The sequence below is a fragment of the Aliivibrio sp. S3MY1 genome (assembly GCF_028765575.1).
In the GTDB taxonomy this organism is placed as follows: Bacteria; Pseudomonadota; Gammaproteobacteria; order Enterobacterales; family Vibrionaceae; genus Aliivibrio.
This window is the reverse complement of record NZ_JARACO010000002.1, coordinates 115,343-173,013: the sequence shown is the minus strand read 5'-3', so window position 1 is coordinate 173,013 and position 57,671 is coordinate 115,343. Positions and strand designations below refer to the sequence as shown.

Below are 57,671 nucleotides of genomic sequence, written 5' to 3'. Positions count from 1 at the left end.
TCACGTGCTTGTTCTGTATTTAGTTCTGCACAAGTAGGGTTATCTGCTGTCGCCAATGCCATGATAGCTTCATGCTGCCAGCGATATCCTTTTTTATGAGTTTCAGCAAGTTTGAATCCAATTCGATGATAGCGCATTTCACCAATTAATGGCTTCATGCGTTTAGGGAAGGCCCAAACTTCTTTATCTCGGATCCAAAACTCATTATCTTCAGGAATTTCTAATTGTAATGTCGATTTTAATTCTGCTGCAATCGCTTGTGCTTCTTTATTTGAGGCTGGTGCGAAAGGAAATTGTCCTAAGCGTTTTTTCACTTCAGGGGGCGTAGTTGAGCTATTTTTACGGATCTTAGCAACAAAGAAGCCTTCACTATCAAAAATTTGTGGGTAGATATGTAAGAAACCTTCTTTGGTTAATGCTTTTTCTGCATTTTCAAAGAGGTCACCTAATGGCTCAAACGTGACCGCGTCACCGAATTGTTCGACAAGGTGATGGCAAATATTTTGGTTTTCTTGATGATTCAATGTACAAGTTGAATACACCATTACGCCACCAGGTTTAAGGGCGTGAAAGGCACTTTCAATCAAGTCACGTTGAGTGTCACCAATTTCGATAACAGATTCAGGACTCCAATTATGCATGGCATCTGGGTCTTTACGAATCGTCCCTTCCCCAGAGCAAGGCGCATCTAAGAGAATAGAATCAAAAGTTTCTGGTAACCAACCACCGAAAACACGACCATCAAAATGAGTAAGCGCCACATTACTTACACCACAACGTTGGATATTTGAGCACAGTACTTTTACACGACTTGAAGAAAACTCATTAGCGACTAATGCCCCTTGATTTTTCATGCCTGCGGCAAGTTGTGTGGTTTTAGAACCCGGCGCTGAGGCCATGTCTAAAGCCATTTCAATGTCATCATTATCTTTTAATAATGCCGTAACAGGCATCATTGAGCTTGCTTCTTGAATATAAAATAACCCTGACATGTGTTCGGCTGTACTGCCTAGTTTTACCGTGTCGGTTTCTGGTCTTGTTATCCAAAATCCAGTATCACACCAAGGCACAGGTTCTAATAGCCACTGTTTTTCATTAGCACGCTGTTTAAATTCTTCTACGCTATTTTTTAATGTGTTAACACGGATACTGCGTCGTAAAGGGCGTTTACAAGCTGCAACAAATTCTTCCATAGAAAGGTGGGAAGGCATGGTCTCTTGTACTTGATCTAGGAAGGCTTTAGGTAGAAAAATATTATCGTGCACAGATGAATCTCATTGGGTAATGTTATGGCAGGGAGTGTAAACGTAATTCAGACCATTGTCTAAATGGAATCGACAGTAATAGCTAAAATTAAAGGCTTAAATAAAAAAGGCAGTCAATTTGAAGTTTGACTGCCTAAAGTTAGTGATTCAGTTGGTGTTGACTATTGATTTGGATTAGGAATAGCGGCATTCCACAAAGGCCAATCTGCTGCCGCTGCTTTATACAGTAGGTACGATTTATTTTCTTTTGCTTGTGGTTGCAACTCTTCATCATCCGGGGTCGAGAAAGCAATTCCGCCACGCAAGATGCTATCTACAGTACCAGCTTGAACCTTTGCTCCACTTAACCCGATAGACATATTCACCCCGGAGACATTCCAAAAAACGGTATTTTGGCGCACAAGGTAACTAAAATCAGGATTGATACCGATAGTGATAATAACACGATCAGATAAATCACCTAATCGAACATCGGTTACTTCGCCAACTTCCATCTCTCTAAATAGGATAGGGGTTCCTACTTTGACTGAACCTCGAGTGATAGACTCAAGAGTATAAATCGCTAACGTATCACCTTGAGATTGGTCAGTGAGTAAAAATTGAGTTTTTGTTTTTCCCTTTCCTGGGGTTACTTGAATGTAGCTACCTAATAAGGTATCAAGATTTTCAGCACCTGATAGGCTTATACTTGGTTTTACAACCCAGAAATGGCTACCAGAGACGGCAATTTGATTAACATATTCAGGATAAATACGCGCCTGTATATAAACATTACTCTGCTTGAAGTTTGGTGATACTTTACTAACTTCACCGACAGAGACACCTTTATATTTAATCAGTGTTCCTTTAGAGATTGAATTGCTGTCTTTCGCAGTAAAGGCAATAATTCGGCCAAATTCTTGAGCTTCTGATAGGTTGGAGTAGAGTTTCCACTTTTTACCTAATTTGTTTTCTACACCTTGCATATTATCAAAGCCAATACCACCACGGATCATCGACATCAGTGGAGCGGCTTGAATATTCACACCTCTTAAACTTGCTTCAACATTCACACCAGAGTAATTCCAAAAGACAGTGTTATCTTTAATTAGGTGAGCGTATTGCTTTTCAATGTTGATTTTAATATTTACGCCATCATTACCCAAATCAAAGTCCGTCACTTTACCAACAACGAGATTACGATAAAGAATAGGACTATTTTTGGTAATAGGGGGAAGTTCTGGGCTAAACAGCGTCAACTCTGTGCTTTTTACTGTTTTAAATTCCGCAAGTTCAGCTAGTGAGCTATTTTTAAATAGAGTATAGCTTTTCTGTTTATAGCCTTTACCTTCACTAGTAAAGCTAATGGAACCTGAAATGAGAGTTTGTGTCGGTGGAATATCAATATTTAAGCCTGAATCGGTTAACTCAGCAGATACACTGCCAGAGACAAAGAATTTATTGTTTGATTTGATTAGATACTTATATTTCTCAAGGATCATGACATCAAACTTAACTCTATCATTAACCAATGCTACATGAGTTACTGAACCTACTTTTATACCCTTATATGAGATGGTCGTATCAGGTGTTAAGCCAAAAGAGCGGTCTGCGTATAATGAAAAGGTGAGTGCTTTTGCATCTTGTTTAATTAATTCTTGTTTTCTAATGGCTGTAAATGCACGAGATTTATCGCCTTCACCAGGGATTAAGGTAAGGAAGTTGCCACGAACGAGATTACCAATGTTTTCAACGCCTGATAAGCCGAGCTTTGCTTCTTCCAATACAAAGCGAGATCCGTCATTTAAGTAATCGGTAAATGCAGGTTCAACCGTTGCTGAAGCAATGATGTCTTTTTTGTCGTCAGACAGTTTTAAACTGTTTATTTGGCCTATTTCAAGACCACGATACATAATGGCTGACCCATTAGGGCTGATTTGATTATTATCAGGCAGAGTGATCTTGATTGAAATACCGCGACCAGCCGTTTTGATATTACTGTATAAGCGGAACTCTTTGCCGTTTTTTATCTCGGTACCATCATCTGGTGAGTCAACCGCAATAGCGCCGCCAATTAATGCTGACAAACTTTCAAGCTGAACATCTACGCCATTAAAGCCCACACTTGCACCAATGCCACTGGCATTCCAGAAACGGCTTTTTGATGTAATTAAATGCGAATATTCCTCTTGGATAAGGACTTTAATTCTAACGTTATCGCTCTTATGATCGAGTTTAAAGTTATAGACTTCACCAATAGGGATTTTTTTATAATAGATTTTTGAACCAACAGAAATAGAGCCTAAATCCTTAGATCGTAAAGTTACGCTTAAACCGGTAGAATCAGGCTGGATTGCTGGTGAGTTTGCTAATGCAGTGAATTGAGTTTTTGGTTCTCCAGAACCCGGTAGAATTGCAATATAGTTACCAGAAACTAAAGCATCTAATCCTGAGATCCCAGTTAAAGACGCTTGAGGTTTAACTAGCCAAAACTGAGTATTATCTTTTAAAAGGTCGGCGGCTTCTGGATAGATATCAGCATCAACATAAATGTTAGAGAGATCTTTAGATAAGGTGATGTTTTTAACCATACCCACTTCAAGCCCCTGATAACGAATAGTGGTTCGGCCTGCTATTAGTCCTTGCGCGTCATCAAAATAGATTTGAACACGTTGACCGGCTTCAATAATGGCAGAGTAGACTAGCCATCCCCCAAGACAGAGAGCAAGTAGAGGCAGTATCCAAAATGGTGAGATACCGCGCTCATTTTTGATGTTTACTTGTTCGATTGAAGAATCAAGATTTTTCGGTTCGTTCATAATTATCCCAAATCAGACGAGAATCAAAACTTTCAGCGGCCAGCATGGTGAATACCACAACTAGTCCGAAGGCAACGGCACCAAGGCCTGGGGTGAAATCTAAAATTTGTCCGCGATCAATCAATGTCATCATAATAGAAATTACAAATAAATCCATGACTGACCATTTACCAATCCATTTTACTGCTACATAAATAGACATTCGTTGGCGATGAAATATGCTGCGCTTGAATTGAACACATAATAGTAGGTAAGCAAGTCCTAAGATTTTAGCAACAGGAACAACAATACTGGCAACAAATATAATAATAGCAATGCCATACATATCAGTTCTAATTAATCCGGCAACACCAGAGAAAATAGTGTCTTCTAAGCGCTTGCCATTAGTTAATAAAATAGAAATGGAAAGAATATTGGCTGGAATAATAAAAATCGCCGCCGTGATCAGGTAACTCCATGTTTTTTGAATAGAGTTTGGCTTTCGCGCATGGATAGGACGAGAGCAGCGAATACAGTGGCTGCCTTTTTGTTGAGTAAAGTGACAATGCCCACAATGGACAGAGTGCTCAGGTTTACTAATCGGTGCTTCGATATGCTGTTGATGTTTTCTTTGCCATACTCGCCAATAACGTTTTGGACTCACGTGAGTTAGCAGTAGTGATGTAACAAATTGCAGTAAAATCAAGCCATATAAACCAGAACCAATAAAGATATCGGCATGATCTTGGATTTTAAAACAAGCAATAGCAAGACTGACTAAAAACACATCTAGCATCATCCAACCTTTTAAATGTTGAATAGTCGAAATACTGTTTCTAAATAACTTAAACAGTTTTAATCGTAATGCGATGTGTGCAATGACAACAGAGCCACAAACAAGAAAAGGAACGATAGAGCTACAAAATAAAATAAGTAAACCAAGCATAGGGAACCCTTCACCCATTAATGTAATCGTACCTGAAGGGAGAGTTGCTGGGATCATCACACCAAAAAGTTGAATAGTAACTAAAGGAAAGAAGTGTGATGGAATAAACAGTAATAAAGCAGCAATAGCGATGGCCAAATCGCTATTTAGTGAAATTCGATTACCACGGTACAGTTGTGTGTTGCAGCGAGGGCAGTGAGCATTCTGCTTCTTATCCACCGTCGCAACTTTGACAACGAGATCACAGCCATGGCAGCGACGAAACTTAGCGTCTTTCACGGCGGCTGCCCAATTGATTAACTTTGAATTGATCCATACAGTGTTTGATACAGTCCTTGTTGTGTAACTAGCTCATGATGTGTGCCTGATTGAGACACTTTACCATCATCTAAAACGTAAATAGTATCGGCTTGTTTTACCGCACTTAAACGGTGCGCCACAATTAATGTAGTTCGGCCGACTAAAAAATTACTTAAGGCTTGATGGAGCTCTGCCTCTGTGGCGGTATCGAGTGCAGATGTCGCTTCATCTAAAATAACAAATTTTGGGTTCGTTAACACCATTCTTGCAATCGCTAATCGCTGGCGTTGTCCACCAGAAAGTTTAACGCCCTGACGACCAATTTGGGTATCAAGCCCATCGGTTAACTGAATCACGACATCTTGCAGTTGGGCAACATCGAGTGCATTCCACAGTAAGTCATCAGAGTAATCTTCACCTAATGTCAGATTATGCCTCAATGTGTCATTAAATAGTATAGGTTGTTGTAATACAACTGAGATTTGATTGCGGATGTTTTCAAAGCCAATCTCTTTTGTACTATGACCATTAAAGAGGATCTCCCCGTTCGTTGGTTGATAAAGGCCTAATAATAGTTGAATAAGAGTTGATTTACCGCCTCCACTGGCCCCAACAAGTGCCACTTTTTCACCAGGGCGAATAGTCAAAGATAAATCATTGAGCACCTGAACTTCGTCATTATAGCTAAAATTTAAATTGTTAATGGTAATTTCAGTGGCGCTAGCGCTGTTGAATGGATCAATATTCGATTGAATTTTTGGCTCTTCGTTAATGTGTAATAGGGCATTTACGCGTTTTAATGCAGCGGATGCACCATACCAAGAAAATTGAATACTTAGTAATTCTTGAATTGGCGAAAGCATTACCCAAAGATAACTAAAAATGGCAAACATTTGACCAATACTTAAATCACTGAGTAATACCATGATCATGGCAGCGGCTCTAAACAATTCAAAACCAAGTAAGAACAGAAGAAAGGAGAGTCGGCCAGCCGCTTCTGATTGCCATGCAAACTGATCGGCACTGTGTCTTATCTCATCGGCTTGGCTTTTTAATTGGTCCAAAAAAGCACGTTCACGATTTGATGCACGTAATTGATAAATACCATCTAAGGTTTCGATTAAACGGGTTTGAAAGTGCTCATAAGATTGGTTCTCTTTTCTTTTCAGATCTTTTACCCGGTTACCTAATTTTCGAGAGAAGTAGATAACAATAGGGTTTACTAAAAGAATAAATAGCCCAAGTTGCCAATTAATCCAAAGAAGGACGCCAGCTGTGCCAATAACGGTCAAAAAAGAGACAATAAAACGACTTAATGTAGGGCCGAGGAACTTATCGATAGTATCAATGTCTGTAATGATATGAGAATTAATGCCACCACTACCACGAGACTCATACTCTTTCATGCTAATAAGGCTGAGTTTATCGAGTAATTGAAGGCGAATTTGATAGGTAATGGTTTTCGAGACTAAACTAAATTGTCTTCCTTGATAGATATTAAGCATTTGGCTGACGATACGCATCAAAATGACCATAACGAGAACCAGTAGGATATAACCGATAGGACCTTGCCAAGCGCTAGGTAGCATTGTGTTTAATAGTTCAACACCTGTTGACGGTTTATGCAGTAAAACTTCATCCACCATTAATGGCATGAGTAATGGAATAGGGACACTGATAAGCGTCGCAACAATAGCGATGATATTTGCAACAACTAAACGACTTTTATAGGTTTTTGCTTGCCTAAGTAGCCAATTCCAGTTAATTGTAGAAGACGTAGTATTGCTCATGGTGAGAATGATTCCTATTATTATCTTTCCATTGGCATTGTACTCAGTATAAATAGAGTCGCAAGTGATTGGTACAAATACAGGATAAATATAAAGATGGAATTAAAGCATTACGAGCGATTAACGAAGCAAGCGCTTTGTTTAATCGAAGATGAGACTGATTTAATAGCTAATTTAGCCAATATAAGCGCGTTATTAAATATGGAACTAGATGACATTAATTGGGTAGGGTTCTACCTATTTAAAGATAATGAATTGGTATTAGGTCCATTCCAAGGTAAACCTGCTTGTATTCGAATTCCTGTTGGAAAAGGGGTGTGTGGCACCGCTTTCTCTACTAAAACAGTTCAACGTATCGATGATGTTCATCAATTTGCAGGTCATATCGCGTGTGATGCGCAAAGTAACTCTGAAATCGTTATCCCATTTTACAAAGATGGAGAATTATTCGGAGTGTTGGATATTGATAGCCCAAATATTGCACGATTTAGCGAAATTGATGAAAAAGGACTGGTCGATTTCATGAAAGAAGCAGAAAAGAGACTTTAATTTTCTTTCAGTAGTGGTTTTTCACGCTTAAGTATCTATAATAGCGGAATATCTTTACTAGAAATACACCTAAATACGGGCTAAACCGTACTATCAGGAAACTACATGGAAAACTCTGAAAAATTAGCGAACAGCAAAGAAGTAATTGCATACATTGCTGAACGCTTCCCGAAATGCTTTATCTTAGAAGGCGAAGCTAAACCTCTTAAAATTGGTATCTTCCAAGACTTATCTGAGCGTTTAAGCGATGATCCTAAAGTAAGTAAAACTCAGCTACGTGCTGGTTTACGTCAATACACCTCTTCTTGGCGTTACCTACACGGTGTTAAGCCGGGCGCATCTCGTGTTGATTTAGATGGTAACCCTTGTGGTGAACTAGAAGAAGAGCACATTGAACACGCTAAAACAACTTTAGATGAAAGCAAAGCTAAAGTTGCTGCTCGTCGTAAAGAACAAGCTAAAAAAGTAAGAGAAGAAGCAAAAGCGAAGAAAACAGCTCGTGCTGCTACTCCACCTAAGCGTCGTCCTCAACCTGTTGCTAAGAAAGTTGAACAACCGGTTGAAACTCGTGCTCTAAACGCTGATGAAATTACTGTTGGTAACAACGTAAGCGTGAACATGGGTAAAGGTAATATGCCTGCGACAATCGTTGAAATTAACAAGGATGATGTACGAATTCGCTTATCAAACGGCCTACAAATGGTTGTTAAAGCGGAGAATCTTCGTTCATAAAGGAGCACTCCCGACGCATGAATTGTCGATTAAGAGTCTCGCTGATTGCTGCTAGCGTTATGCTAGCAGCTTCTGCGCACGCACTTGAAGCTAAGGTATTAGACACTAAGTATTCCGAAGCTGACTTACCAGTATTAACCGCAGAAACGCAGCATGGCACTGCAAGTAAGCGTGTTACTTCTCGCTTTACACGTTCTCATTATAAGCATTTCTCATTGGATGATGACTTTTCCGTTGCCATTTATGAGCGATACTTAGACATGCTTGATTATAATAGAAATATTTTCATTCAAGCCGATCTTACTTCATTCGCCCCATTATCAACTAAGTTAGATGACCAATTAAAGATTGGTGACTCCCAAGCTGCTTTTGATATCTATAACTTGTCATTGAAGCGTCGTTTTGAGCGTTATGTGTACGCACTTTCTCTTTTAGATAAAGAATTCGATTATACGGTTGATGAATCTCTTGAACTGGATCGCTCTGAAGCGGCTTGGCCAAAAGATGAAGCAGAGTTAAATGAGCTATGGCGTAAACGTGTTAAATATGATGCTTTGAATTTGTCTATGACAGGCAAAGATTGGCCTGAAATCCAAGAGATGTTAGGTAAGCGTTATAATAATGCGTTAAAGCGTTTGACTCAAAGTCACAATGAAGATGCGTTCCAACTTTATATTAATGCGTTTGCACGTGAAGTTGATCCTCATACGAGTTATTTATCTCCTCGTAATGCAGAGCAATTCCAATCAGAAATGAATCTTTCATTAGAAGGAATTGGTGCGGTATTACAAGCAACCGATGATTATACTGTCATTCGTTCTTTAGTTGTGGGCGGTCCAGCTCAAAACAGTAAGCAACTTTCTGAAGGTGATCGTATTATCGGCGTTGCTCAAGATGGCAAAAAATCTGTTGATATTATTGGTTGGCGTTTAGACGACGTCGTTCAACTTATCAAAGGGGCGAAAGGGACAAAAGTGCACCTAGATATCTTGCCAGAAGGTAAAGATTCAAAAAGTCACACTGTCACAATTGTTCGAGATAAGATCCGTTTAGAAGATAGAGCGGTTAAATCTGAAGTGATTGAGCAAGATGGCAAGAAAATTGGTGTATTAGAAGTACCTAGTTTCTATGTTGGTCTAGCTGAAGACACGAAAAAACAGATTGATGAACTCAAAAAGCAAGATATTACCGGTATCATTGTTGATTTACGCAATAATGGTGGTGGTGCATTAACGGAAGCAACTGCGTTATCTGGATTATTTATTACTTCTGGTCCAGTTGTTCAAGTTCGTGATAGCTACGGACGCGTTAATGTTAATGCGGATACTGATGGTGAGATTTCATATACTGGTCCAATGACGGTATTAGTGAATCGCTATAGTGCATCTGCGTCTGAGATTTTTGCTGCAGCAATGCAAGATTATGGCCGTGCCGTTATCTTAGGTGAAAACTCATTCGGTAAAGGTACGGTTCAACAACATAGATCATTAAATCATATTTATGACCTATTTGATAAACCACTTGGCCATGTTCAATATACCATTCAAAAGTTCTACCGAATCAATGGTGGTAGTACGCAAAACTTAGGTGTTGTTCCTGATATTGCGTTCCCAACAGCGATTGATCCTAAAGAAACTGGCGAAAGTGTTGAAGACAATGCGCTTCCTTGGGATAGCATTACAGCAGCAAATTATGTGCAAACGAATCAGATCGTAAATACGATTGAGCCATTAGCGAAAAAACATGTTGAACGAATTAAAACTGATGAAGAGTTTGGTTTTATTCAGGAAGACATTGCTCGCTATAAAGCAGATAAAGACATCACAACAATTTCACTGAATAAAGTTGTTCGTGAAAAAGAAAGTGATGATGCGGACGTTCGTCGTTTAGAGCGTGTTAATCAAAGACAAAAACATCTTGAAAAAGAAGAGTTTAAAACTATTGATGACATTCCAAAAGATTACGAAGTACCTGATGCATATCTTAATGAAGCGGTTTCAATTACGATTGATTTAGCATTGATGAATCAAAAAAGTTAATCGCATTATCGTACCTATAAAAACAGAAGTCATTTGGCTTCTGTTTTTTTTACCTAAAAAACAGCGAATTAATCAAATTTAATCTAGGCTTATAGTTATACCAATCAACCATGGTTGTTGATCATTCTTTTTATTGAATGTGGAGCTTTAATTATGAAATCAGTCCTTTTGTCTTTTTGGTTAATTTTATTGAGTCCATTTTCTTATTCTGATGAAGTGGCGTTAGATCTCGAAGCAAATTCACTAACGCATTTTGAAAATCCATTTCTTATTGGTGATTGGTATTTTTTCAAGCCCGCTCATATTGAGAATGACTATGATGTACTTCATATATCATTAAGTTCTACTCATAAATTTTTTATTGAAATGATTGAAATATCATCTAATACGATAGAAGAATGGAATGGTACTTTTGAATTATCACAAGATAATATTCGTTTTGGGAAAGAGGGAGAGGCGTCACAAGTTTATCAATATGAAGTGAGTCATAATCGACTCTATCTTAATGGTGTAGAATTTTTTAAGGTTGTTCCTGAGCAGATTATTGGATCATGGCATTCTACACTGGTATCCGGTGAAGATATTATGGTGAGTAATGTTCAATCATTAAATTTGAAGTTGCGTTCTGATTTTGTATTTCTATTGGAAGTCATCTCTCTCTCAGGAAAAAGAAACCAACAGATAGGGTATTATTATTTTGAAAATAGTGACTTAGTTTTACTCTATGAAGAGGGAGAGCAAGAATCGACATTTCAGATCACAGATAACCAACTCGAATTACAAAATGAACAATTTGGAATGTATGCCTTATTAGTAAGAGAATGACCAGTAAGTAATAGAATAATGTGACTTTAAGGATAGAAATATGGACCTTAAAATCTTTTTATTAACAAATTAACTGGATCTTATGCGAGAATAGGAGGGTTAAATAGTAACTATCACTCATTCTGTTTTTTAGTGATAGACATCATAAGGATATATTATGAGCCAACAACCTCAGGCTAAGTTTCGCCGTGATTATCAATCTCCAGAATTTACCATTTCAGACATCGATCTAGTTTTTGATCTTGATGATAGCAAAACATTTATTTCAGCGACGTCAAAAGTACAACAACTAAAACAATCAACTGATCTTCTTCTTGAAGGAGAAGGGATGGTATTGGTATCGTTGAAAATAAATAATGTTGATCATAAAGATTATACTTTATCTGATACGCAGTTGATCATTCATAATGTGAATGGTGATTTTACACTTACAATCGTTACCGAAGTCAATCCACAAGAGAACACAGCACTTGAAGGTTTATATAAATCAGGTGATGGTTTTTGTACTCAATGTGAAGCAGAAGGTTTCCGTCGTATTACTTATTATATGGATCGTCCTGATGTATTGGCGCGTTTCACCACAAAAGTAATTGCAGATAAAGAGTCATATCCTCATTTATTAAGTAATGGTAACCGCATTAGTCACGGAGATCTTGAAGGTGGAAAACACTTTGTTTATTGGCAAGACCCATTCCCAAAACCCGCTTACCTTTTTGCCTTAGTTGCCGGTAATTTTGACGTACTCACTGATACGTATAAAACTAAATCAGGTCGCGATGTTGCACTTGAAATCTATGTTGACCAAGGCAATCTAGATCGTACTCCTCATGCAATGACGTCATTGATTAACTCAATGAAGTGGGATGAAGATCGTTTTGATCTTGAGTATGATCTGGATATCTACATGATCGTTGCGGTTGATTTTTTCAACATGGGCGCAATGGAAAACAAAGGCTTAAACGTCTTTAACTCTAAGTTTGTATTAGCAAAACAAGAGACGGCAACCGATACTGATTATCTAGGTATTGAAGCGGTAATCGGCCATGAATATTTCCATAACTGGACTGGCAACCGTGTTACTTGTCGTGATTGGTTCCAATTAAGTTTGAAAGAAGGCTTAACGGTTTTCCGTGATCAAGAGTTCTCTTCTGATCTTGGCTCTCGTTCAGTCAACCGTATTAACAATGTTCGCATTGTTCGTGGTCCACAGTTTGCAGAAGACGCAAGTCCGATGGCGCATCCAATTCGTCCAGAAAAAGTGATAGAAATGAATAACTTCTATACGCTTACTGTGTATGAAAAGGGCAGTGAAGTTATTCGCATGATGCATACTCTATTAGGCGAAGTGAATTTCCAAAAAGGAATGAAGCTGTATTTTGAGCGCCATGATGGTACTGCGGCAACGTGTGAAGATTTTGTACTCGCGATGGAAAATGCGTCGGGTGTTGATCTTACTCAATTTCGCCGTTGGTATAGCCAATCAGGTACGCCAACCTTGTCGGTGACTTCTAACTATAATGAAGTAACGCAAGAATACACATTGACGGTGAAACAACATACGCCAGCAACAGAAGATCAACCTGAAAAACTTCCATTACACATCCCACTTGATATTGAGCTTTACGCGCAAGACGGCAGTGTTATTGAGTTACGTTGTAACAATCAAACTATTGGTAATGTTCTTAATGTTATCCAAGAAGAGCAGACTTTTGCATTCCAACAAGTCGCAGAAAAACCAGTAGTCTCTTTACTTCGTGAATTCTCTGCACCAGTTAAATTAAATTATGCTTACACAGATGAAGAGCTGATTTTCTTAATGGTTCACGCGCAAAATGATTTTGCTCGTTGGGATGCAGGCCAAATGCTTTTGGCTAATTACATTCGATCAAACATTATAAATGTACAAAAAAATCAATCACTTGAGTTATCCGGGACGGTAGTTGATGCGTTCCGTGGTGTGCTATTAAATACGGGTCTAGAGCAGGCATTTATTGCTGAAATGTTTGTACTACCAAATCATAATGAGATCACAGGTTGGTTTGATACGGTGGATGTTGATGCTATTGATAAGGCGCTTAGTTTTATTAAACAGACATTAGCAACAGAGTTAAAAGATGAGTTTTCTGCAATCTACCACAGTTTAAAGCAGGGGGATTACTCGGTTGATCATGATGCGATTGGTAAACGTGCATTACGTAATTGTGCGTTAAGTTATTTAGCCAAAACCGATATTGGTGAGGCGTTAGTTCAAGCGCAATATCAAACTGCAGATAACATGACAGATACAATGGCGGCGATGGTTTCTGCTAATTCGGCTGAACTTTCTATCCGTCAAACGTTAATGGATGACTTTAGTGATAAATGGTCACATGACGGTCTAGTTATGGATAAGTGGTTCATTTTACAGGGTTCAAATCCAAGTAGTGATGCATTAACTACCATTAAATCGACGATCGATCATAAAGCATTCAGCCTGAAAAACCCAAACCGCACTCGCAGTTTGATAGGTTCTTTTGCTGCAAATAATGCGGTAAATTTCCATAGTAAATCAGGTGAAGGTTATGCATTCTTAGGTGATATCTTACTGGAATTAAACGAAAGTAACCCACAAGTGGCTTCTCGTTTAATTGATCCATTATTGAAGTTTAAGAAGTACGACAGTGATCGTCAGGATCTAATGAAAGCTCAACTTCAACGTTTGGCTGATCTTGATAACTTAGCCAAAGATCTGTTTGAGAAGGTAACCAAAGCATTAGCGTAATATGTTGAGCTTATCGTTATAGTAAATAGTAAATCAAAATGGTCAGTTTTTTACTGGCCATTTTTTTATTTCAGCGCCACAATATGCACATCAACAATTAAAGATATTAAGCGAATGAACAAATTTTATTATTTTAGAATGAATGTGACGTATCAGGCTTTTCTAAGTCATTATTCAGGTGTTGCAAGTACGGTGATGGTAATGACAGAGCAGGGACTAAAGCTGCAATTGCCGGCCACTAGATTTCGCTCATTTTTAACTCAATTAGGCGTGAAAGGTCGCTTTCGTTTAACCGTTGACCAAAATAATCGTTTTGTAAATCTTGAGCAAGTAGGATAAATCTCTACCTTAATCACACTTCTAACTATAAAGCCTCTAGCACGCAAAAAAGTCATAACGTTTCAGCTATATTATCCTTACAATGTGAAGCGCATAAGCAGTTTCAACTGCTACACTATATAAATAATTCTAATCATAAGAAACGGAGCATTCGCTTTATGACGACGCGTGATCCTATCGTTCCAGTACTACTTGAGAAAGTGTACGCTCTAATTGCTGAAAAGCTTGAAATGCCTCAACAGTCCCTAGTAACACAACTTGCTCAGCGTTTATTTGCCAACATTGATGATGATGATTTACAGCAACGTAATGAATCGGATATGTACGGTGCCACCCTTAGTCTTTGGAACCATTTATCTGATGTAAATCTTTTTGATATATCAGTTCGTGTTTTTAATCCAAAATTAAGTCAAGATGGCTGGCAATCAACCCATACAGTCGTTGAGATTGTTACGCCTGATAGCCCATTTTTAGTCGATTCCGTTAAGATGGCGCTAACCCGTCTTGATATGACAAGTCACTTTATGTTACATGGTCCACATTGCTTTACTCGTGATGAGAGCGGTGAGATTATTTCGATATGCAGCAGTGATGGAAAAATGCAACAAACGTTATTTCATTTCGAAGTTGATCACATGAATGATCTTTCTGAAATGGACGCACTTCAAGCTGAATTACTATTGGTGCTTGAAGATATTCGCCGTGTGGTGAATGAATGGCAGCCAATGTCAGATAAACTAACAGAAGTAATTCAAGAGCTTAAAGATAATGAGTCTCCAATAGCAAAAGAAGAAGTGAATGAAGCGATTGAGTTTTTAACTTGGCTTCAAAATCACAACTTTACCTTAATGGGGTACAAGAATTTTGATTTAACGGCTGTGGAAGGTGATCATGAATTAACACCTACAGCAGAGGCTGGTCTAGGTTTATTCTCTTTAGCTTCACGTATTCATATGACGAAGCTCTCTGAGATGCCATCTTCAGCGTGCGCTGCAGCGAAAAAATCAGATTTATTAATATTAACAAAATCAAATACGAAGTCTCGTATTCATCGACCAGCCTATACTGACTACATTGGTATTAAGCGTTTAAATAAAGAAGGTAAAGTGATTGGTGAGCATCGCTTCACTGGGCTTTATACCTCAACGGCTTATAATCAAAGTGTGTCTAATATTCCACTACTTAGTAATAAAGTGGAACGTATTTTAGAAACCAGCCAATACATTAAAGGCTCGCATTCTTATAAAGCATTAAGCAATATCCTTGAAACTTACCCTCGTGATGAGCTCTTCCAAGCAACAGAAGAAGAGATGTTAGAGGTGGGTACAGGTGTTGTAAAAATGCAAGACCGTGATTTGTTGCGTTTATTTGTTCGTCGTGACCCATTTGGTCGTTTTTTCTCATGCATGGTGTATGTAACTAAAGAGCGTTATAACACAGAGCTTCGTCGTCAAACTCAACGTATTCTTAAAAACTATTTTGGTTCTAGTCAAGAAGTTGAATTTACGACATTTTTCTCTGAGAGTGCATTAGCAAGAACGCATTACATAATTCGTGTAGACAACAATAACGGCGATATTAATGTGAAAGATATTGAAAATAATTTAATGGAAGCTGCCTCTACTTGGGATGACCGTCTATGTGATGTGATTGTGGCTAACTTAGGTGAGAGTAAAGGAACTGCAATAGCGAAGAAATATCAAAGCGCATTTCCTCGTTCATACAAAGAAGCAACACTTCCAGGCTCTGCTGTTGCTGATATTGAACGTCTTGAATTATTAAGTGATGATAACAAACTTGGTATGTTATTTTATCGTCCGCAAGAAGAGAAAAAAGGCTCTGCGAACGTTAAATTGAAACTGTTCCACCGTGATGAGCCGATTCATTTATCAGACGTTATGCCTATGCTTGAAAACTTAGGTTTACGTGTTATTGGTGAATCACCATATACGGTTAAGAAGAGTAATGGTTCGGTGGATTGGATCTTAGATTTCTCTATGATCCACAATGGTTCTGAAGAGGTCGATCTTCGTCAAGCTCGTGATCGTTTCCAAGAAGCGTTTGCTCAGATCTGGAATGGTCAATTAGAGAGTGATGGCTTTAACCGTTTGGTACTTGGTGCTGGTCTGTCTGGCCGTGAAGTGACGATTTTACGTGCTTATGCTCGTTATATGCGTCAAGTGGGTTTCCCATTTAGTCAACAATACATTGAAGATACACTGTCAACGCATACCAAACTTGCGGTTGCTGTGGTTAATTTGTTTGAGTTCCGTTTTGATCCAAGCGTTGTATGGTCAGAGAAGAAACAACAAAAGCAACTTGATGCGATTTACTCAAGTCTAGATAAAGTAGAAAGCTTGGACGATGATCGTATTATTCGTCGTTATGTTGAGATGATATTAGCGACGTTACGTACTAACTATTATCAACAAGCAGAGAATGGCCTACCAAAACCATGGCTATCTCTAAAACTTCAGCCATCCATTATCCCCGAAATTCCTGCACCAGTGCCGGCGTTTGAGATTTTTGTCTATGCTCCTGATATTGAAGGTGTGCATTTACGTGGTGGTAAAGTAGCACGTGGTGGATTACGTTGGTCAGACAGACAAGAGGATTTCCGTACTGAGGTTCTTGGTCTGGTTAAAGCACAACAAGTTAAGAACACCGTAATTGTTCCTGTAGGTGCAAAAGGGGGGTTTGTTTGTAAGAAACAGCATAATTTCACAACTCGTGATGATATTTTTGCAGAAGGCCAGCGTTGTTATAAGCAGTTTATTTGTGCGCTATTAGATGTATCAGATAACATTATTGAAGGTGAAGTTATTCCACCACACAATGTGGTTCGTCATGATGATGATGATCCGTATTTGGTTGTTGCGGCAGATAAAGGCACGGCAACCTTCTCTGATTTAGCGAACTCAGTTTCAGAAGAGTACAACTTCTGGTTAGGTGATGCATTTGCTTCTGGTGGCTCTAATGGCTATGACCATAAAGCGATGGGTATTACTGCTAAAGGGGCATGGGAATCGGTTAAACGTCACTTCCGTGAAATGGGAATTGATTGTCAAACAACAGACTTCACCGTTGCTGGTATTGGTGATATGGCGGGAGATGTGTTTGGTAATGGTATGTTGCTATCAAAACATATTCGTCTTCAAGCGGCATTTAACCACATGCATATCTTCATTGACCCTAATCCAAATTCAGATCTGACTTGGCCAGAGCGTGCTCGTTTATTCGAATTACCTCGCTCAAGCTGGGAAGATTACAATAAAGATCTGATTTCTCAAGGTGGTGGCATTTTCTCTCGTCGTGCTAAGTCGATAGATCTGTCTCCTGAAATTCAGAAGATGCTAGGTACCCGTAAACAGTCATTGGCTCCAAACGATTTAATCCAAATGATCTTAAAAATGGAGGTGGATCTGTTATGGAACGGTGGTATTGGTACATACGTTAAATCAGGAAAAGAGACCAGTGCTGATGTTGGTGACCGTGCTAATGATTCTTTACGAATCAATGGTTCAGAGCTAAATGCGAAGGTTGTTGGTGAGGGGGGCAACTTAGGTATGACTCAGCTGGGTCGTATTGAATATGGTCTAAAAGGTGGCCGTGTTAATACCGATTTTGTTGATAACGTAGGCGGCGTTGATTGTTCAGATAATGAAGTAAACATTAAGATCTTACTAAATGGTTTAGTGGCTAATGGTGATCTAACCTATAAGCAACGTAATGTTCTGCTCCAAAAAATGGAAGATGAAGTCGGCAAGATTGTTCTTGATGATGCGTATTGTCAGGCTGAGTCAATTTCAGTTGCAGAGCAACAAGGTACATCATTAGTTAAAGAACAAATTCGTTTTATTCATAACCTAGAGAAGAAAGGTCAATTGGATCGTGGATTAGAGTTTATTCCTGATGATGAAACCTTGATTGAACGTGAAAAAATGGGGCAGGGTCTCACTCGTCCAGAGCTTTCAGTTCTTGTGGCTTATGGAAAAATGGTTCTAAAGGATGAGTTAGCCTGTGATGAGATTGCACATAATCCATACCATGCTGATTTACTGACGACTTACTTCCCAACAGAGTTACAACGTAACTATAAAGCAGAAATGGATAATCATCCTCTACGCTCAGAAATCATCGCGACTTGTTTAGCAAATCAGATGGTTAATGAGATGGGTTGTAACTTCATCACTCGTTTGCAAGAAGAAACAGGTTACACCGTCACTGATATAGCCAATGCGTATTCAGCGACTCGAGCTATTTTTGATTTTGGTGACTTATTTAAACAGATCCGTAATCTCGATAATATCTCAACGACAGAGGCTCAGTATGAAGCATTATTTGCAATGCGTAGAACCATTCGTCGAGTGACTCGTTGGTTATTACGTAATGGCTCACAAAATATGTCAATTCAGGAGCTTATTGAAAAATATAAGCCTGCAGTTTATGAGATTAAAGATAACCTTGATAGTTACTTAGTTAACGATGAAGTAGTTGAGCATATTGAACAAGCTAATCACTATCTAGAAATGGGTGTACCTTGTGAGCTAGGTAATGTTCTTGCTCGGCTAAGTAGCTTGTACTCTGCAATGGACATTTCAGCTGTTGCGGTAGATATGAAGCAACCGGTTTCAACGACGGCGCGTTTATACTATGTTCTGGGTGATAAGTTATCTCTGCATTGGTTCTTAAAACAGATTAATAACCAAGGTGTTGATAACCATTGGCAAGCGCTTGCTCGTGCTTCTTTTCGTGAAGACTTAGATTGGCAGCAACGTCAACTGACTCAATTAGTGCTTGCTGAGTACAAAGATACCGAGTCAGTAGAAAAGGCCATTGAAGAGTGGTGTGAAAAGAATGCTACATCAGTAGGACGTTGGGATAATATCTTGAATGAATTTAAGGTAGGTTCAGTCCATGAGTTTGCTAAATTCTCGGTAGCATTAAGAGAACTTACGTTACTAAACTTAAGCTGTACGTCAAAACAATAGAGTAACAAATTCGCTGATTAATGCGATCAGACAAACGTTTGCCTGATAATAGGGGGAGTGAGTTTATATTCACTTCCCCTTGTTATTTCCCCGAGATTTTTCTCACTTACCTACATTAATAGTCATTTTTATTGATTTATTATTTCTTACTAAAATTAAGGGTGGAAAGTGAACTGTAAATATTAATGAATAAAGTACGATTAAGTTTGAATTGTGAATAGAATCAGTGAATAATCACTCTCCGTTTATACGGGACTTATTTTGGAGTTACAATGTTATATCGCATCGCCAGAGCTGGCATTTTCAAACTTGATGCTGAAAAAGCACATGACCTAGCAATTCAAAATTTCAAACGCTTTACCGGCACTCCTCTCGATCTCTTCTATCGTCAAAAATTGGCTTCTAAACCTGTAGATGTCATGGGCATTACCTTTAAGAACCCACTTGGCCTTGCGGCTGGTCTTGATAAAAACGGCGAATGTATTGAAGCATTTGGTGCAATGGGTTTTGGTTTTATTGAAGTGGGAACGGTAACTCCTCGTCCTCAAGCAGGTAATGATAAGCCTCGTCTATTCCGTCTTATTGAAGCGGAAGGAATTATCAACCGTATGGGTTTCAATAACCTTGGTGTTGATAATCTTGTTGAGAACGTAAAGAAAGCAAAGTTTGATGGTGTTATTGGTATTAACATTGGTAAAAACAAAGACACGCCAATTGAAAAGGGTACTGAAGATTACCTAATTTGTATGGAGAAGGTATATCAATACGCAGGTTACATTGCGATTAATATCTCATCACCAAACACTCCAGGACTTCGCACGCTTCAATATGGCGAAGCATTGGATGATCTTCTTTCTCAATTAAAAGATAAACAAACAGAGTTAGCAGAGAAGTTCGGTAAGTATGTTCCGATTGCACTAAAAATTGCACCAGATCTGGATGATAACGAATTATCTCAAATTGCAGCTTCGTTAATTAAGTTTAAGATTGATGGTGTGATTGCAACCAATACAACATTAGATCGTTCTATGGTTGAAGGCATGAAGCACGCAGAAGAAATGGGGGGCTTAAGTGGTCGTCCTGTTCAAACTCGCAGTACTGAAGTTGTTCGTCGTCTTAAAGAGCTGCTTGGTGATAACTTACCTATCATTGGGGTAGGAGGCGTTGACTCTTATGTTGCGGCAAAAGAGAAGATGATGGCTGGTGCCGATCTGGTTCAAGTGTACTCTGGCTTTATTTATAAAGGTCCTGCATTAGTTAAAGATATTGTGAATAATATCTAATTGTTATAAAAAGTAGTGAAAGTTGCTTACAGATTATTCGATTAGAAGGGGGAATGTGAATTTCCCCTTTTTTTATTCCTAAGCTCTTGTAAAATTAGAAGTTAATTGCATCAGTATATTTTTGCCTGAAAATAAGCACAAGTTTTCAGTATAATTTGCAGTAATTGATGATTGGCTTACGAAGGGACGCTTCCCATTTTCAAGAGAGAAACCATAATGCTTAAACCCAGTGATACATGGAATTGGTATTACGATAATAAAGCACAATCTCTAATGCTCGATTTGGGTATGGATATGGTCTTTCGTGTGAATTTACCTTGTAAGGTTCTTATCGATGGTGCTTTTGAGCAATGTAAATTCTCTGTCGATGATGCCTCTGCCTATCAAATGTTTGTAGAATACATTTCTTTTCTTCCACTATCAGAGCCTCGTAAAGTGGAACTTGCACTTAACTGTGTAGCAGCAAAGCGCTTTCATAAGCCTATGTTACCTAAAAGTTGGTTCTTTGAGCCACAAGGTGAAGGATATTTCCCTGAAGAAGGGGAAGTGGTCTCTCTTAAAAATGATTTAGGTGAAGGACGTTTCATTATTGTTGAGAACTACGAATGTGCCAGTATGTGTATGTTGGTAGATATGGACTCGTTTGCACTTAATCCAACCAAATACATGGCGTTTTGTGAGCCGATTAAAGTGATGCACGATCGCATGGCTAAGATGCAAGTGGTTAACTCTGCTTACTATGCATTAGTAGGGTAGTAAGCCTTCTTTTCTATTTTAACTTCTCTTTAGTACCACTCTTAATTCACGTAAACGCCTTATCTCACCTTTAAAGTGTTATTCAAACTTCCCCAAAAGAAGTCATTCTAGCTTTTATTTTGTATATTTAGTGTTAATTTTCCCGTATTACTGTCTCTTATAAATGAGATCTAGTCCCAAGATTCCGCATATTTATTTTTAATATCCCACTGATAGAATTATCTGCAATATAAATAAATTCCTCATTTACGCCGATGTGTAACTAAATAACCCATATGAAAATCAATTGGTATAGTCCAGTTTTTTGCGTGATCCAGTTGCTCTTATTTGTTTCTGTTTAGAAACGCAGTGAGAAAGGGTTCGTATGGTTAATTGTTAACTATATGTTTTTTAAGAAATTAGTTAGGTGGTGGACTTTGTGTTTATCTACAATCTAATTGTCCTCTTTCAACTAGATTCATGTATAATGCGAGGTAATTTAATAACCAAAAGAATCCCATGAAAAAATACTTAGCCATCACTTCTAAAGGCCTTGAAAACCTACTCGCTGACGAACTTATTGCACTTGGTGTTACAGACCCAAAATTGGTTTATGCAGGGGTAATGTTTGAAGCTCCAACCGAGGTTGTTTATCGTTGTTGCTTATGGAGCCGTATCGCGTCACGTTTTATTCAAGTTCTGTCTGAGTTTGATGTTCGTGATGATATGGATTTATATCTAGGTGCTTCTGCAATCAATTGGCCTAATTATTTCAGTGCTGATAAAACATTGGTGGTGGACTTTAACGGTACTAACCGTGAGATTCGAAACAGCCAATACGGCGCATTAAAAGTTAAAGATGCGATTGTTGACCGTTTTACAAAAGCTGACTTAGAGCGTCCAAATATTGATAAAGCTGAACCTGATTTGCGTGTACATATGCGTTTATCTGGTGAGAAAGGGATTCTTGGCTTTGACTTAATTGGTTCAGGTTTACATCAACGTGGCTACCGTACTGAAGCAGGTCGTGCTCCATTACGTGAAACATTAGCTGCAGCCTTAGTACTTCGTAGTACTTGGGATGAGAGCAAACCATTATTAGACCCAATGTGTGGTTCAGGTACGTTACTGATTGAAGCGGCACTAATGGCTTGTGAAATGGCACCTGGTGTTAAGCGTGAGAAATGGTGTTTTGAAGCACTGAATGATTTTGATGAAGAGCTATGGACTGAAATTCGCTCAGAAGCTCGTGTTAAGAGTCGTCGTGGCGTTAAGAAAGTAGATACCCATTTCTATGGTTTTGATCGTGATTACCGTGTTATTCAAACGGCTCGTGAAAATGCCCGTCGTGCTGGCGTTGAAGATTTAATTACGTTTGATGTTGGTGATGCAACTAAGATTGAGCGTCCAGAAGCATTTGAAAATGGCGTAGTGATTTGTAACCCACCATATGGTGAGCGTTTAAGTACTGAGCCTGCATTGATTGCGTTGTACAGTGAGTTTGGCCGCCAACTTAAAGAACAGTTTGGTGGTTGTACTGCATCAATCTATTCAAGTAACGATGATTTATTAGCATGTATACGTATGCGTGCTGATAAGCAATTTAAACTGAACAATGGTGCATTACCGTGTGTTCAGAAAAACTACTCAATTACAGAATCAGCTGAACGTAAAGAAGCGGTTAACGTTGAAGTTGCTCCTGAATTCATGAACCGTCTTAAAAAGAACCTAGGTAAGATTGGTAAGTGGGCTCGTAAAGAGAAACTAGATTGTTACCGTATCTACGATGCTGATTTACCAGATTACAATGCAGCGATTGATGTTTACAAAGATTACATCATCATTCAAGAATACGCCGCACCAAAAACAATTTCTGAAGATAAAACACGTCGTCGTTTAACCGATATGATCCGTGCAACGGTTCTTGTTACTGGCGTAGAAACAAATAACGTAATTTTGAAAGTTCGTCAAAAGCAATCAGGCAAAAATCAATATCAAAAACTGGCTGAGAAATCTCGCTACTTTGATGTTGAAGAGTACGGCGTAAAACTGATCGTTAACCTACAAGATTACCTAGATACGGGGTTATTCTTAGATCATAAGTTAACTCGTAAAATGATTGGTGAAATGGCAGCAGGCAAAGATTTCTTAAACCTATTTGCTTACACCGGTTCTGCAACCGTTCATGCGGCTTGTGGTGGTGCAAAATCTACCATGACCATTGATATGTCTCGTACCTACCTAGAGTGGGCACAGAAGAACATGAATACCAATGATCAAACCGGTACTCAGCATCAGTTCTTACAAGCAGACTGTCTACAATGGCTACAACAAGCGGAAGGTGAGTTTGATTTAATCTTTATCGATCCACCAACGTTCTCTAACTCTAAGCGCATGGAACAAACGTTTGATGTTCAACGTGATCACATCATGTTACTTGAGAACCTAAAACGTATGCTACGTGAGAACGGAACAATCGTATTCTCGAACAATAAACGTAACTTCAAAATGGATGACGAAGCGCTAGAGAAAGCAGGGCTTAAAGCGAAGAATATTTCTAAGCAAACATTGCCGCTTGATTTTGCTCGTAATAAACACATTCATAACTGTTGGATTATTACTCACAAGGAAGACTAGAGACGAATGATTACTCTCTATAGCACGGAAGGCTGCCATCTTTGCGAGCAAGCGTTTGACTTGCTTGTGGAGGTGGGTGTAGATATCGAAAAAGTAGACACGGTAGACATAGCGTTCAACGATGAGCTTTTCTCTCGTTACGGTGTCACAATACCTGTGGTGGCCAATGGCTTATCTGAGCTCAATTGGCCATTCAATATATCGCAATTAAAGAATTGGTTAGAAGACAATGGCATTACTTACAATTAATAACGGTCAATTAGCGTTTGGTGATCATCCGCTATTAGACAAATCTGATTTCGCTTTACAAGAAAATGAGCGAGTGTGTTTAGTTGGCCGTAACGGTGCAGGTAAATCAACGCTAATGAAAGTGATTGCTGGTGACATCATTATGGATGACGGCAAACTTCAAATTAATCAAGATGTGGTGGTTTCTCGTCTAGAGCAAGATCCACCGCGTAATGAGAGCGGCACTGTATTTGATTACGTATCAGAAGGTCTAGCAGAGGCGGGTAAATACTTAAAAGAGTATCACCGTCTTCTTGATTTACTAGAAACTGATCCAAGTGAATCAAACATTAATAAGCTATCTCGTGCTCAAGAAAAAATTGATCACCTTAATGCATGGCATTTTGATATGCGTATTCAATCGGTTCTTGAATCATTGAAATTAGATGGTCATACGCTATTAACGGATTTATCTGGTGGCTGGCAACGTAAAGCGGCGTTAGCTCGTGCTTTGGTTTCTGATCCTGATGTATTACTTCTTGATGAACCAACCAACCACTTAGACGTAACGACGATTGAATGGCTTGAAACTTTCTTAAAAGATTTTAAAGGTTCAATTATCTTTATCTCGCATGACCGTGCATTCATTCAATCAATGGCGACACGTATTGTAGATTTAGACCGTGGTAACTTATCTTCTTACCCTGGCAACTATGAAGAATACTTACTAGCGAAAGAAGAAGCACTGCGTGTAGAAGCCGATCAAAACGCACAGTTTGATAAAGTTCTTGCTCAAGAAGAAGCGTGGATCCGTGAAGGCATTAAAGCACGTCGTACTCGTAATGAAGGTCGTGTTCGTGCATTAAAACAATTACGTCGTGAGCGTTCAGAGCGTCGTGAAGTAATGGGTAAAGCCAATATCCAAGTGGATGAGTCAAATCGTTCAGGTAAAATTGTCTTTGAAGCTGAAAACCTTCATTACTCAATTGATGGCAAAAACATTGTTAAGAACTTCAGCTTCAATGTTATGCGTGGCGACCGAATTGCACTAATTGGTGCGAATGGTTGTGGTAAGAGTACGTTACTTAAACTGATGCTTGACCAACTGCAACCTGATTCAGGTAAATTGCATTGTGGTACGAAATTAGAAGTGGCTTACTTTGACCAATATCGTGAAGCATTAGATCCTGAAAAAACGGTTATTGATAATCTAGCAGATGGTAAACAAGAAGTAACAGTGGGTGGCCGTGAGCGTCATGCATTAAGCTACTTACAAGATTTCTTATTCTCGCCAAAACGTGCTCGTCAACCTGTTAAAGCATTGTCTGGTGGTGAGAAAAACCGTCTATTACTTGCGCGTTTGTTCCTTCGTCCAAACAATTTATTGATTCTTGATGAACCAACCAATGATTTAGATATCGAAACATTGGAACTTTTAGAAGAATTACTTGCCAACTATCAGGGTACATTATTATTAGTAAGTCACGATCGCCAGTTCGTTGATAACACAGTAATGACCAGTTGGATCTTCGAAGGTGAGGGCCAGATCGAAGAATTCGTAGGTGGCTATCACGATGCACAGCGTCAACGTGCTAATGTACAGGCGACTCGTGATGCGATGGCTCCAAAAGTAAAAGAAAAAGCGGAACCAGTTGCTGCTAAAACTCAAACAGTAGAGCAGGCTGCTAAGCCAAAGAAATTATCATATAAGTTACAGCGTGAGCTTGAACAGTTACCTGAAACGTTAGAAAAATTAGAAAACGAAATTACTGAACTTCAAGAGAAAGTGAACAGCGCGTCTTTCTTCCAACAAGATCCTAAAAAGACAGATGAAGTCTTAGGACGCCTAGCTCAAGCCGAGCAAGAGTTGGAAGTGGCATTCGAGCGTTGGGAAGAACTTGAAGCTCTACAATAGGAAGTTAAATGAGTAGTAAATTACAATTAACCACATTAGCTGTTTTGGTGTCCGCTGCGCTTCCTGCGCAAGCGGCGCTTTATAAAGTGGTGGAAGTAAATGCAGATCCAGATCCACGTGGAAGTATAGAATATTATGGAACTGCGGTTGAACCAGTCATAGTTGATGAGGCCACTGAACCTTTAGGGTGTTTTGGATCACCAAGTGTGACAGGAAAAGCATGTGATAGTTTTGTTGTAGCAAACGAAACTCGTAATTGGGCTGAAGGCGTGTCTTATCGCGAAGAAGTTGCATTCGCGATCGATAATTCTTTTGATTATATTGAAGACGGATATAATGGTTTTGAAGACTATTGCTTTTTTCAATTAGGTTACTCTACCTGTGAAGCCTGGGCTTCAAATCAATGGGAAGGCTGGTATAACGAATTAAATGGAGGCAATACGCCACCAAATAATTCAGCAGCATTTATTGACAAAGTTGCTTTTAGAAAAACAGATACTAACGTAGTAATTAATAGTCTAGTATCTGGAGCTGAAGCTATTGGAAATTACCATTCATCAACTACCCGAAATCAAGCATTTAATTCAGCTGATTTAGCTAATGGAACTGGTAAACAATCTAGAGCATGGGCAAAAGAGGATACATATACAGTAGGTAGTATATCTTCAGGAACTGGACATATAAATAATTTCTCTAAAGCAGCTATATGGGATGGGAGCAATACACCAATAGAATTAAATTGGAAAAACACCTCAGATAACGGCAGCGGAAATGATATTTATGCTCAAGGTAGTGCTCGTGATTTAATTATCGATGCTAATGATTCAGATCGCATGTATATTGTTGGATATAATAGTACTGCCGATGGCGATTCACGCTTAATGCAAGCAACTATTTTTAAGCAAAAAACACCAGGTACTGATATTAGTAAGAGTAATTGGGACTCTAATACTGTTGCAAATGCTCAAGCTGAAATAGGTGGTGATTTTATTCACTCTAATTCTGTTGTAACAAATATAAATAAAAATTTAGTTGCTGTTGGTCAAGCAAAGCGCTCGGGTAGTTATCCTCAAAATGGTGCGGTCGCTAATCGTTTATTTGTTATTTCAGACACTTCAAGCCCAACACCTAGAGCTTCTTTTCTTTCTAGTGAAATCTTTTTTGCTGGTGCAGGCGGAGAGATGGGCGGGATCAATAATTTCAATGAAATTGTTGGCCGTGTAGATGTAGAAAATAACCGTGAATACGATGGTAAGCAACGTCGTCAACGTGCGTTTATTTACCCATACGGAACTGTTGATCAAGGGTCTGTTCAAGAGCGTAAAGATATTTTCAACAAAAGAGCTTGGATAATTGATGATTTGACCAATGGTGGAACAGAAAGTTCCCATAACAATCAATATAGAATCTACGATGCAAGTGATATTAATGACGCTGGTGTTATCTCAGCAACTGCACTTAAATGTGCTGGTGGTTATGACTCTGTAGCGAGTGACTCTTATTGTGGTAACGGAAGTACAACTGAAACTGTAGTTGCAGTTAAGCTAGTTCCAATTGCAGGAGCTACAGCTTCTGATATTGATGATCGTCCATCTGAGAACAGTATCATCGAACGTCAAGGTGGTTCACTTGGTTTTGGTGCTCTGACACTGCTTGGTTTATTTGGTTTCATGCGAAAGCGAATTAAATAAAAGCAATTTATAAGACTAAGCCCGAAGTCACAAATTGAGACTTCGGGCTTTTTTTAGACTTGAAAAAAGATTCAACTTGTCCGATTCTTAATATTGTCATCATGAAATGTTCGTGATGAACCCTAACGGAATAAAAGGGTATCAGTAGTAAAGTAGTATATTTATTGAAGCATTATGCCTTCCATCTATGAGGACTGAACTATGAAGAGACAAAAGCGTGACCGTTTAGAGCGAGCACAATCACAAGGTTACAAGGCTGGTTTAAATGGCCGTTCATCAGAGAACTGCCCATATCAAGCAATGGATGCTCGTTCATGTTGGCTAGGAGGTTGGCGGGACGCAAGAGATGACAAACATTCCGGTTTGTTCAAATAATTAAATAGAATTTCAAATTAAAGCCTCTTTATGGGGCTTTAATTTTATCTAGAGTAAGACCAATGCCATTAAGTATCTGATCATTATTATTGGTTAACGAACGAGGGTCATCTAATTACGGCCTAGAGCACTATAACTATAGTGGTTTGGGTAAAAATAAAGCCAGCATAAGGCTAGCTTTATCAATCAATACATTCTTAAATTAGAAGTTTGATGTGTCTTGAAAAAGACCCACTTTAAGATCTTTCGCAACGTAGATTTCTTTACCATCAACTAGAACACGACCATCCGCTAGGCCCATTACTAATTTACGGTTGATAACACGTTTAAAATCAATTTCATACGTTACTTTTTTAGCGGTAGGTAGAACTTGACCTGTAAATTTAACTTCACCCACACCTAAAGCACGACCTTTACCTTCGCCACCAATCCAACCAAGGAAGAAACCAACTAGTTGCCACATTGCATCAAGACCAAGACAACCTGGCATTACTGGATCACCTGGGAAGTGACAATCGAAGAACCAAAGGTCTGGAGTAATATCTAGCTCAGCGATAACTTTACCTTTACCAAATAGACCTTCTGTTTCAGACATAAGAGGGATGCGATCCATCATTAACATGTTTGGTGCAGGTAGTTGTGGTCCGTTTGCGCCAAATAATTCGCCACGGCTTGATGCTAGTAAATCTTCACGATTGTATGAACTAGGTTTGTTTTGCATTAAAGTATTACTCCTAAATAAGTTGCTGAGATTCTAGCTAACACTTGTGCGCTTATCAAGTCTGATCAGCGCTGGTTAAACCAGTTCTTAATACGACAGAATAAAGCGGAACACTGGTTCGGATTATGTTCAACATCTTCTATATGTTGAGCAATTAAAGAGAAAATCGATTCGTGCTCTTCAGATTGCAATGGTAATCCTGTTAATAATTCTACAGCTTCTTCAACATGACTAACAAGATGAATAGTAAACTGTTTTTCATTAACTGCTTGAATTACCTCATCGGAAAGTACAAGATTAATTCCGTTTGTTTTTGGGATAATAACACCTTGCTCACCAGTTAACCCGCGTTTTTCACACAGCTGGAAGAAGGCTTCAATTTTTTCGTTTACGCCGCCAATTGGTTGAATCATACCGAACTGATCGACAGAACCAGTAATTGCCAAACTTTGATTAATTGGTTTTATCGCAAGGGCACTTAAAAATGCACACAGCTCAGCTAAACTTGCACTGTCACCATCAACTTCACAGTAAGATTGTTCAAATACCATCGAGGCCGTAAAAGGAAGTGGTTCATGAGTTTTTAACTGGCTAAGTATATAAGCTTGCATTATCAACATGCCTTTAGCATGAAGATCGCCACCTAATTCTACTTTGCGTTCTACATCTGATAATTCACCATCACCCGCATGTACGACACAGGTAATTCGAGAAGGTTCACCGTAAGAAATAGGGTGTCCGGGTACAGAGACAACAGTTAACCCATTGATTTGACCAATTTGTTCACCTTGAGTTTCAATGAATATATTTTGCTCTAAAATATCATCTAGGGCTCTCGATGGTAAATAGGATTCAATATGATACTTGGTTTTAAATGATTGGTTAAAATCATCAGCAGTAATATATTCTTTTGACAGTGAAGCCAAAGAAGCATGAGCTAAAATAGAGTTTAACCATAATAAACACAAGTTAAGTCGAGTTTGATCTTCACATTCTCTTGCGCCTGCTTTGAGTAACGGTAATAAAGCAGAACCATTTTGTAGCGGTAAGTGTTTATTCTTAATAGATAGTGAGTTAATCAGTTTTATGTAGTCAGTTACCGTGTCACTTTCTAATGTGGTATCAAACTCATATTCTGCAAACATTGACATGCCAGCGAGCAAGTCGGGCTCTAATTGTTCGATTTCCCCAAGTAAAGCACGATCACTAACGATAACTAATTTAACATCAACCATTAAACGGTGCGTATGCGGCATTGGTGACTTTGAATCACTTGCTGAAATTGTTATCGGGTGACCTTGTAATAAACTTTTAAGTCTTGGCCAAAAGTGTGGATTTGCCAGTAGGAGACTTGGTGAAATAATTAGAAAACCACCATTGGCTTTTTGTAATAAGCCATGTTCAAGAATATCACTTTTATTATGATAAACACCGAAAAGCTCTGCTTCAGAGGCACTTTCAATAACCACAACAGGGACCATTTCGTCATTAGCTAAGCGATTTGATGTGTTTAAGCATAACCAGTTTGCGATATATTCACGATAAACGTGATTATCTAGCGCATTGATTTGCAGTATATTAATGCCATTTATATGAGAGAAAACCTCTAAAGCTTGAGTCAATTTTGGCTGCAGAGAATAGGGGGATTGTGCGTCGATTGAGTGAGATTGATCCAAGGCATCTTGAATATGATCGTACTGAGGTTCGATTAGAAATGGCGTGTCTAACTGCATGCTTACTTATTGATAAAAAATAAAACTGATTATACATGACATAACTACACACGTCTGATTTTTCAGTAGTTACATTACCAATTAGATCTTAATCTCATTATCCACGAAGAATGTTGATGATAATGCAAACTAGAGTTACACTGTCACTCAAATTTATTCTCTTTAATATGAGTGCGTTATATGAAATACCAACAACTTGAAAATCTAGAAGCCGGTTGGAAATGGATGTATTTATTTAATAAGCATCGTATGGGGGGATCAATTACGTGTTATATCGATTCTAGTGAACAACAACAACAGGTTAATGAGTTCTTAAAACTAGAGCATGAGCCGGTAAAATCACTCGAATGGATCCAAAAACATATGAATCCTGATTTAGAGAATAAGCTAAAGCAAGCAATTCGAGCGAAAAGAAAGCGTCACTTTAATGCAGAACAAGAACATACGCGTAAGAAATCAATCGACTTAGATTATCGTGTGTGGGAAAAGCTTTCTCTTAGAGCACAGGATTTAGACTCAACACTATCAGATACGATTGAGTATTTATTAAGTGAGGCCTCGAGAACAGAAAAGGCGAGTCAAACAGTGTCATCACTTAAAGCAGATCTACATGAGCTATTAAAGTAACAGCTCATGTAGTTATTAATCAAACGTAGCCTAGTGCACTATAACTAATTGATTTATTACTTACCAAACAAATCAATCACAAGCTTATTGTTCTTAATAGCCAAATTAGGTTCAGCTGACTTTATTAGAGATTCCTTTAGTTTCTCTGAATTTAACTTATAAGCCGGTTCATTAGATAACGCATAACCGATGATAGAAACGGCTGGTTTTAATAATGACGTCAGTTCTGGTGATAATTGTTTATTTTTATCCTCAAATTTCTCTAAGCGAAGAGACTTCAAATAAATCTCGCCAGTTTCTTTATCGTATTTAGGAATAGCACTAAATTCTAAAGTAAGTGATAGGGTTTGTTCTAATTTATCCATCATTTGAATATCAGCTGTCGTGTTTGCGAAAACACTGATCCTATCAGCATCAATACGTCCGATTTGAACATTAACATTTTCAACATTAACCTGAGCGTAGAGTAAGCCGGGGATCCCAACAGACTTTTCCACATGAATTTCATCGGACAGATAGTCAGTCATTTCTTTTTCTGTAATAGAATAACTAGCGCAGCCAGAAAGCAGTAAACTGGAAAGCAATGCAAGGAGAGTCAGTTTATTATTTTTCATTTAAAAACCTTAGGTAAATACTTGAACACAAAACAACGTTGAAGCTAATTGTGACAAGGTAACAATCATATAATTAAGTTAGTGTAACTGACTAAGATAATAAGATACAAATTCAAAAGACATAAATAACAGATAATTGACTAAAACTCATGGTTATCAGTAAATTATCATCTATTATTACTGTATATCACAGTGCGCATTATGTATATTATGTTAAATGAGATATGGTTATACTTGATATTAGTCTGTTTTATCTTCCCCATCACTACTCTAACTCTTCCAATAACAGGTAATTTAACCATAATCATATTTACCATAAAATAGCTAATAATCATTAAATAATACTTCGTATCTATCTAATGATTATTAGCTTAGAACATCTCTGTTCTTAATACGCTTTGCCATAATACTAGTTACACTGTAACTGTTAAAATAAAATATAATAAGCCAGTAATTTATCTAAGATTAAATTACTGGCTTATTATTGTTACGTAGTAAACTTCAATCAAGCAGTCTGTTCGCTAATATTACGATACTAAGTTTGATTAACGCTGCTGTGTAGAAAACTCGAGATAACCTTAACTTTTAGATACTAATACTACCTTTCTTCATGAGTTTCTAATTTTTAATAATTTACTTTTTAACGCTATGAAATTAATTACTTTATTGAGTTAAAACTAACATTTATTCTCTCATCTCCATTCGATATGTTGACCATCCATTTCATCTCATTGTGTTTACATTTTGGTAAAAAAACAGAGTACTTCTCTTCAGCATTATCGGCATTTAAATGCAGAAATTTCAGTTTTCCCATATTCATATTGATACCTTCAGCCTCTAAAGTCCACTCAGTATCAAGACTTGAAATTGAAAGGTTTATTTCAGTATTCTGCATAATTGGGCGCTCTTTTACATCAATAATGAGCTGATTACTATCGATATTAAAGCTACAAGCTTGTTCTGTAATATCACAAACCTCTGTAACTTCATCAATATCATTTGGATCTATATATGTGATTGTCCTCCATGTAAATGCACTGATCAGAACGATCAATAAGAAAATAAGTTGATATAAACGAGGGCCTGTTAACTTTTCTATAGCCATAGTTGAAAAACCTGTGTTATCTAGTTCAAAAAAAAAGGAAAAATGTTGCTTAAGCGTAAAATTACCATCTGCATCAACTATGATTCATTTTTCAAGTGCAGTATCATTGATGCCGAAAATGCCATTTTTGCATTAAAAAGGAATATTTCAAAATAAAAGGGTCACAAATCCAATTATTTGAAGTTGAATTTTGGGTGGCATTGCGAACAATTTGTTCGCACTATGGAAAGTAAAGTGTAGTTATAATAAAAGTGGAAGCATGCAATTATGAGCCAAGTACAGCAGCATGAACAAAACTACAACTATACCGTTGTTCGTCAGTTCTCTTTAGTTACCATACTATGGGGTATTGTTGGCATGGGTGTGGGTGTACTAATTGCCGCTCAATTAGTTTGGCCGCAACTTAATTTCGACACACCGTGGCTTACGTATAGCCGTTTGCGTCCTCTGCATACAAATGCAGTAATTTTCGCATTCGGTACAAGTGCCCTGTTTGCAACATCTTATTATGTTGTTCAGCGCACTTGTCAAACACGTTTGTTCGGTGGTCCATTAGTTGCGTTCACCTTCTGGGGTTGGCAAGCAATTATCTTAGCAGCAGCAATTACGTTGCCTCTAGGTATGACATCAGGTAAAGAATACGCAGAATTAGAGTGGCCGATTGATATCGCAATCACTTTAGTTTGGGTTGCGTATGCTATTGTTTTCTTTGGAACTTTGTTTAAGCGTAAGACATCACATATTTACGTTGCAAACTGGTTCTTTGGAGCCTTCATTCTAACCGTTGCCGTTCTTCATATTGTGAATAGCCTTGCTGTTCCAGTATCGATGACAAAATCGTATTCGATTTATTCTGGTGCTGTTGATGCAATGGTTCAATGGTGGTACGGCCATAATGCAGTAGGCTTCCTACTGACAGCGGGCTTCCTTGGCATGATGTATTACTTTGTACCAAAACAAGCGGAACGTCCTGTATATTCTTACCGTTTATCTATTGTTCACTTCTGGGCATTAGTCTCACTTTATATCTGGGCCGGTCCTCACCACTTACATTACACCGCGTTACCTGACTGGACTCAGTCACTAGGTATGGTGATGTCATTAGTTCTATTCGCACCATCTTGGGGCGGCATGATCAATGGTATAATGACGCTGTCTGGTGCTTGGCATAAACTTCGTTATGACCCTATTCTTCGATTCTTAATTGTCTCTCTGTCTTTCTATGGTATGTCTACCTTTGAAGGTCCAATGATGGCGATTAAATCTGTAAATGCCCTATCTCACTACACTGACTGGACTATCGGTCACGTGCATTCAGGTGCGTTAGGTTGGGTTGCAATGGTTTCAATTGGTTCTTTATATCACTTAATTCCTAAGCTATTTGGTCAAGAGCGTATGTACTCTGTATCACTAATCAATGTTCACTTCTGGTTAGCGACAATCGGAACAGTTCTTTACATCGTAGCAATGTGGATTTCAGGTGTTATGCAGGGTTTAATGTGGCGTGCAGTAAATTCGGATGGCACATTAACGTACAGCTTTGTGGAATCACTAGAAGCATCTTACCCATTCTACTTTGTTCGCTTTTTAGGCGGTCTAATCTTCTTATCAGGAATGTTCTTACTTGCGTACAACGCATACAAGACTATCTCTGCTCCGAAGAACAGCCTAAAAGCAATTCCACAGCCAGTGCTATAAGGAGACCATGTTATGAGTTCTAATCGTCATGAAATCATAGAAAAAAATGTGGGTCTTCTTGCCGTTTTAATCGTCGTTGCAATCAGTTTTGGGGCATTAGTTGAGATCACTCCTCTAATTTTCCAAAAACAAACGACTGAACCGGTAGAAAACTTACGAGTTTACACTCCACTAGAAATGGAAGGTCGTGATATTTACATCCGTGAAGGTTGTAATGTTTGTCATAGCCAAATGATCCGTCCATTCCGTGCAGAAACGGAACGTTACGGTCATTACTCTGTTGCTGGTGAAAGCGTTTGGGAACATCCATTCTTGTGGGGTTCTAAACGTACAGGTCCAGACCTAGCTCGTGTTGGTGATCGTTATTCTGATGAATGGCATCGTGTTCACCTCATCAACCCTCGTGATGTGGTTCCTGAATCAAACATGCCAGGCTTCCCTTGGTTGGAAGAAAACGTGTTAGATGGTGAATTAACATCGCAAAAAATTGCTATTTTCCGTAACAACTTTGGTGTTCCATACACCGAAGAAGACGTAAAAAATGCGGCTGATGCGGTTAAAGGCAAGACTGAGATGGATGCGATTATCGCTTATCTTCAATCTCTTGGTCATGCAATGAAGTAAGGAGGTCCACATGGACGCTGGAACTATTCATGCAATTTGGACTGTCATTCTGTTCTGCAGCATGATAGGTATTATTTTCTGGGCTTACAGTAAAAAACAGACAGCTCGTTTCGATGAAGCGGCTAACTTGGTTTTTGCTGATGAACAAGAAGATACTTCAAGCCAAAACAAGACAGGAGTTGATAAACAATGAGTACTTTTTGGAGTCTCTGGATAAGTATCATTAGTATTGGTACATTAATTGGTTGTGGCCTACTTCTTCGTTTCTGCTTGAAAAATACGACAGGAGTTGAAGAAGGTGAAGATATGGGTCATGAATACGATGGTATTCGTGAACTCAATAATCCACTGCCAAAATGGTGGACTTACATGTTCTGGGCTACCATCGTCTTTGCGGTTGTTTACTTAATTCTTTATCCTGGATTAGGTAACTTTAAAGGCATTTTAGGTTGGACAAGTTCAGACCAAACCGTTCGTACTGTAGAAGAATCACGAGCATCGATTGAGCGTTCTCATAAAGAGAAAACACTTGATCAATTTGCTCGTGAATTAGATGACGCAAATACGAATTTTGGCGAAACTTTTTCAAAGCTTGCATATAAGCCAGGAACCTCTGAGTTCCGAGCTATTACGGATATTGCAAATGACAAAGAAGCATTAAAAGTAGGACAACGTTTATTCCTACAAAACTGTTCTCAATGTCATAGCTCTGATGCAAGAGGCATGAAAGGCTTCCCTAACCTAACCGATAATGCATGGTTATATGGTGGTGAGCCTCAAGCAATCAAAACAACTATTATGAATGGTCGTATTGGGAACATGCCAGCTTGGGGAGATGCTTTAGGTGCTGATGGTGTTAAAGAAGTAGTAAGTTATACTCTTAGCCTATCTGGTCGTAAAGTAAACGTTAAAGAAGCCGCTGCAGGTAAACAACGATTTATCGTTTGTGCTGCTTGTCATGGTACAGATGGTAAAGGTAACCCTGCTCTGGGTGCACCAGATCTAACTGACAATGATTGGTTATTTGGCGATTCTCGTGCCGATGTTACTGAAACAGTCGCTAATGGCCGTCAAGGTGTGATGCCAGCTTGGAAAGACATATTAGGTGAAGAGAAGATTCAACTTCTTTCTGCCTATGTCTGGAGCTTAAGTAACAAATAATAAAAATAATAGCCCCTGCATGTACAGGGGCTTTTTTCCTTTTTATATTGAATCTCTAATATAAAATCATAATAACTAGATCTTTAATAGGAATCATTACTATGTCTCAACCTTGGTATAAGCAGTTCTGGCCTTGGTTTCTCATCATCCTTCCTGGTACCGTTGTCGTTGCATGTATATCAACTTACATTTTATTTGTAGAGCATGATGTCGATCTGGTCGCAGAAGACTATTACAAGAAAGGCAAAGCAATAAACGTCGATCTTTCAAAAATCAAAGTTGCTCAAGAACTTTCAATTTTTGCTAAGGTTCGTAGTGTAGGTAATACAATTGAAATTGAAATTGATAAAGGCAAGTTAGAGCATAACCCTGCAATTAACGCTACTTTCACCCATAGAACGTTACCAAACCACGATTTCTCGCAATTATTAACATCAGATGCGAAAAATATTTATCGTATTAACCTAGATGAACCATTAGCAGGCCCTTGGTTTATTGAATTATTACCTCATGATAGTTCATGGATGATTCAAGGCCGCACAAACTTTCCAACTGAAGATTTTTTCCCCTTAGGTAAATAGATAAGGTAAATAAACCATATGTCGAAGGATTGTTATCACTGCAGTGAGCCTGTACCTTCAGGCTCTAGTTTTCAAATCGATATTTTAGGTGAAACCCGTGATATGTGTTGCCCAGGCTGTGAATCAGTAGCGCAAACTATCGTTGAAAATGGCCTATCTTCTTATTATCAATATCGTACGGCCCCTGCCGATAAAGCAGATTTAGTCCCAGAACAACTAAAAGCCCTAGCTCATTATGATCATAATGAGATTCAAAAAGAGTTCATACGTACCAATAACAACTTCAAAGAAGTGACGCTGTCACTCGATGGCGTTTCTTGTGCTGCATGTGCTTGGTTAATCGAAAAGCAACTTACTAATGCACAAGGTATTCATCAAATAAAAGTGAACACCTCTACACATCGAGCATTGCTGAGTTGGAACCCAGAAGAAACTAAATTAAGTACCCTTCTTACTCTTATTCATCAATTGGGATACAAAGCTGCCCCATTTGAAGCAGACAAACAAGAAGAAGAATATCACCGCTCAATGAAGCAATACTTATATCGTTTAGGGGTTGCCGGTTTAGCAACGATGCAAGTCATGATGCTTGCCGTTGCTTTATATCTTGAAGTCTTTGGTGATCTTGATGCCGAGTTTAGAAATTACCTACGTTATGTAAGCTTAGTTTTTGCAACGCCGGTTATGCTCTACTCTGCACTGCCATTTTATATGAATGCGTGGCGCAGTTTAAAAGCAAGAACATTAGGAATGGACGTCCCTGTTTCTATCGCTATGTTATTTGCTTATTTCGCAAGTGTCGTAGCAACCGTTACTGAATCTGGTGAAGTTTTCTTTGAATCTGTTGCCATGTTTACCTTCTTTTTATTACTCGGTCGATTCCTTGAAATGCGCGCACGTCGAAAAGCCGCTGCAATAACAGGAAACCTCTTAAAGCTTATTCCAGTAATGGCAACATTAACATCAGGAAAGAAAGTCCCTGCTCGAACACTTGATGTAGATGATACGGTAATTGTTCCTCCTGGAGAGCACTTACCTGCGGATGGTATTGTTATTTCAGGGTACAGTGCGATTGATGAGTCTATGTTTACTGGTGAATCAATGCCGGTAGCAAAAAAAGAAACCGACCCCGTTTACGCTGGCACCATTAATGGCGATGGTAACTTAACCATAAAAGTAACCAAAACCAAAGCCGATTCTTTGATATCAAACATTGTAAAACTTCAAGATGAAGCGCAAATGTCTAAACCTAAAGTTGCAGAAATTGCAGATCTGGTCGCTCGTTATTTTGTGGCTGGTATTCTAATCATCTCTGCATTTACTTGGTTTTACTGGCACGAAACAAAACCAGACGATGCTTTTTGGATCATGCTTTCAGTTCTTGTTGCGACTTGTCCTTGTGCGTTATCACTAGCAACACCAACAGCAATCACCTGTTCAACTTCTCGTTTAGCACAGCTTGGTTTAATGCTTCGTCGTGGCCATGTTTTAGAAACACTGTGTAAAGTTAACCGTTTAGTTATTGATAAAACAGGAACATTAACCGAAGGAAACATTCGATTAACTCAAGTCCATTCTTTTACAGATATATCAGAGGAAACCGCAAAAAAAATCGCGGCTGAAATGGAATCCTTTGCTAATCACCCTATTGCGCGTGCTTTCTCACAATATAGAGACTCAACTGAAACTCACTTTGATAGCGTTGAAAATATCATTGGATCAGGCTTACAAGGGGTTATTGGTAACGATGAATGGAAGATTGGTCATAAAGCATTTGCTGCGAAAGATTGTGAATTAGAAAATAATCAAGATTACCAAGTGTGGTTGTCTAAAAATGGACAAGCGGTTGCTGCTTTTGTATTGGATGATCCAATTCGCCAAGAAAGCCAAGCCTTAATTCAATCACTGCACCATTTAGGTATTAAAGTGACTATGCTAACTGGTGACAGTAGTTCATCGGTAGAAAAAGTGGCTAATGCTTTAGCTATCGATGACGTTATTTCAGGTGCAACGCCACAAGGCAAATTGGATTATTTAAAATCATTACCAAAACAAGAAGTAAGTTTAATGGTTGGTGACGGCATTAATGATGCCCCGACCCTCGCTGGCGCACATCTATCAATAGCGATGGGCTCAGGAACTGATGTGGCAAAAGCTTCTGCAGATATGATCCTTCTGGGGGATAATCTTTCTCGACTTATTGAAGCGCGAGAACTTGCGATGAAAACACGAAAAATCATTCGTGAAAACTTAGCATGGGCTTTAGGCTATAATGCCATTATATTACCGTTAGCAGTAATGGGCTTAGTTGCTCCTTATATTGCGGTTGTAGGAATGTCTGGTAGCTCTATTATTGTTGTCTCTAATTCTCTTAGGTTATTAAAAGAAAATGGCTAGTTTATATTTATTAATCCCAATCGCTATTATGTTGGTATGCGTCGCTGTTGCAGTTTTTATTTGGGCAGTAAAGAGTGACCAGTTTGAAGATCTTGACCGTCAAGGAACAGACATCTTATTTGATGAAGATACACCAATAAAAAAGAAAAAAGATGAACATTGATTTTATCGGCGCGTTTGTTGTTGGATTAATGGGAGCTGGCCACTGCATTGGAATGTGCGGTGGTATTTCTGCTGTAATTTCAATAAATTCAGCTAAAACGGGCTACCCTCGTTGGTTGTTTATTCTTCTTTATAATATTGGAAGGATTGTATCGTATACTCTTTTTGGGTTTATCATTGGTGGGGTGTTTGTCTCTATTGCCTCAATATCAGAAAGTTATAGTGCATTAGTTTACTTGCGTATTCTTGCTGGGTTATTAATGTGTTTACTTGCTCTTTATATTGCTAATTGGTGGAAAGGTCTTGTTTATATAGAAGTCATTGGTAAGAAACTTTGGCAATATATATCGCCTCTTACTAAGCCGTTACTTCCTTTAAAGTCCCCATTTCATGCCATCCCTTTTGGTTTTTTATGGGGATGGTTACCTTGTGGATTAGTTTATTCAACCTTAAGTTGGGCAGCGGTTTCTGGTAGTTCTCTCAACGGATCTCTCGTCATGTTAGCATTTGGGCTTGGAACATTACCCGCTATGTTTCTTGTCGGAATTGGAGCTGATACTTTCAAAACAGCAATAAATCATAAGTTAACTAAAAACATAAGCGCTGCTTTATTGCTCATTTATGGCATTCATACCGTTTATATTGCGTTACAACAATTAATTTAATTATAAATTTTTGCATACTTTTGTTTTTATGCTACCACTTTGGTACTGGTTAGTGCTAAAATTGACCTATATCAATTATAAGAGCATTGAATCAGATGATGTCAGATAACTCAGCAAACAAACGAATCCAATCAGGCGGATGTGCTATTCACTGCCAAGATTGCAGTATCAGTCAATTATGTATTCCATTTACTTTAAATGAATCAGAATTAGATCAACTTGATGAAATCATTGAGCGTAAAAAACCAATTCAAAAAGGCCAAGAGTTATTTAAAGCCGGTGATGAGTTACATTCATTGTATGCGATTCGTTCAGGTACGATCAAAAGCTATACTATCACAGAGCAAGGTGACGAGCAGATTACTGCTTTCCATTTAGCTGGTGACCTCGTTGGGTTTGATGCTATTACTGACGCGGAACACCCAAGCTTTGCTCAAGCGCTAGAAACATCAATGGTTTGCGAGATCCCATACGAGATTCTTGATGATTTATCAGGCAAAATGCCAAAGCTACGCCAACAAATTATGCGTTTAATGAGTAATGAAATTAAAGGCGATCAAGAAATGATCTTGTTACTGTCTAAGAAAAATGCAGAAGAGCGTTTAGCGGCTTTCTTATACAACCTATCGACTCGTTTCCATCAACGTGGTTTTTCTCCAAGAGAATTTCGTTTAACCATGACTCGTGGTGATATTGGTAACTACCTTGGTTTAACCGTTGAAACTATTAGCCGTTTACTTGGTCGTTTCCAAAAAACAGAAATGCTAACGGTTAAGGGGAAATACATTACGATCAATGATCATGATGCATTAGCAGAACTTGCTGGCTCTGCTAAAGAAATCAAATAAACCATCTTAAATAAACAATTAAAAGTGAGGTATATCTCTTGATGTACCTCACTTTTTTGTATTCTAAGCCAACAAATCTCCGGCTAAACTGCTAAAGTAAATACATCAGAACAGTTTTATGTATTTGGTTTTTACCAAGGGAGGTTAGTATGAACCGCTACCGTAAAATACTCGTTGCTGGGGTCATTGAACAAAGTGAGCAACCTGCTCTCGATCGTGCATTAGAGATTGCTAAACGCAGTACCAAGCCATCTCAAGTAACCCTATTCTGCACAACCTATGATTTCTCCTATGAAATGACATCAATGCTTTCTGCCGATGAAAGAACAGCAATGAGAAATGGTGTTGTTGCACAAAAAACCAAACTATTAGACGATATTGTTGAAAGCTATGATGTTCCTGAACACATCACTATTGCGGTCAAAATGGTGTGGCACAATCGACCATATGAAGCGATCATCAATGAAATTTTTGAGGGTGGTTATCAATTATTGGTTAAATCAACTCGCGAACATGCAAAATTAGAAACGGTCTTCTTTACCCCGACTGATTGGCATTTATTGCGTAAATCCCCTATTCCTGTTCTTTTAGTAAAAGAAAGATCTTGGCCTGATAATGGAAATATTCTTGCGTCTGTACATGTTGGCTCTGAAAACCCTGCACACCTACAACTTAATGATAAAATGGTTGAAGAAGCGATTTACTTTGCTGACATCCTAAATTCAACACCACACTTAGTTAATGCCTATCCATCGACGCCACCATCGATACATGCAGAGCTTCCTGAATTTGATGTTGTTCAATACAAAGATGCAATACGTGGACACCACTTAACCCAAATTAAAGCACTTCGTCAAAAATATGCTCTACCAGAAGAGCAAACTCATGTTTATGAAGGACAAACAGAAGAAGTCATTTCTGAAGTCGAAGATGAACTGCACGCAGGACTTGTCATTCTAGGGACAACAGGACGAACTGGTTTATCTGCTATCTTTATTGGTAATACCGCTGAAAACACACTTAATTTACTAAACAGCGATATCTTAGCCCTAAAACCCGATGGCTACATAAGTCCATTAGATCCTAATCACATCTAATCAAGTTGAGGGCTATTTATTAGCCCTCAACTTTCCTTCTTAAAATAATCTTTGTTAAACTCGCATATTGATCTTGATTGGGTATAATACCCGCCTTATCGGTTCCATCATTAGGTTAGAGTAAATAAATGAGCGAATTAACCAAAGCGCAGCAATTCAATTTCAATAAACTTCAAAAGAAAATCCGTCGTAATACAGGTAATGCTATCGCTGATTACAATATGATTGAAGATGGCGACCGCATCATGGTTTGTCTATCTGGTGGTAAAGATAGCTTTACCATGCTTGATATTCTTATGGGCTTAAAGAAAAGCGCGCCTATCTCATTTGATCTAATCGCAGTGAACCTTGATCAAAAGCAACCAGGTTTTCCTTCGGAAATTTTACCAGAGTACCTAGAAAAACTAGGTGTTGAATACAAGATCGTAGAAGAAGATACTTATTCGATTGTTCAAGATAAGCTGGTTGAAGGTAAAACAACTTGTTCTTTATGCTCACGTTTACGTCGTGGTATTTTATATCGCACAGCAAAAGAACTAGGCGCAACTAAAATTGCACTTGGACACCACCGTGATGATATTTTAGAAACCATGTTCTTAAACATGTTCTACGGCGGAAAACTGAAAGGTATGCCACCAAAGCTAGTTTCTGATAATGGCGAGCACGTTGTTATCCGTCCGCTAGCTTACTGTCGTGAAAAAGACATTATCAAATACGCTGACATGGCTGACTACCCTATTATTCCTTGTAACCTTTGTGGTTCACAACCAAATATGCAGCGTCAAAATATCAAGCAAATGCTAAATACTTGGGATACACAATACCCAGGACGTATTGAATCTATGTTTACTGCGATGCAAAACGTAGTTCCAAGCCACCTTGCAGATTTTAACATGTTTGATTTTAAGAGCATCAATCGTGACTCTGGGATCATTAATGGTGGTGATATCGGTTTTGATAAAGAAGAAATGCCAGTTCAAACTATTGATAGTGATGATGCTGTTACCGAGTTTGACCCATCTCTTCAACTAGATGTCGTTAACATTCAGTAGTCTTGTTGATATAACTACAGACAATAAAAATGGCGCTACTTAATAATAAGTAGCGCCATTTTTTATCTATTTAATCAACCAAAACCAGTAGTTATCTAATTAATATTTCATTGGTATAACTTGATATTATTTCACAAGCCATGGGGTTACTTTCAATGTTGTTGCTGGTAACTCAAAAGAAACGCTCTCATTAAACTTTCTAAGATCAATCGTCGCTTTTGCATTTTCAACAGGAATAACCGTACCATCAGAAACTTTAATTGAAGACGTTACATTGTCACTAAAAACAAAGCGAACCCCTTCAACATCTGGCATGAAATATTTAGAGAACATCCCACCAATATCAGAAAGCATCACATCCATTTCAGTCGTTAATAAAACCAAGTCAGTAAAGCTAACAGAACCAGATAATGCTTTATCTGCTAATACTTCCATCGAAATATCGCATTGCTTACCTTCTTCTGTTTGAATATAAACCAATGGATTGGCTGATTTTAGATTGTCATCAATTGGAAGAGGTAATTCCTGACTACTTGGGATTGTAAATTCCTCATAATGCTCTTCTTTTTCCATCCATGCTTTTGTTATATGACACGCTTTACCCGTTTGTGAGTCATTAAAAAACAGTGCCATGCGAACGTTATCATGGCCTTCTTTTTGATTCACTTTTAACTGGTAATACAGTTTCGAATAGGTAAAACGATACTGTTCAGCTTTAACTGGTAACGCCAAACACAACAGTGATAACGTTGCCGCACCAATCCATTTTTTCATTTTATCTCCAATACTGACTATTATGTCGGATCATCGCTTGGATCTCTTCAACGTAAGCTTCGCCACGTTCAGAGTAACGAATGAGTCCATTTGCTAACGCATTCGCTTCTTGTTCTGGTGTTAGCGCTTCAGGAGAACTATGTAGCTTTGCTCGAATAATACGAAGTTCTGCATACGCATTATTACGATTTACATTCATAAAATACGCATGTACAGCGCCTTGAGATGAATCAAACTTGGCAACTTCATGAGCAGCACCTTCATTACGCTTACTTGGCACGACTCCACAACCTTTAGTGTAACACCATTGGCCAAAGTAATTATTGGCTTCACGAGCAAAACGAGAAGTCCCCCACGCTGATTCATTCGCACCTTGGCTTAATACAAGTGGCGCTGGAATATAGTCAACCTTAACAAGCATTGCATTGACCCAATCAGCAGTAATACCAGTGTCAGTCAATGTCTCTTTATACAAAGTAGATAATTCTGTTGCTCGCTCTAGCTCTTTAGAAGAAACGTCAGTGTCATTATCTAGTTTCATCACTAATGACTCTAAGAATTCACGTTCTTCTTTTACGCGAGCATTTTCAGCAATAACTGCTGGATACATAAAGTTAAAGAAAGCCGCTTTTTTCTCTTTTACATCAGTAAAAGCTTTAAAATCAGGCACGTCTTCTTTTGGTGTACATGCCGCAATCATTAGTACTGTTGATAAGATCAGAATTTTTTTAATCATTTTTAATACTCACGCGTTGAAAATATTATGGTTTACATCTTTCTTTGGACGGTTATCACTCTCACCATCGTTATTGTCATTATTACTATCGTCATCATCTGTCACCATTACTTTTAATGTAATCCCGAACATATTTCGATATAGGATCCCTTTTACATTAAAGATAAATGGCATAACCACGAGTAAACCAACACCATATAATGCGATACCAAAAACTAAAGCTAACATGATAACAACATGGATAAGTAGCATCGACGTTAATTTTTTATTTGTTGCTCTAAAAGAAAGTAACAGCGCTTGTAGTGGTGGCACTTTTTTCTCACACACTAATAATAGAGCAAAACCAAAGGCCATCGATAAATACAAGGCTATCATAGGTAAATAAATATTCACTAACCCCTGAAGAACTTCAGAAAGAATAGTCACTAGCGCAACCATTCCTGCAGATGCAATGCCCTTAAATATATAGCTTGAACGACACTTCAACCCCGCAGCATGGCTCATACCCATTAAGCTAGCGCCAGCGGTTAATGGCGAAACGATGACTTGAGCACTCAAACCAGCAACGAATGCCGCATACGAAATTTGAGTCGTTAGCTCTGTTTCACCTAAAAAAGCATGAAATAACACAGCGGGATCACCGAGTTGAACTTGTAAGGCTATAAAAAATACCGCCATATAAGAAAAGGTTAATAATAAGATAGCTGGAGAAAACGTAAAAAAATGCGTAACGGTATTCTTCCAAGCCTCTTGGAGCACGCTTACAGGACTTAATTCTACTTGCCCTGAGATTGCTTTCTCAATACTTCCACCAAGAAGAAAGGTTTTTTCTTTTAGTTGATCGCTCATTTCTGTGTACCACAATAAAACATGCTGCGATTATACGGTGTTCATTCACTTAGTGCAGTAGCCAAAAAAAGAAATTTACGATTCCTTTAAGAATAATGATTTTTAATCGTAACAAAATAGACCAGCGTACTGATTTTTGTTTATAATAAAGCTCAAGTTATGTACACGAAACCAGTAAATGATGCCGTGTAATAAAAAAAATTGAATAATCAAATAAAAAACCCTTTTCATATCGTAACTTGGGGTCTATTATGCGCCCGAAACCCCATCTTATATTCATAACACTAAGCGCGGTATCACTACCCAAGGCGGAGATAAAAAGACATTGAACGTTACACAACAATCCGAAAAAGAAGCCGTTATTAAATTAACAGGCATTTCAAAAAGTTTTGATGGCAAAGAAGTGATCTCTAAATTTGATTTAGATGTAAATCACGGCGAATTTTTAACCATTCTTGGCCCATCAGGTTGTGGTAAAACCACAGTGTTACGCATGATCGCAGGTTTTGAAACCGCAGATGCAGGAACAATTTTACTGGATTCGACAGATGTAACGTCAATACCCGCAGAACAGAGGCATGTGAATACCGTATTCCAAAGCTATGCCCTATTCCCACATATGACGGTATTTGAAAACGTTGCGTTTGGTCTACGTATGCAAAATGTGCCAAGTAATGAAATTGAACCTCGCGTAACCGAAGCGTTACAGATGGTTCGACTAGCGCAAATGGCAAATCGTAAACCTCATCAGTTATCTGGTGGACAACAACAACGTATTGCTATTGCACGCGCAGTAGTAAATAAGCCAAAGGTTCTATTATTAGATGAATCTTTATCTGCTCTTGATTACAAATTACGTAAACAGATGCAAATTGAGCTTAAACAATTACAACGTCAGCTGGGTATTACTTTTATCTTTGTAACTCACGATCAGGAAGAAGCTCTTTCGATGTCAGACCGTATTATTGTAATGCGTGATGGTGTTATCGAACAAGACGGAACGCCTCGTGAAATTTACGAAGAACCTAAGAACTTATTCGTTGCCCGCTTTATCGGTGAAATCAACGTGTTCGCAGCGACTGTGCTAGAACGCCTTGATGAACAGCGCATTAAAGCTGAAATCGAAGATACCTCTGCAATTGTTTACTGTGATCTGGATGTTAATCCTGGTGACAAAGTAAAAGTATTGCTGCGTCCTGAAGATTTACGACTTGAAGAAATTAAAGAATCAGATACTAAAGGCATCACAGGTTACGTTCGTGAACGTACCTACAAAGGGATGACATTAGATTCTGTACTTGAATTAGATTCAGGTATGAGAGTAATGATCAGTGAGTTCTTTAATGAAGATGATCCAGATGTTGATCACTCTTTAGGTCAAAAAGTAGCAATTACTTGGGTTGAAAGCTGGGAAGTGGTGTTAGCAGATGAACAAGAAGTTTAATCTCCAAAATATCATCATCACAATTATCGTAACTTGGTTACTGCTGTTCGTTTTCATTCCAAATGTAATGATTATTGGCACTAGTTTCTTAACTCGTGATGAAGCAAATTTAATTGAAATGACGTTTACGATGGATAACTATCTACGTCTTTTTGATCCTCTATATGCAAAAGTACTGTGGCACTCATTTTATATGGCCATTGTTGCAACGCTAATATGTTTAGTTGTGGGTTACCCATTCGCTTACATTGTTGCAAAAATGCCAGAAAAGTGGCGTCCATTTATGCTGTTTTTAATCATTGTTCCTTTTTGGACTAACTCGTTGATCCGTACTTACGGGTTAAAAATAGTGTTAGGTACACAAGGTATCTTGAATAAAAGCTTAATTGCTATGGATATCATCGATAAACCAATGCGTATTATGTACACAGAAAGTGCAGTTATGATTGGTTTGGTCTATATCCTATTGCCTTTTATGATCTTGCCACTGTATTCAGCCATTGAAAAACTGGATGGTACATACTTAGAGGCTGCTCGTGATTTAGGTGCAAACAAACTTCAAACATTATGGAAGATTGTTTTGCCACTAACAATGCCAGGAATTATCGGTGGGTGTCTGTTAGTTCTTCTACCTGCATTAGGGATGTTCTACATTTCTGATCTATTAGGTGGCGCGAAAAACCTATTAATTGGTAACGTTATTAAGAGTCAGGTTCTTAATGCTCGTGACTGGCCATTTGGTGCAGCAACCAGTATTGCCCTAACCTTAGCAATGGCATTGATGCTGTACGCATACTATCGTGCAGGCAAGTTATTAAATAAAAAGGCGGATCTAGATTAATGGGACGCACAATAAAATTCAGTTTCATGAGCTTGGTATATATTTTCTTATACCTACCAATCATCGTTTTGATTGTGAACTCATTTAACGCAAGTAAATTTGGCATGAAATGGGGCGGCTTCACAACTAAATGGTATGAAGCGCTATTAAATAATGACAGTTTAATGCAAGCGGCTTGGCACTCTATCACTATTGCCGTGATTTCAGGTACAGCAGCAACCATCATTGGTAGCTTAACGGCAGTTGCCCTATTCCGTTACCAATTTAAAGGCAAGAAATTCGTTAACGGTTTATTGTTTGTTGTGATGATGTCTCCTGATATCGTAATGGCAATTTCATTACTGGCTATTTTCCTTGTAATCGGTTTTGAGCTTGGTTTTTTAACACTATTGATTGCTCACATCACTTTCTGTTTACCATTCGTGGTTGTAACAGTTTATAGCCGTTTAAAAGGTTTTGATGTGAAGATGCTAGAAGCTGCCCGTGATTTAGGTGCAAGTGAATGGGTAATTTTAAAACAGATTATCTTACCGCTTGCAAAACCAGCCGTTGCTGCAGGTTGGCTATTGAGCTTTACTTTATCTCTTGATGACGTAATTATTAGTTCATTTGTTACGGGTCCAACTTACGAAATTTTACCACTGAAGATTTACTCAATGGTAAAAGTTGGTATTTCACCTGAGGTGAATGCCCTAGCGACAGTAATGTTAATTGTTTCACTTGCTTTAGTTGTACTATCTCAATTACTAGCAAGAGAAAAAATAAAGTAAGTTATAAATTAAATTTAAAATCAATTGTTTAATATAAACAATAGAATCTGGAAGACATGCCTTTTGTTCGACATGTCTTCTTTTTTATCACTCTAATGGAGAGTCTATCAATGAACAAAATGGCTGCGTTTTTTACTGGAACCGCCTGTGCTTTAGCACTAACAATGAATGTTGCTAACGCAAAAGAAAATGATGAATTGGTATTCATGAACTGGGGACCATACATCAACAGTGATATTTTAGAAGAATTTACTAAAGAAACGGGTATTAAGGTTATCTACTCTACTTATGAGTCTAATGAAACTTTATACGCGAAAATGAAGGCTCATAACAAAGGTTACGATCTTGTTGTTCCTTCAACTTATTTCGTTGCAAAAATGCGCGACGAAAAAATGCTACAACCAATTGATAAATCAAAAATTTCAAACTTTAATGGCTTAGATGCAAACTACCTAGATAAAGCATTCGATCCAAAAAATGAATACTCTATCCCACACGTAGTTGCTATTACAGGTCTTGCTGTAAACACAGAAATGTACAACCCAGATGACTTCAATAGCTGGGGCGATCTTTGGAACCCAGAGTTTGAAGGTCAATTAATGTTAATGGATGATACTCGTGAAGTATTCCACATTGCATTACGTAAATTAGGTTACTCAGGTAACTCTACAAATCCAAAAGAAATTGACGAAGCTTACGCTGAGCTGCAAAAACTAATGCCAAACGTATTAGTATTTAACTCAGATAACCCGGCAGCACCTTACATGGCTGGCGAAGTTGGTCTTGGTATGCTTTGGAATGGTTCTGCAGCTGCTGCACAAGCTGAAGGCTTACCAATTAAACTGATCTTCCCTAAAGAAGGTGGCATTGGTTGGGTTGATAACTTTGCAATTCCATCTGGTGCAAAAAACGTAGAAGCATCACATAAGATGATCGACTTCCTACTTCGCCCAGAAATTGCAGCACGTATTTCAGGTGATACAGGCTACTTAACAGCAGTTAAAGCATCAAACGATAAATTTAAAGATGTTGCTCCACTGTTCCCATCTCAAGAAGATCTTGACCGCGTTGAATGGCAATCTGCTGTTGGTGATATGACAGTGAAATACGAAGAGTACTTTTTAAAACTGAAAGCCGGACAGTAACCTAACCCTTTACTGACCTTAACTAATGGCAGCGTTTACGCTGCCATTTTTATATTTATAAATACGTATATTCACCTTTACCTACCTCTTTCTTTTCTTAAAAACTAATCTATATCAAACCCTTGATTTATAAACCCATGAAGTCAGTCTCAATTATTGTTATAATATTCGCCTTATTAATGGAAATCCCTCTGATATAGGAGAAGGAAATGAAAAAGTGGACCACTCTCGTCTCTACAGGACTGTGCGCTGCAGCCTTAATTGCTGGTAATGTACAAGCTGCAGATAAAGAGCTCTATTTTTACAACTGGTCAGAATACATCCCTAATGAAGTACTAGAAGACTTTACCAAGGAAACAGGTATCAAAGTCTATTATTCAACTTATGAGTCTAACGAAAGCATGTATGCCAAGTTAAAAACTCAAGGTTCTGGGTATGATCTAATTGTTCCTTCAACTTACTTTGTGTCTAAAATGCGCAAAGAAGGTATGCTACAAAAAATTGATAAAATAAAACTGGCTCATTTTAAAGATTTAGACCCGAACTACTTAAATAAGCCGTTTGATCCAAATAACAACTACTCTATTCCTTATATTTGGGGGGCAACAGGTATCGGTGTTAATGCTGATATAATGAACCCGAATGATCTTCACTCTTGGAATAATTTCTGGGATGAAAAGTGGCAAGGCCAGTTAATGATGATGGATGACTCACGTGAAGTGTTCCACATCGCTTTAACAAAACTTGGTTACTCAGCAAATACAACCAATCCTGATGAAATCAAAGCTGCTTATGAAGAGCTTAAAAAACTGATGCCAAATGTATTAGTATTTAACTCTGATTTCCCTGCGAACCCATATCTAGCGGGTGAAACAAGTGTTGGTATGCTTTGGAATGGCTCAGCTTACATGGCTCGTGAAGAAGGTGCTAACATTCAAATCGTATGGCCAGATAAAGGCACTATTTTCTGGATGGACAGCCTAGCAATTCCAGCTAGGGCTAAAAACGTAGATGCTGCTCATCAAATGATGGATTTCCTACTTCGTCCTGAAAATGCAGCAAAAATTGCATTAGAAATAGGTTATCCTACTCCAGTTAAATCAGCATACCCTCTTCTTCCAAAAAGTTTTGCTAATGACCCAAACATCTTCCCACCACAAGAAGTAATGGATTCAGGCGAATGGCAAGATGAAGTCGGTGAAGCAAGTACACTTTATGACGAATACTTCCAACGTCTAAAAGTAGATATGTAATATAATTCTACTTAACTATCATTAAGATAGAAGTTACCTGATAAGAAGCCAATGAATCACAGCATTCATTGGCTTTTTTAATGATTAGACTTAACTCTCTAATAACTCTAAGACTAACTCCGGAACCAACACCCCAGCCTTTCCATAGCGTTTCTCTTCAAACTCATCATCAATAGCACTTGGCTCTAAATTAATTTCAATCGTATGAGCACCATGAAGTTTCGCTTCATGCACAAAACCAGCAGCCGGATAAACCGCCCCAGAAGTACCTATTGAAACAAACAGATCAGCCTTACTTAGCGCATCGTGAATCTGTCCCATATCTAATGGCATTTCACCAAACCACACTATATGAGGTCGTAATTGTGCGGGGATCTGACAACAATGGCAGAGATCGCCTGTGTGAATATCCTCTGTACACATCATCACTTGATTTGATTCTTCACAGCGTATTTTATTCAGTTCCCCATGCATATGTATCACATTTGAACTGCCACCACGTTCGTGCAAATTATCAATATTCTGCGTCACAATAGTCACTGTGCCATCAAGCTCTTTTTCAAGCTTTGCGAGTGCTTTATGAGCCGCATTTGGCTGAATCTCATCACTTTTTAACAGAGCACGGCGTTTATTATAAAAGCTCTGAACCAAGTCAGGATCCTTTAAAAAACCTTCCGGTGTCGCTACGTCTTCAATTCGATGATTTTCCCATAGGCCATCACTTGCACGAAACGTTTGAATTCCTGATTCAGCAGAGATCCCTGCTCCTGTTAAAATAACAATATTCTTATATGGAAATAGCATTTCATTATCCTTAGCCGCCGTCTTTTATCCCTAAACACTATCATGAAAAAACGATGCCTTTTCAAGAGATAACTTAAAACAAAGACACAACTCACTTTATTCAATTCAATCGCTCGATTACAATAGAGACGTTCTTTTTACTGTTAAAGTTACCAATAGAGAAGCCTATGTTAAAGCAAGCCAAACAAATGATCGTATTTAATGCGCTCACTCAACAGAAAAGCTTTACCAAGGCCGCTCAGCTTTTGGATATTTCGAGAACGCAAGTTAGTCTTCAAATTCAGCTTCTTGAAGAGCGTTTAGGTGTCCAGTTAGTACAGCGAACTACGCGCTCTTTTTCCCTTACTGAAGCCGGTCAATCGTTCGCAGTGCATTGTGCCAATATCGCCGATGAAATTAATGAAGCTGAAAACGAACTGCTTTCTAATATAGATACACTAAATGGTAAGTTACGTGTCGGCATCGCACAGTCTTTTGCAAACAATCATATATTGCCGTATTTATCTGAGCTTCATCAGCGCTATCCACAGCTAAATATAGAGATAACTTTGTTTGATCATAAGATTGACGTGATTGCAGAGCAATTAGACTTATGGATAGGAGTGATGGATTCTCCTCCTGAAGGATTTGTAGCAAGGCATCTTATTGATTGTCATTTTGTGCTTGTCGCTAGCTCTACCTATCTAGCTAAGCATGGGATCCCTTATCACCCTTACGATCTTAAAAAACATAACTGTCTAACCTACATGAGTCGTGAGCGTAAAGATAATGTGTGGGGTTTCCATAAAGGAGATGAGAATCTACAAATCAAAGTATCAGGGAATTATCGAATTGATTCTGCCGATGCGATTCGTAACGCGACCGTATCAGGTAATGGTATAGGCTATATTGCGACTTATCTGCTTTCTGATGAACTACGAAGTGGTAAGCTCGTGCAACTTCTTCCTGATTGGGAATTAAACCAATCAATGCCTCTTTATGCTGTTTATCCACGTCGTAAATTCTTAGCTAAAAAAGTACACATCTTTATGGAGTTTGTTCGCCACCACATTAATGCAGAGAAGATTGATAATGTGTAATCGCTACCTAATCAACTTTTTAATCATTGTTAATTATATAAACCGGAAACCCACCACTCGTAAGGGATAATAGTCGTAATTAACTCGCTGCATTATCCCATATAGTAACAACTGACTCTTTTATATGTGACAAAGCTCTCAGTTAAGCCTTTATCGATGAAACTATAAACAAATAACCTCATTTTTGTTATGACTATGTAGTTTCAATAACATTTTGATCCTTGTCACACTTTTATTTTTGACTAGAATACCCCCGCAATCATTAACTAAATACTATTGGAGTTTGACCTTGAACTTTTTGGTCAGTATTTTAGGCATTGTTTGCCTATTCGCGATTGCGTTTCTTTTTTCAGAAAACCGACAAGCCATCAAATGGCGCACTGTATTAGGCGCGTTCCTAATTCAGTTATTGTTCGCCGGGTTCATCCTCTACGTACCAATTGGCCAAACTATCCTTAATAGTATCTCCATGGCTGTTTCAGACATTATTGCTTATGGCCGTATAGGCACAGAATTCCTTTTTGGTGATTTAGCCCAATACAAATTAGGCTTTATCTTTGCCGTCAACGTTTTGCCTACTATCGTTTTCTTCTCTGCGTTAATCTCTGTTCTTTACTATTTAGGGATCATGGGATGGATAATTAAAATTATTGGCGGTGGTTTACAACGCTTCCTTGGCACAACTCGTACCGAATCAATGTCAGCAACCGCTAATATCTTTGTTGGCTCAGTTGAAGCACCGTTAGTTGTTCGCCCTTTCCTTGCTAAAATGTCACGTTCTGAGTTATTTGCCGTAATGGTGGGTGGTTTAGCCTCTGTCGCTGGCGGAACAATGGTCGGTTATGCAGGCTTAGGCGTTGAATTACGTTACTTAATCGCAGCAAGCTTTATGTCGGCTCCTGCTGGATTAATGATGGCCAAACTTATTGTCCCACAAACCGAAGAAATTAATGAAGCGGATCAATACGAAGAAGATACCGTTGACGATACCCCTGTAAATATCATTGATGCCGCCTCACAAGGTGCCTTAAACGGATTACAAATTGTCTTCGCAGTAGGTGCAAGCTTACTGGCTATTATTAGCTTAATTGCCCTAGTTAATGGTGGATTACATAAAGTTGGCCTATTGGTTGGTTTTGATAACTTAAGCTTAGATCTTATTTTTGGTTACCTATTTGCCCCTATCGCCTGGTTAATTGGGGTTCCATGGTCAGAAGCAACGGTTGCTGCAAGTTTAATTGGTAAGAAAATCGCGATTAATGAATTTGTCGCCTTTGCTGATTTAATGGCCGTTAAAGATCAATTAAGCGAACATTCTCAAGCGATTGTTACTTTCGCTTTATGTGGCTTCGCAAACTTAACCTCTATCGCGATGTTAATGGGTGGATTAGGCGGCGTTGTACCTAGTCGCCGTCCTGATATTGCACGCTTAGGCATGAAAGCTATCTTTGCTGCAACATTAGCAAACTTAATGAGTGCTACAGTTGCTGGTATCTTCCTTTCCTTCTAAGGGAGCTGATACTGCTAAATACATAAGATATAAAAAAGCCACTCATGATAATACGTGAGTGGCTTTTTCTTATTCATGACTGACTAGCTATACAATAACGCCAACGCAAATGTAATACTCTTCATTTACTCAATAGAAAACCGCTAACCAAATGGTTAAGTTATCAGGATCTGTTTTACTCACTTTATGTTTTTGATGTGCAGGAATAGTTAAGTAATCTCCCTTGCATAGGGTTTTCTCTGTGCCATCTTCAAATGCAATCGAACCAAAACCTTCAAGCACTAAAACCCATTCATTCTCATCTTGAACATACCAACCAGATTCAGGAGAACGTTGACCTGACGATACTATTCTCTCTATACGCACTGAATGACTTGTCACTAGATCAGTAAATACCTCATTACTTAATTCATTAGGAAGGTTGGTAAACAAATTACTCATCATACTCTCCTATTAATCAGTCAAAATAACTAAACCCAGTAGATCTAATAGAGATATCTCTAATTTAACCCACTAAATAAACCCTATCAGCAACAATAATAAGATTAGCTACTGAGTATGACAATAAATAAGTTTTAGCTTGTAGCGCGCATTAGAGAGAGGTTCATATAAACTGATTTAATTGTTGAAACTAGGTATGTATTTTTACTTTTTGAGCGAAGAAATAATATCACTTGCTTACTACGAGGAAGATTTAACGTTAAGATACTATCGCAACAGTACATAAGTAATTGCGTTGCCTTACTTTCCCATTCCTCTTTTGTATCTTCTGTGGACATTGACGCATACAAATTCATTTTTTGATCTAATCGCTCAGTCATCAAAATAGCTTTTGAATTAAAAATAACGTCTTCACATGCTTTGACCTGACTTTCAGCCAATAACCTTTTTACAAAAAAAGCCTGTGCAGCACTGCTTAAAGTAATCGTACTGACAAAGTCATGCTCATTGAAGTAAAGATCTATTGCCCTATTTAATTGATGTAATGCGATTGCTACATTGTCCATAACTGCCTCCTTGGCTATACGATAGATAGACTTTATTCCCATAATAAGTTTACTTATTTACAGTTTAGGAGATTTTATAAGCACATAATGTAATAACGATCACTAATAACGTAAGCTGTTCAAAAAAAGACCATTGTTAATTCTAACTTTAACTCTTATCGCCAGATTAAAAGCTATCTAACTTATGAGTAAATTAAAAAAGGCCACTCAATAGCGGCCCTACAGATTAAATAGTTATACTTTTATCCTGTACTTCTAACTCACCCTTAGTAGGAAAGATAAAACGTTGGTGTCTATCTCTTTTTTGGATGCATGAAATTACTAAATAGTGACAGTGTCACTGGTTTTTATTTTGCATTGACTGCTGTACGTTGTTATGGATGCCAATCTAATTCATCTAGGGTTAAGAAAGGAGCTTTATGCCCGATAATCTCTCGATAATACATTTCAAACATTAAAATATTTTTCACATAAACTCTGGTTTCTTTAAATGAAATACCTTCGATATACGCGAATATGTCAATGTTAGGACTTGTCTGCCTCCGCCATACTGCTGCCATTGTCGGGCCAGCATTATAAGCAGCATAAGCAATGACCCTATTTTGATCATAACGATTAAGTAAATGGCTAAGATATCGACTGCCAATTTCAATGTTCTTCTCAACGTCCAGCAACTCTGACCGTTGTTGATAACTGATATCATATTTATCTGTAATGTACCTTGCTGTACTTGGTAAAACCTGCATTAAGCCCAAAGCACCAGCAAATGAATGAGACAAAGGTTCAAAACTACTCTCTTGACGTGTTAATGACAGTAACGAGATAGTATCCACGTTATGTTTCTTTCCATAATATTCAAATAAATCGTAATATCGCACAGGGAAGCGCAATTCAATGTAATCCCACAATTCACCAACGAGTGTCGCATCATGAGTAAAGGCATGCCACTGCTGTGCCTTCGCATAAGCGGTAAGCAGTGTTTTATCTTTTGTAGGAACTCGGTTAATTAAATGCCGCCATTGACTCTTTGCTGGAGCCTCTTTTCCGAGATTTAATAATTCATTTACTCTATTTATCTCACTTTGATATATGGATAATTGCTCAGTATCTATCTCAACGTTTGCTATGGGATATCGAATCTCTCTATTGAGGGAAATTGCTGCTGCGATACTATAAAAGTGACGCTCTCCCAATATGCGTTTTAACCGAGCCTCTCCACTTAATCTATCTCCAAGTTCAATCTCACTTCGCCCTAACCAATACTGCCAACGATATGAAGAAGCTTTCTGCTCTGATAATCCTAATATCCAATATTGAATATCTCGCCACTGTGCTTTTCTAATCGCTAGTCGAATTCGTTGCTCTAGTGCTTCATCATTGTTTGATTGTTCAAATATTTGATCTCGCCATTCAATCACCTCTTGATCTTTAGCTTCTAATAATCGAATTGCGGCACATTCTAAACCCGATTGAAATTCGCCCTTTTCAAACTCAAAATGTGTTATTAAAAACTGAAAAGTTGAATAGGTCTTGGTGATATCATTACGAGCTAAGTGTTTAAACATCGTTTGAGCATAAGCCCGATTAAACGGCGTATCTTCTTTTGTCTCAAACAGCATGATTAATTTATTTGGATCTTTATATAAACGTCCCATTTCAGTCAAAGTATCCCGACTTTGCTCAGTAGAAACTAATTTACGTAGATAAGTAATTAAACTCGAATTTCGACTATCAACCGCAAGTAGTGCTCTTAGGAGGATATCTTCATCGGTTCTCTCTGCCTTTGACCAATAAGAAAACAGCTCATTACAAGCATTAGAGACGCTCTTGCCATTCATCCATAACTTTTTTGCCCCTTCAAATGCGATCTCTTTCTTGCCTTGGTGATAAAAGGCTGTGTAGTAATAACATTGGTAGTGTTGATCTTTAGGCAGCTCTTTCTGATAACCTAATAGATTAGCCCAGTTTCTCGTGGCTATCATGGCATTAAGATAATCAGCACGTATAGATACAGAGAATGGGTAATCAAAAAAATCTTGTGAGAATTGCTTCACTTGTTGAGGAGTTTTGTTATTTATATCAAATAAGAAAGCGCGGTAATCAGTATAAGCCGCTAACGGGTAGTCATCTATACTTGTACGCTTTATATGATAAACAGAAATGTCTTTGTTATTAAACCCCTGTTGAATCGCATCA

The 57,671-nt window shown here is 38.3% G+C and carries 49 protein-coding genes (2 of these 49 running past the window's edge); 33 read left to right on the top strand and 16 right to left on the bottom strand.

The features are described from left to right. The 4 genes from rsmF to PVK62_RS02515 form a co-directional block, all read right to left on the bottom strand. Window positions 1-1,265, bottom strand: partial view of a 16S rRNA (cytosine(1407)-C(5))-methyltransferase RsmF gene (gene rsmF / locus PVK62_RS02530; protein WP_274443110.1) — the 5' portion only. The gene continues 157 nt to the left of window position 1, outside the view; only the first 1,265 of its 1,422 coding nucleotides appear in the window; its start codon is at window positions 1,263-1,265; the stop codon falls past the left edge of the window. A 161-nt stretch (window positions 1,266-1,426) separates the two neighbouring features. After that, the gene (locus PVK62_RS02525; protein WP_274443111.1) at window positions 1,427-4,063 is read right to left on the bottom strand and encodes an MlaD family protein; all 2,637 of its coding nucleotides are present in this window, start codon (window positions 4,061-4,063) and stop codon (window positions 1,427-1,429) included. After that, a complete protein-coding gene (locus PVK62_RS02520; RefSeq protein ID WP_274443112.1) occupies window positions 4,041-5,267 on the bottom strand; it encodes a paraquat-inducible protein A in 1,227 nt (408 codons plus the stop codon). The genes PVK62_RS02525 and PVK62_RS02520 overlap by 23 nt, the downstream gene beginning before the upstream one ends. 17 nt (window positions 5,268-5,284) lie before the next feature. Next, entirely contained in the window at window positions 5,285-7,078 is a 1,794-nt protein-coding gene (locus PVK62_RS02515) for an ABC transporter ATP-binding protein (RefSeq protein WP_274443113.1), read from the bottom strand. Window positions 7,079-7,174: 96 nt separating this feature from the next. Here PVK62_RS02515 and PVK62_RS02510 point away from each other — a divergent pair, with 96 nt between their 5' ends. The 14 genes from PVK62_RS02510 (at window position 7,175) to rmf (ending at window position 28,178) form a co-directional block, all read left to right on the top strand. Then, on the top strand, window positions 7,175-7,627 hold the full coding sequence (locus tag PVK62_RS02510) for a GAF domain-containing protein (protein WP_274443115.1): 453 nt from the start codon (window positions 7,175-7,177) through the stop codon (window positions 7,625-7,627). A gap of 105 nt (window positions 7,628-7,732) precedes the next feature. Continuing rightward, window positions 7,733-8,359 carry an RNA chaperone ProQ gene (gene proQ, locus PVK62_RS02505; protein WP_274443116.1) on the top strand — a complete coding sequence of 209 codons (627 nt, stop codon included), beginning with the start codon at window positions 7,733-7,735 and terminating at the stop codon, window positions 8,357-8,359. A 17-nt stretch (window positions 8,360-8,376) separates the two neighbouring features. Continuing rightward, on the top strand, window positions 8,377-10,398 hold the full coding sequence (gene prc, locus PVK62_RS02500) for a carboxy terminal-processing peptidase (protein ID WP_274443117.1): 2,022 nt from the start codon (window positions 8,377-8,379) through the stop codon (window positions 10,396-10,398). Between the two features lie 153 nt (window positions 10,399-10,551). After that, the gene (locus tag PVK62_RS02495; protein ID WP_274443119.1) at window positions 10,552-11,223 is read left to right on the top strand and encodes a hypothetical protein; all 672 of its coding nucleotides are present in this window, start codon (window positions 10,552-10,554) and stop codon (window positions 11,221-11,223) included. A 157-nt stretch (window positions 11,224-11,380) separates the two neighbouring features. Next, on the top strand, window positions 11,381-13,984 hold the full coding sequence (gene pepN / locus PVK62_RS02490) for an aminopeptidase N (protein WP_274443120.1): 2,604 nt from the start codon (window positions 11,381-11,383) through the stop codon (window positions 13,982-13,984). A 114-nt stretch (window positions 13,985-14,098) separates the two neighbouring features. After that, window positions 14,099-14,323, top strand: a complete 225-nt coding sequence (locus PVK62_RS02485; protein WP_274443121.1) for a DUF2835 domain-containing protein — start codon at window positions 14,099-14,101, stop codon at window positions 14,321-14,323. A 158-nt stretch (window positions 14,324-14,481) separates the two neighbouring features. Continuing rightward, window positions 14,482-19,314, top strand: coding sequence for an NAD-glutamate dehydrogenase (locus tag PVK62_RS02480; protein WP_274443124.1), 4,833 nt, complete (start codon window positions 14,482-14,484; stop codon window positions 19,312-19,314). Between the two features lie 272 nt (window positions 19,315-19,586). Next, the gene (gene pyrD, locus PVK62_RS02475) at window positions 19,587-20,597 is read left to right on the top strand and encodes a quinone-dependent dihydroorotate dehydrogenase (RefSeq protein ID WP_274443125.1); all 1,011 of its coding nucleotides are present in this window, start codon (window positions 19,587-19,589) and stop codon (window positions 20,595-20,597) included. Window positions 20,598-20,813: 216 nt separating this feature from the next. Continuing rightward, the gene (locus tag PVK62_RS02470) at window positions 20,814-21,353 is read left to right on the top strand and encodes a cell division protein ZapC (RefSeq protein WP_274443126.1); all 540 of its coding nucleotides are present in this window, start codon (window positions 20,814-20,816) and stop codon (window positions 21,351-21,353) included. A 498-nt stretch (window positions 21,354-21,851) separates the two neighbouring features. Further along, on the top strand, window positions 21,852-23,969 hold the full coding sequence (gene rlmKL / locus PVK62_RS02465) for a bifunctional 23S rRNA (guanine(2069)-N(7))-methyltransferase RlmK/23S rRNA (guanine(2445)-N(2))-methyltransferase RlmL (RefSeq protein WP_274443127.1): 2,118 nt from the start codon (window positions 21,852-21,854) through the stop codon (window positions 23,967-23,969). Between the two features lie 6 nt (window positions 23,970-23,975). Further along, a complete protein-coding gene (locus tag PVK62_RS02460; protein WP_065591114.1) occupies window positions 23,976-24,218 on the top strand; it encodes a glutaredoxin family protein in 243 nt (80 codons plus the stop codon). Then, window positions 24,199-26,112, top strand: a complete 1,914-nt coding sequence (locus tag PVK62_RS02455; protein WP_274443128.1) for an ABC transporter ATP-binding protein — start codon at window positions 24,199-24,201, stop codon at window positions 26,110-26,112. Before PVK62_RS02460 ends, PVK62_RS02455 begins: the two co-directional genes overlap by 20 nt. Before the next feature lie 8 nt (window positions 26,113-26,120). Continuing rightward, a complete protein-coding gene (locus tag PVK62_RS02450) occupies window positions 26,121-27,803 on the top strand; it encodes a DUF3466 family protein (protein ID WP_274443129.1) in 1,683 nt (560 codons plus the stop codon). Between the two features lie 201 nt (window positions 27,804-28,004). Next, the gene (gene rmf / locus PVK62_RS02445; RefSeq protein ID WP_045102089.1) at window positions 28,005-28,178 is read left to right on the top strand and encodes a ribosome modulation factor; all 174 of its coding nucleotides are present in this window, start codon (window positions 28,005-28,007) and stop codon (window positions 28,176-28,178) included. Window positions 28,179-28,380: 202 nt separating this feature from the next. Here the strand turns inward: rmf and fabA are convergent, their stop codons facing one another. Both fabA and PVK62_RS02435 read right to left on the bottom strand, forming a co-directional pair. Beyond that, complete coding sequence (fabA, locus tag PVK62_RS02440; protein ID WP_274443130.1) at window positions 28,381-28,899, bottom strand: bifunctional 3-hydroxydecanoyl-ACP dehydratase/trans-2-decenoyl-ACP isomerase; 519 nt, start codon at window positions 28,897-28,899, stop codon at window positions 28,381-28,383. 65 nt (window positions 28,900-28,964) lie between these two features. Next, window positions 28,965-30,632 (bottom strand): AAA family ATPase, encoded by a 1,668-nt coding sequence (locus tag PVK62_RS02435; protein ID WP_274443131.1) that lies wholly within the window; start codon window positions 30,630-30,632, stop codon window positions 28,965-28,967. Between the two features lie 180 nt (window positions 30,633-30,812). Here PVK62_RS02435 and matP point away from each other — a divergent pair, with 180 nt between their 5' ends. Then, window positions 30,813-31,259: a macrodomain Ter protein MatP gene (matP, locus tag PVK62_RS02430; protein ID WP_274443132.1), complete on the top strand. Its 447-nt coding sequence runs from the start codon at window positions 30,813-30,815 to the stop codon at window positions 31,257-31,259. A gap of 56 nt (window positions 31,260-31,315) precedes the next feature. Here matP and PVK62_RS02425 read toward each other — a convergent pair whose 3' ends face one another. Then, complete coding sequence (locus PVK62_RS02425; protein WP_274443133.1) at window positions 31,316-31,873, bottom strand: DUF1439 domain-containing protein; 558 nt, start codon at window positions 31,871-31,873, stop codon at window positions 31,316-31,318. A gap of 658 nt (window positions 31,874-32,531) precedes the next feature. After that, window positions 32,532-32,978, bottom strand: a complete 447-nt coding sequence (locus PVK62_RS02420; protein WP_274443134.1) for a hypothetical protein — start codon at window positions 32,976-32,978, stop codon at window positions 32,532-32,534. A gap of 267 nt (window positions 32,979-33,245) precedes the next feature. Between PVK62_RS02420 and ccoN the strand changes: the two genes are divergently transcribed. From ccoN to ttcA, 11 genes are all read left to right on the top strand, one after another. Beyond that, window positions 33,246-34,676 carry a cytochrome-c oxidase, cbb3-type subunit I gene (gene ccoN, locus PVK62_RS02415; protein WP_274443135.1) on the top strand — a complete coding sequence of 477 codons (1,431 nt, stop codon included), beginning with the start codon at window positions 33,246-33,248 and terminating at the stop codon, window positions 34,674-34,676. A gap of 12 nt (window positions 34,677-34,688) precedes the next feature. Then, complete coding sequence (ccoO, locus tag PVK62_RS02410) at window positions 34,689-35,300, top strand: cytochrome-c oxidase, cbb3-type subunit II (protein ID WP_122034790.1); 612 nt, start codon at window positions 34,689-34,691, stop codon at window positions 35,298-35,300. Window positions 35,301-35,310: 10 nt separating this feature from the next. Continuing rightward, window positions 35,311-35,493, top strand: coding sequence for a cbb3-type cytochrome oxidase subunit 3 (locus PVK62_RS02405; protein ID WP_122034787.1), 183 nt, complete (start codon window positions 35,311-35,313; stop codon window positions 35,491-35,493). Further along, window positions 35,490-36,461: a cytochrome-c oxidase, cbb3-type subunit III gene (gene ccoP, locus PVK62_RS02400; RefSeq protein ID WP_274443138.1), complete on the top strand. Its 972-nt coding sequence runs from the start codon at window positions 35,490-35,492 to the stop codon at window positions 36,459-36,461. The genes PVK62_RS02405 and ccoP overlap by 4 nt, the downstream gene beginning before the upstream one ends. A 101-nt stretch (window positions 36,462-36,562) precedes the next feature. Beyond that, complete coding sequence (locus tag PVK62_RS02395) at window positions 36,563-37,042, top strand: FixH family protein (RefSeq protein WP_122034783.1); 480 nt, start codon at window positions 36,563-36,565, stop codon at window positions 37,040-37,042. Between the two features lie 18 nt (window positions 37,043-37,060). After that, on the top strand, window positions 37,061-39,439 hold the full coding sequence (locus tag PVK62_RS02390) for a heavy metal translocating P-type ATPase (protein WP_274443140.1): 2,379 nt from the start codon (window positions 37,061-37,063) through the stop codon (window positions 39,437-39,439). After that, entirely contained in the window at window positions 39,432-39,602 is a 171-nt protein-coding gene (gene ccoS, locus PVK62_RS02385) for a cbb3-type cytochrome oxidase assembly protein CcoS (protein ID WP_274443141.1), read from the top strand. Before PVK62_RS02390 ends, ccoS begins: the two co-directional genes overlap by 8 nt. After that, window positions 39,592-40,266 (top strand): sulfite exporter TauE/SafE family protein, encoded by a 675-nt coding sequence (locus PVK62_RS02380; protein WP_274443143.1) that lies wholly within the window; start codon window positions 39,592-39,594, stop codon window positions 40,264-40,266. Before ccoS ends, PVK62_RS02380 begins: the two co-directional genes overlap by 11 nt. Window positions 40,267-40,361: 95 nt before the next feature. Continuing rightward, window positions 40,362-41,114 (top strand): FNR family transcription factor, encoded by a 753-nt coding sequence (locus tag PVK62_RS02375; protein ID WP_274443144.1) that lies wholly within the window; start codon window positions 40,362-40,364, stop codon window positions 41,112-41,114. Window positions 41,115-41,263: 149 nt separating this feature from the next. After that, window positions 41,264-42,211, top strand: coding sequence for a universal stress protein UspE (gene uspE / locus PVK62_RS02370; RefSeq protein ID WP_274443145.1), 948 nt, complete (start codon window positions 41,264-41,266; stop codon window positions 42,209-42,211). A 128-nt stretch (window positions 42,212-42,339) separates the two neighbouring features. Next, complete coding sequence (gene ttcA, locus PVK62_RS02365) at window positions 42,340-43,263, top strand: tRNA 2-thiocytidine(32) synthetase TtcA (protein ID WP_274443146.1); 924 nt, start codon at window positions 42,340-42,342, stop codon at window positions 43,261-43,263. Window positions 43,264-43,389: 126 nt separating this feature from the next. Here the strand turns inward: ttcA and PVK62_RS02360 are convergent, their stop codons facing one another. The 3 genes from PVK62_RS02360 to PVK62_RS02350 are packed head-to-tail and all read right to left on the bottom strand — an operon-like array spanning window position 43,390 to window position 45,622. Next, complete coding sequence (locus PVK62_RS02360) at window positions 43,390-44,037, bottom strand: DUF2987 domain-containing protein (protein ID WP_274443147.1); 648 nt, start codon at window positions 44,035-44,037, stop codon at window positions 43,390-43,392. Between the two features lies 1 nt (window position 44,038). After that, complete coding sequence (locus PVK62_RS02355) at window positions 44,039-44,773, bottom strand: glucosaminidase domain-containing protein (RefSeq protein WP_274443148.1); 735 nt, start codon at window positions 44,771-44,773, stop codon at window positions 44,039-44,041. A gap of 9 nt (window positions 44,774-44,782) precedes the next feature. Then, window positions 44,783-45,622: a hypothetical protein gene (locus PVK62_RS02350; protein WP_274443150.1), complete on the bottom strand. Its 840-nt coding sequence runs from the start codon at window positions 45,620-45,622 to the stop codon at window positions 44,783-44,785. Window positions 45,623-45,947: 325 nt separating this feature from the next. On the opposite strand from PVK62_RS02350, the gene potA reads away from it, so the two are divergent. The 5 genes from potA (at window position 45,948) to PVK62_RS02325 (ending at window position 51,075) form a co-directional block, all read left to right on the top strand. Then, the gene (gene potA / locus PVK62_RS02345; protein ID WP_274443151.1) at window positions 45,948-47,066 is read left to right on the top strand and encodes a spermidine/putrescine ABC transporter ATP-binding protein PotA; all 1,119 of its coding nucleotides are present in this window, start codon (window positions 45,948-45,950) and stop codon (window positions 47,064-47,066) included. After that, window positions 47,050-47,907 (top strand): spermidine/putrescine ABC transporter permease PotB, encoded by an 858-nt coding sequence (gene potB / locus PVK62_RS02340; RefSeq protein ID WP_274443152.1) that lies wholly within the window; start codon window positions 47,050-47,052, stop codon window positions 47,905-47,907. The genes potA and potB overlap by 17 nt, the downstream gene beginning before the upstream one ends. Beyond that, the gene (potC, locus tag PVK62_RS02335; RefSeq protein WP_274443153.1) at window positions 47,907-48,677 is read left to right on the top strand and encodes a spermidine/putrescine ABC transporter permease PotC; all 771 of its coding nucleotides are present in this window, start codon (window positions 47,907-47,909) and stop codon (window positions 48,675-48,677) included. Before potB ends, potC begins: the two co-directional genes overlap by 1 nt. 110 nt (window positions 48,678-48,787) lie before the next feature. Next, window positions 48,788-49,822, top strand: coding sequence for an extracellular solute-binding protein (locus PVK62_RS02330; protein ID WP_274443154.1), 1,035 nt, complete (start codon window positions 48,788-48,790; stop codon window positions 49,820-49,822). A 209-nt stretch (window positions 49,823-50,031) separates the two neighbouring features. Next, entirely contained in the window at window positions 50,032-51,075 is a 1,044-nt protein-coding gene (locus PVK62_RS02325) for an extracellular solute-binding protein (protein ID WP_274443155.1), read from the top strand. A 90-nt stretch (window positions 51,076-51,165) separates the two neighbouring features. Here the strand turns inward: PVK62_RS02325 and cobB are convergent, their stop codons facing one another. After that, window positions 51,166-51,879, bottom strand: a complete 714-nt coding sequence (cobB, locus tag PVK62_RS02320) for a Sir2 family NAD+-dependent deacetylase (protein WP_274443156.1) — start codon at window positions 51,877-51,879, stop codon at window positions 51,166-51,168. A gap of 100 nt (window positions 51,880-51,979) precedes the next feature. Beyond that, window positions 51,980-52,090: a DUF3894 domain-containing protein gene (locus PVK62_RS17685; protein WP_443111751.1), complete on the bottom strand. Its 111-nt coding sequence runs from the start codon at window positions 52,088-52,090 to the stop codon at window positions 51,980-51,982. Between PVK62_RS17685 and PVK62_RS02315 the strand changes: the two genes are divergently transcribed. Both PVK62_RS02315 and PVK62_RS02310 read left to right on the top strand, forming a co-directional pair. After that, window positions 52,047-52,958: a LysR family transcriptional regulator gene (locus tag PVK62_RS02315; protein WP_274443157.1), complete on the top strand. Its 912-nt coding sequence runs from the start codon at window positions 52,047-52,049 to the stop codon at window positions 52,956-52,958. The genes PVK62_RS17685 and PVK62_RS02315 overlap by 44 nt on opposite strands. Before the next feature lie 289 nt (window positions 52,959-53,247). Then, a complete protein-coding gene (locus PVK62_RS02310; protein ID WP_274443158.1) occupies window positions 53,248-54,468 on the top strand; it encodes a NupC/NupG family nucleoside CNT transporter in 1,221 nt (406 codons plus the stop codon). 129 nt (window positions 54,469-54,597) lie between these two features. Here the strand turns inward: PVK62_RS02310 and PVK62_RS02305 are convergent, their stop codons facing one another. From PVK62_RS02305 to PVK62_RS02295, 3 genes are all read right to left on the bottom strand, one after another. Further along, the gene (locus PVK62_RS02305) at window positions 54,598-54,909 is read right to left on the bottom strand and encodes a cupin domain-containing protein (protein WP_274443159.1); all 312 of its coding nucleotides are present in this window, start codon (window positions 54,907-54,909) and stop codon (window positions 54,598-54,600) included. Window positions 54,910-55,043: 134 nt separating this feature from the next. Then, window positions 55,044-55,475: a hypothetical protein gene (locus tag PVK62_RS02300; protein ID WP_274443160.1), complete on the bottom strand. Its 432-nt coding sequence runs from the start codon at window positions 55,473-55,475 to the stop codon at window positions 55,044-55,046. Window positions 55,476-55,849: 374 nt separating this feature from the next. Next, on the bottom strand, window positions 55,850-57,671 hold the 3' portion of the coding sequence (locus PVK62_RS02295; protein WP_274443161.1) for a transglycosylase SLT domain-containing protein. Its footprint extends 101 nt past the window's final position; the window shows 1,822 of its 1,923 coding nt (coding positions 102-1,923); its start codon lies beyond the right edge, outside the window; it ends in the stop codon at window positions 55,850-55,852.

Bases quoted from the DNA above. Each gene is read 5' to 3' on its own strand.
- PVK62_RS02525 (WP_274443111.1), bottom strand. From the start codon at position 4,063: ATGAACGAACCGAAAAATCTTGATTCTTCAATCGAACAAGTAAACATC.
- PVK62_RS02515 (WP_274443113.1), bottom strand. From the start codon at position 7,078: ATGAGCAATACTACGTCTTCTACAATTAACTGGAATTGGCTACTTAGG.
- PVK62_RS02510 (WP_274443115.1), top strand. From the start codon at position 7,175: ATGGAATTAAAGCATTACGAGCGATTAACGAAGCAAGCGCTTTGTTTA.
- proQ (WP_274443116.1), top strand. From the start codon at position 7,733: ATGGAAAACTCTGAAAAATTAGCGAACAGCAAAGAAGTAATTGCATAC.
- prc (WP_274443117.1), top strand. From the start codon at position 8,377: ATGAATTGTCGATTAAGAGTCTCGCTGATTGCTGCTAGCGTTATGCTA.
- PVK62_RS02495 (WP_274443119.1), top strand. From the start codon at position 10,552: ATGAAATCAGTCCTTTTGTCTTTTTGGTTAATTTTATTGAGTCCATTT.
- pepN (WP_274443120.1), top strand. From the start codon at position 11,381: ATGAGCCAACAACCTCAGGCTAAGTTTCGCCGTGATTATCAATCTCCA.
- PVK62_RS02485 (WP_274443121.1), top strand. From the start codon at position 14,099: ATGAACAAATTTTATTATTTTAGAATGAATGTGACGTATCAGGCTTTT.
- PVK62_RS02480 (WP_274443124.1), top strand. From the start codon at position 14,482: ATGACGACGCGTGATCCTATCGTTCCAGTACTACTTGAGAAAGTGTAC.
- pyrD (WP_274443125.1), top strand. From the start codon at position 19,587: ATGTTATATCGCATCGCCAGAGCTGGCATTTTCAAACTTGATGCTGAA.
- PVK62_RS02470 (WP_274443126.1), top strand. From the start codon at position 20,814: ATGCTTAAACCCAGTGATACATGGAATTGGTATTACGATAATAAAGCA.
- rlmKL (WP_274443127.1), top strand. From the start codon at position 21,852: ATGAAAAAATACTTAGCCATCACTTCTAAAGGCCTTGAAAACCTACTC.
- PVK62_RS02460 (WP_065591114.1), top strand. From the start codon at position 23,976: ATGATTACTCTCTATAGCACGGAAGGCTGCCATCTTTGCGAGCAAGCG.
- PVK62_RS02455 (WP_274443128.1), top strand. From the start codon at position 24,199: ATGGCATTACTTACAATTAATAACGGTCAATTAGCGTTTGGTGATCAT.
- PVK62_RS02450 (WP_274443129.1), top strand. From the start codon at position 26,121: ATGAGTAGTAAATTACAATTAACCACATTAGCTGTTTTGGTGTCCGCT.
- rmf (WP_045102089.1), top strand. From the start codon at position 28,005: ATGAAGAGACAAAAGCGTGACCGTTTAGAGCGAGCACAATCACAAGGT.
- fabA (WP_274443130.1), bottom strand. From the start codon at position 28,899: ATGCAAAACAAACCTAGTTCATACAATCGTGAAGATTTACTAGCATCA.
- PVK62_RS02435 (WP_274443131.1), bottom strand. From the start codon at position 30,632: ATGCAGTTAGACACGCCATTTCTAATCGAACCTCAGTACGATCATATT.
- matP (WP_274443132.1), top strand. From the start codon at position 30,813: ATGAAATACCAACAACTTGAAAATCTAGAAGCCGGTTGGAAATGGATG.
- PVK62_RS02425 (WP_274443133.1), bottom strand. From the start codon at position 31,873: ATGAAAAATAATAAACTGACTCTCCTTGCATTGCTTTCCAGTTTACTG.
- PVK62_RS02420 (WP_274443134.1), bottom strand. From the start codon at position 32,978: ATGGCTATAGAAAAGTTAACAGGCCCTCGTTTATATCAACTTATTTTC.
- ccoN (WP_274443135.1), top strand. From the start codon at position 33,246: ATGAGCCAAGTACAGCAGCATGAACAAAACTACAACTATACCGTTGTT.
- ccoO (WP_122034790.1), top strand. From the start codon at position 34,689: ATGAGTTCTAATCGTCATGAAATCATAGAAAAAAATGTGGGTCTTCTT.
- PVK62_RS02405 (WP_122034787.1), top strand. From the start codon at position 35,311: ATGGACGCTGGAACTATTCATGCAATTTGGACTGTCATTCTGTTCTGC.
- ccoP (WP_274443138.1), top strand. From the start codon at position 35,490: ATGAGTACTTTTTGGAGTCTCTGGATAAGTATCATTAGTATTGGTACA.
- PVK62_RS02395 (WP_122034783.1), top strand. From the start codon at position 36,563: ATGTCTCAACCTTGGTATAAGCAGTTCTGGCCTTGGTTTCTCATCATC.
- PVK62_RS02390 (WP_274443140.1), top strand. From the start codon at position 37,061: ATGTCGAAGGATTGTTATCACTGCAGTGAGCCTGTACCTTCAGGCTCT.
- ccoS (WP_274443141.1), top strand. From the start codon at position 39,432: ATGGCTAGTTTATATTTATTAATCCCAATCGCTATTATGTTGGTATGC.
- PVK62_RS02380 (WP_274443143.1), top strand. From the start codon at position 39,592: ATGAACATTGATTTTATCGGCGCGTTTGTTGTTGGATTAATGGGAGCT.
- PVK62_RS02375 (WP_274443144.1), top strand. From the start codon at position 40,362: ATGATGTCAGATAACTCAGCAAACAAACGAATCCAATCAGGCGGATGT.
- uspE (WP_274443145.1), top strand. From the start codon at position 41,264: ATGAACCGCTACCGTAAAATACTCGTTGCTGGGGTCATTGAACAAAGT.
- ttcA (WP_274443146.1), top strand. From the start codon at position 42,340: ATGAGCGAATTAACCAAAGCGCAGCAATTCAATTTCAATAAACTTCAA.
- PVK62_RS02360 (WP_274443147.1), bottom strand. From the start codon at position 44,037: ATGAAAAAATGGATTGGTGCGGCAACGTTATCACTGTTGTGTTTGGCG.
- PVK62_RS02355 (WP_274443148.1), bottom strand. From the start codon at position 44,773: ATGATTAAAAAAATTCTGATCTTATCAACAGTACTAATGATTGCGGCA.
- PVK62_RS02350 (WP_274443150.1), bottom strand. From the start codon at position 45,622: ATGAGCGATCAACTAAAAGAAAAAACCTTTCTTCTTGGTGGAAGTATT.
- potB (WP_274443152.1), top strand. From the start codon at position 47,050: ATGAACAAGAAGTTTAATCTCCAAAATATCATCATCACAATTATCGTA.
- potC (WP_274443153.1), top strand. From the start codon at position 47,907: ATGGGACGCACAATAAAATTCAGTTTCATGAGCTTGGTATATATTTTC.
- PVK62_RS02330 (WP_274443154.1), top strand. From the start codon at position 48,788: ATGAACAAAATGGCTGCGTTTTTTACTGGAACCGCCTGTGCTTTAGCA.
- PVK62_RS02325 (WP_274443155.1), top strand. From the start codon at position 50,032: ATGAAAAAGTGGACCACTCTCGTCTCTACAGGACTGTGCGCTGCAGCC.
- cobB (WP_274443156.1), bottom strand. From the start codon at position 51,879: ATGCTATTTCCATATAAGAATATTGTTATTTTAACAGGAGCAGGGATC.
- PVK62_RS02315 (WP_274443157.1), top strand. From the start codon at position 52,047: ATGTTAAAGCAAGCCAAACAAATGATCGTATTTAATGCGCTCACTCAA.
- PVK62_RS02305 (WP_274443159.1), bottom strand. From the start codon at position 54,909: ATGAGTAATTTGTTTACCAACCTTCCTAATGAATTAAGTAATGAGGTA.
- PVK62_RS02300 (WP_274443160.1), bottom strand. From the start codon at position 55,475: ATGGACAATGTAGCAATCGCATTACATCAATTAAATAGGGCAATAGAT.